The organism is Mesorhizobium sp. M1334, from assembly GCF_040317995.1.
In the GTDB taxonomy this organism is placed as follows: Bacteria; Pseudomonadota; Alphaproteobacteria; order Rhizobiales; family Rhizobiaceae; genus Mesorhizobium.
This window is the reverse complement of record NZ_JAMYLM010000016.1, coordinates 1-57,671: the sequence shown is the minus strand read 5'-3', so window position 1 is coordinate 57,671 and position 57,671 is coordinate 1. Positions and strand designations below refer to the sequence as shown.

Below are 57,671 nucleotides of genomic sequence, written 5' to 3'. Positions count from 1 at the left end.
GGACGTGTCGAAAACATTTCGACTGGCAGGATTCGAGGTCTTCGTCGCAAGCGATCTGACGAAGCTGCAATTCGAAGAACAGTTCCGCAACTATCTTGCCGCCGTTGACGGCGCCGACCTGGCGGTCGTCTACTATTCCGGTCACGGTTTTCAGATCGGCGGCGAAAACTTCCTGATCCCGGTCGATGCCTCCTTGAAGGAGGCGGCGGACATCGAGGTCCAGGCCATCAAGCTCAACGATGTGCTGGGACAATTGCGTTCGAAATCGAAGATCCAGGTGATCATCCTCGATGCCTGCCGCAACAATCCGTTTCCGCGCAAGAACTACTGGCTGAGAGACCAGCTCATTGCCACCGGTAACGCCGGGCTCGCCCAGGTCAGAAGCTCGCTGAACACACTGATTGCATTTGCCACCGAACCCGGGGCGGCGGCGTATGACGGGGCCGGCGAACTCAGCCCGTTTTCGGCGGCGTTTTCCCGCCGCGCGCTAGCGCCTAACCAGGAAATCCGCACCGTAATGGCGGCGGTACGCCGCGATGTGGTGGAAGCTACAAACGGCCTCCAAGTTCCCTGGGAGAACTCATCACTGATTGACGAAGTCGTGCTGATGCGCCGCAGCAGTCGCCCCGCACTGCCGCCGGTGCTGGAGAAGGTCGTGCTGTCGGGTGTTGGACCCGTGGGCTTGGGTCTGCCCGAACCGGTAGACATCGACGGCGGCACGATCACCCTGAGCATTGAAAGACCGCCTGCCCTGGGGCGCCTGATGCTGGACGGCAACCCCGTCGAGGTGGGCGTGCCGATTCAGGGCAAGGACCTCCCGCGCTTGCAGATGGACGTTCCCAAGGGTGTCGCTGCGCAGGAAGAAGTGGATATGCTGGCCTATGCCACGCATGACAATTGGGGCGGTCAAACCCAGGGCATTCTGGTGTTTCGGGTCAAGAGCGGCGAAGGCCCACAGGGTAAACAGATCATGGCCTCGCTCGAGGCCGAGCAGAAGCAGAAGGTATTGCAGCGTGGCATTCATATCACCGGTGCGGCAGAAGCGATCGAAAACCGCGACATCGATGTTCCCATGGGCGTCGGTCCGGTCTCCCTGAAGCTTGATTTCCCGACCGAAGATCCCGCTGTCACGCTGAAAGTTTCGAAATATCCGACAACGGGAACGCTCTCGCTGCCCGATCGAACCCTGTCGCCCCAGTCGAGCCTGATGGCCGCAGAGGTCGATCGACTGCGCTACGAGCCACAGATCGGCGCCGAAGCCACGGTCGAGGTCGGCTTCGAGATTCGGGCGGACAGCAGCTCTTCAAAGCCAGCCACGATGAAACTCTCGCCGATAGTCGATCCGTGCGATACGGCTGCCGGCGAACCTCTGGACCTGCAAGGCGTCGTCCCCGGCCTGCTGCCGAACGAAATTGGCGCCAGCGCGGTAGAGCTTTGCGAGACCGCCGTGAAGGCTTATCCCAACGTTGCGCGCTTCCGCTTCGAACTGGGGCGCGCGCTCCTTGCGGCAGGCAAGGTCGATGAGGGCAGGACAGCCATCGAGCAAGCCGCCAAGAAGGGACACGTACGTGCCGTGTTCGAGCTAGGCTACATGTATGCGACCGGAACCGGAATGGCCGTCGACCGCGCACAGGCCAACGCGCTTTACGCCGCGGCGTCCGACAAGGGGGATCCCTACGGCATGACGTCGTGGGGTCGCGCCTTGTTCAATGGGTATGGCGTCAAGCCCGACACGGCCAAGGGGTTGGACCTGCTGCTCAAGGCAGCGGCGATGGGGCATACCTATGCAATGAACGATCTGGCCGCGATCTTCACCGAGGGCCGCAACGGCGTGGCCGCTGACCTAGCCCGCGCCGTTGCGTTCCTGCAGGCCGGCGTCCAGCGGCAGGATATGTATTCTATGAACCTGCTCGGCCGCAATTACTTGTCTGGGCAAGGCGTTGAGAAGGATCCGAAGACGGCGCTGGCGCTGTTTCAGCAGGCAATCGATCTCGGCCAGCCCTATGCGCCCGGCAGCCTCGCACGCATGTATCGGGACGGTGTCGGTGTGGAACGGAGCCTCGCGGAAGCGCAGCGATTGTTCGAAATAGGGATCGCTCGGGGTGACCCGTTCGCAGCTTACGATCGCGCGGCTCTCGAAATGCAAAAAGGCGACAAGGCCGATCAGGGTCTTGTCGTGCGTTTCCTTGCGTTTGCGGCTGCGCTCGATGTGCGCAAGGAACTGCCGGACGCCCAAAGAGCGCTGGCAAAGTTCGGTCCGAAGCCAAAGACAGCGGCCTTGAAGCAGCTGCGCCAGGAACTGAAATCGAATTTTCCTGGGTCGGGTTCACTGGACACGCAACTGGTTAACGCGGCCAGACGGGCTTGGGAAGAAGCCAATCCGCGTCGGGACTTGTTTTGACTGAGGAGGAGGCAATGGCAGGCAGAGTATTGAAACAGGCAATACTTGGAACAGCGTTATCCGGCATCATGGTGGGCCTCATGGGTTGCACCTCCCTGGTCCCCACGGTTGAACCGACGCCGCTGGTCGCCACGCCCGCGCCAAAGGTTCTTCGCAGGGTTCCCCCGCCAAAGGTCGTCCGCAGGGTTGCTCCGTCAAAAGTCGTCAAGCCTGCTCCCAGGAGGGCCGCAAAGAAAGTGATCATACCGGTTGAGGAGGAGCCTGTTCCTGCGCCTGTGGTCATTCCTCCTTCGGGCGGGAGCGGCGGGAGCGGCGGGAGCGGCGGGAGCGGCGGCGGGGGAGGCGGCTGGGGAGGATGATCAGCTCAAGTTGTGAGGGCCAAGAAGGATCGCAGAGCCCAGAAGACAAGCTGCCTTGTGTTTGGAAAATCTGGGACGGGTTGTTTCTCCCGTTCACCAAGGACGAAAGAAACGCGAAGGCTGGCATCTGATTGAGGGTCGGAAAAGCGCGGCGCGCCAGTTGTCGCACATCACTAGGCGATCTCGAGCCGGCTGAACCGAACCGGAATGAGTTTCCGGGTCTCGAGTTGCCCTGCCGCATCCTTGTCGATGACAGTCAGAAACTGTGCTTCTTTAGATCCCAAAGGCAGTACCAGCCGTCCCCCCGGCTTGAGTTGCGTCAGAAAAGTCGGCGGTGTCTGCTCAGCCGCCGCCGTGACCAGGATTTTGTCGAATGGGGCGTGCTCGGGCCAGCCGCGAGACCCGTCTCCGACACGAATGCCGACATTGGATAAGCCGAGGTCATGCAGGAGAGCCTCCGCACGGCTTGCGAATCATGTTGCTCAGGTATGTGGGTCTAGGACATGCTCAGGTAATATCTAGCAAAGGTTCCGCGTTGCCGACGTGTCGATCAGCACGGTTTCCAAGCTTCTGGTCGACGCCGGCCCCGTAGCCGTCGAACTCCACCTCCTGAATCCAAGCATCGCCGTGGGGCGGCTTCTCGATCAGGGTCGGCATCAAGGCTCAATGAACTCTAGCCGGCCGGTGCTGGCGTGCGGTGCCAGACGCATCGACCATTCCGGGGCGCCTTACAGTTTCTACACAGCGGAATTGCCGCCACGTACTTCATTCGCATGTATCATTACATTAGATCTAGCTCATATACTCACAGTCAAGCGAGCACTCCCAAAGGCTCGCTGGTCAGGCCCAGCGGTCTACCCTCACCGCAAGCCGCTGGGCCGCTAGAACGAGCGCAACGGATGGCGCCGACTTCATGACGAGGATTAAAATCGGGGTCAATTGAATGTGTACGTTTGCTGCAAATGTTCCGGGCCGGAGCCCTTGCTCGTTCGAGGGTTCGAATGCTGGAGATGCAGGCGTGGCCAAGAAGCCGTCTATTGCCGGTTTAGCCAAAGACTTGTCTAATGTTGCGCTCACATTCAATTGTCCGAATTGCTCGCATCCGGCGGTAAGGAAAGGCTCTGCACTAAGAACGATTGCGCACTTCAGATGCCACGGGTGCAACGCCAAGGTGCGGATCACTTATCAGCAGAAGCTAGCAATCTTCGAAAAGCACAGGCTATCGGCCGCCCGAGGCGCGCTGCGACAACTCAACTCTGCTTTGCGGTAAGCCTAGCGGCTTCGCCCAACGGTCATGTGCGGCACGGCGCTGTCACCCCAATCTGATCCCAAAAGTCCAGCCGCGAGGCGTTGCGTAGACCCTCTTCGCCGCGCAGTGCTGACGCGGCCAATCAGTCCCGGCTTGATCCATTGAGTGGCTAATCTAACGTATGCGCACTGTGGTAGTCGGCAAGAAGTCTGGCCGTTGCAAACCGGGATGGACGCGAGCGGGCTCGCCGGACTTGCAGCTAGGGGGCAGCTCGAGGACTGTTTGTGCCCCGGTCGGAATCATTGCGGCCCATCGTATTCCGTGGGAGTGCATCTTTTCGCAGAGCTGGCGGAAGCACTTCCGAGCTATGGGCAGGTCTCCCGGCTTTGACCGCGTTATTTGGAAGAACACCGCCCTCGAGCGCTGCCGCATTCTCCGGGGAACGTCGACGCCGCGGAAGGCGTCGGCATAGCGATGCCGGCGAAGCCTGCCTGCAGTCCAGGTGCCGAGAGCGGTATGAGCTCACACCACGTCTCTAACAACCGCATCTAATTTCGTTAGGCCTACGCTCGAAGGCCTTTGCGTAAAAAGTCCCTGTTCGATTGCGGCCGCCTTGAAGGCATCGATCGCAGCTTGTTGGTTGCAATGACCGGCCAAGCATTCCCTGCTCATTCGGACGGCTTCGAGCCGCCGCGGCTTGGCCACGTATGGCCATGGCTGTTCAAGCGCTTTCGCAGCGTCGGATATTGATGCAACCACCATTGGCTTGCAATTCAGGTAAATTGTAATCGGAATGAACGCCGGCATTTTCTCACTCGCCAGGATTGAACGGGGCTAAACGCGAAGAGAAGGCGGAGGTTGCATGCCGCGATTTAAGTCCCGCTACACGATGCAATTGAGACTGAACAGGCCTTCTCGGGGCAATGCTAAACTCAAAATAACGCCCGTTAGCGGGTCGCCGAATTCTGAAGCGAACAAATCGCCGACAGGCTCCATGGCGCGGTTTACGAACCATCGGCACGATGATCTCCGTGGGCAGGCCATAAATCGGAATCACGGCGGCTCTGAAACGTTCCACCGTGGTGCTGCCGGGCTGTCCGTTTCGGGCCTAGCTTCGAGGAGCTCGCCCTCGTGCTTTTGCCCCTCAAAATGCGAGATGCGAGACGTCGCCATCCAAGGGCGAGGGTCGACGTGTCGTCGGTGCAGAGCCGTTGAAGTACGCGTTGGCACAAACCTAGGTCGGCGGGCTCAAGGCTGGTTTGAACGGCGCAACGTCCCTGAACCCCGCATCAGCGCCACCTTTAGCGCGGCTGAAGTCGATTTAATGTTTCCTGCGAAATTTGAGTCAACGGGGCGTACGACTTGATTGATAAGCCTGCGTGCCGGCCACATCCGAAGCATTTTCCGTACGGGTGGTTTGACGGCGATACGACCCGCGATGACCTTGTCCCTTGTCTCCAACCTCGATTGGTAGATGGACCTCAGATGATGAGCCTAAGTCTAGGCAATGGTCCGTGCGCACCTCGCAAGCCCGACCCCAAGCCCCAGCTTGGTGAAACAGCCTTCGATCGGTCCCGCCGTGCTTCATGTGCGGTGGGCTTTTCATTCCACTAGACTAGCGGGAACAACCGAGCCCCCCGAAGGTTCGGTGCAGGCAGCAAGTTCACTCCTTATGGCTGCAGGATCGGTGAAGCCGGTCGAGGCCCGCGTCCTTCGTCCCTCCGAAGACGCGGGCCTTGCAACAGAGATTCCGTCACAGACCCGAACTTAAAAAGAGTTGCTGATCGCCGCGAGCTGATGTGCATCGTGTGACGGACTTCGAGCGCCGCACCTTTGCCACTCTGGTCAACCTGCGTCGAACCTGCCCGCCGCTGGAACCGAACCTCTACGCATCTTACACGACGCCCATCGATGAGTAACGGATGATCACCTCGTCCTGACGAAAGCGTCGCTCAAGGTCAGCACTGCGTGTTCGCCAGGCTTGCAGATCAATCTCCTCCGTCATCACCTCGAAGATGATGATTTCATCATTGCTGCACTCGCCGCCTTGCCGCCACAACCCTTCGGCAGGTGCCTGCAAAAAGGTTGTGACGCCGGCGAACGGCAGGGCCAGTTCTTCTTTGAGCCGGTTGAATTCCTGTTTGGGGAACGGTCTGCCGGAATGTCCGCGCGAGGTAGCAGGATTTGAAAAGATACATGATGAAACTCAATGATCACGAACGGTCGCCGTGCCTCTTCGTTCCTCATGCCTTGTTTTCGGCGTCGGCGCCGGGCGCCGTGCGCTTGGTGTCACCGTGGGCCGTGTTCGGCCTGGGACAATGTTCGCCGTCGCCATTTGCAAGATAGTTGTGCATGTCGGTTGCAGCGACCGCTGCGTGGCCGAATGCTACGGCAAGCTGATTGATCTCATTGACCACATCTCCGGCTGCATAAAGTCCGGTGACTGCGGTGCGCTGGCGCGAATCTACGACGAGGTTGCCCGCTTTGTCACAGCATGCACCAAGGTCGACCGCGAGCCTCGAGCGGATGGTCGAGCCCATCGCAGGGTAGATGGTGTCAAACGACAGCGTTCCGCCGTCGATGAGTTCCACGACCGCCTCCCGGCCCGTGGCGCAAACGGCATTGGGTCTGCATACGCCGATCTCGATACCGGCCCTCTTGAGCTTGGTAAGCTTGTCGGGGGAGGGCTCGGATGGATCGGTAATCAGCAAAGTGAGATCCTGAGTGAAGGTGCGCATGAACAAGGCCTTTTTCATGGCGTGTTCGGCCGGTCCGATGACGGCCACCCGTTTGTCGATGGCTTCATAGCCATCGCAGATAGGGCACAATCGCAAGACGCCAGCTTGGATCATGTCGGTAGCGCCAGGAAGATCCGGGAGGGTGTCAACAATGCCGGTTGCAATGAGCACCGAGCGGGCACGAATGGGAGATGAATCGCCCGCCAAAAACCCAGCCTTCGTTCTGCGAATGGATACCATCCTGTCGTGGACCAAGCTTGCGCCGTATCGAGTGGCCTGCAGTTCGAGGCGGTCAAGTAGGTCAGGGCCGGTGATGCCGTCTGGGAAGCCTGGGCAGTTGCGCGTCAAGGGAATCCACTTTGCACGGCTTTCATCTGCGTCGACAACAATTACTCGCCTTCGAAATCTTCCAAGGTAAGTCGCAGCCGCTAGGCCCGCTGGCCCGCCACCTACGATCAGGCAGTCGAAGCTTCGTTCATGCCGGCTCGTGTCCCAGTTGACCATTCAGAAATCCTGAAATCCCACGGCTGCATCGCGAGCGAACAGTCGAACGCCGTTGGAGAACGCGGAGCACGCCATTTGGTTACAAATTTGGAGCTCCCAATTCGCGGGACAGTTCCACCATTGGGATAGTGCTTTGATGACCTGCCAAGGGAAGCCATCTTCAGCGCGGAATGGAGATGGAGACTGACAGAATAGCGTCGACGACGGGCTGGGGAGTAGGCGTCCGCGGCAGAAGCAGGATGGAGCAGGCGGGCTTTTTCCTCACTTGGGCTGGTCCACCGTGACCGGCCTTCAAAGACGGGCAGGTGCTGTAGCGGGTTCTTCAGTCAGCTCCAATATCCGCCAACAAGACTGCTGGGTAGCCAGTGTTCGTCCATCACCATTTTGCCGGACTTCCGCAGCCCGGGACCTGAGCGGAATTTACACCTTGCGGTCGATTCGCCGATGCTCGCCAAGCCTCGACAATTGTTCTATGCTCCTTGGCACGGCATAGTTCGTGGTTGCAACGCGGAAGGCTGTTGTCCTGTGGGGGGTCCAATGTTCGAAATCGTCGGAGACTGGTGGAAAACGGGCTCGAGAAGCTGCTTCGCCCTAAACACCCTTGGCCTGATCGTCGCCGTATCGGTGCTGTTGTTACCTGGGCTGGAAAGCGCCAATGCACAGACGAACTGGACACTCGACCCGACCGCCTCCGTGCTCACCTACCAGTCGGTCAAGAAGAATACGATCGTCGAAACCAACAAGATCAGGAACATAGCCGGCACTCTTTCTTCGACGGGTGAGGCCAAGATCACTTTTGACCTTAACTCCGTCGACACTGGTGTCGACCTTCGCAATGTCCGCATGCGGTTCCTTTTCTTTGAAACATTCAAATATCCGTCCGCCGAACTGACAGCAAAAGTGGACCCTGCCGCATTTGCAGACCTGGCGACCAAGCGAAGGGTGAAGGCAGTGCTGCCATTTCGCCTCAACCTGCACGGCGTCGACAAGGATCTTGAGGCCAATGTCGTCGTAACCATGATCAGCGACAGCATGGTCTCCGTCGCTTCGGAGGCGCCTGTTGCCGTGCATGTCGAGGACTTCGGACTGCTGCCGAATGTCGACAAGCTGCAGCAAGCCGCCAATGTGACCAACATTGTTCCGACCGCTTCGGTATCGTTCGATTTCGTGTTCAACGCTGGCGACAGTAAGCCCGCGGCCGTGCAGACAGTCGCGGCAAGTACTGCCGACGTCGGGCCCGTCGCCACCGATGCCGCGAAAGCGAATTTCAGCGAAGAAGAGTGCCTTAACCGGTTCGCGGTGCTCTCCCGCACTGGGGCCATCTACTTTCGGTCGGCGAGCGCGCGGCTCGACAACCAAAGCCGCCCGCTGTTGGCGGAGGTGGTTGGCGTGGTCGGCAAGTGCCCAGGCCTGAAGGTAGAAGTTTCTGGCTATACCGATTCCGATGGTTCGCCTGCCTCCAACAAGCTGCTGTCGGAGCGCAGAGCCCAGGCCGTTGCCGATGCCATCGTCGCCGCGGGTATTGCACGAACGCAGATCACGGCAACCGGGTATGGCGAGGAGCGGCCTGTTGCGGCTAACGATACGCCGAAGAACAAGGCGCTCAACCGGCGGATCGAGTTTTCCGCCACCAAGCTCGTCAACTGAGGAAGGACCTCTTGTTCCGGTGGGGCTTCCATCTGATTGCCTGTTTTGGCAGTGCCCCGCGCGCGATCGGGCTGGCGACGCTCTCGCTATTATTGACATTGACGGCGGCCAATGCGGAACGCCGTGTTGCTTTGGTCCTTGGCAACTCCCAGTACCAGCATGCGCCGGCGCTGACCAACCCGGTCCGGGACGCGCAGGCTGTTGCCAACCGCCTTTCGAAGTTGGACTTTGAAGTCGTCTCCGGTTTCGATCTGACCAAATTGCAGACCCAGACGACGATTGCGCAGTTCGCAAAGCAGGTTCGCGGCGCCGACATTGCGCTTTTCTTTTACGCCGGCCATGGTTTTCAGGTTTCGGGCAGCAACTATCTCCTTCCGGTTGATGCAGCATTGGAAGACGAGACTTCGCTGGATTTCGAGGCGGTGCCTGTCGAGTTCGTTTTGCGGCAAATGTCGCGCGAGACCAGCATAAGACTGATTTTCCTCGACGCCTGTCGCGACAATCCCCTGGCTGAAGTCTTGGCAAAGGCCGCAGGCATCAAGGGAGCGAGAAGCGGGCTTGCCGAAATCCCGATCGAGAATGGCGGTGCGGGTACACTGGTCGCCTTTTCCACCAGTCCCAATCAGGTTGCCTATGACGGATCGAGCGAGCATTCGCCGTTCACGTCCGCGTTGCTTGCCCATATCGGGGCTTCGAACGTCTCCATCACCGACGCGATGAACATGGTCACCGCCGATGTCTTCAAAGCAACGGCCGGCAAGCAGCGCCCGTGGATCAATGTCTCGCTGACCACCGAGGTCGTTTTGCACAGGGTCGATCTCAACGCGCCGCTGATCGTCGGCGAAGCGACCGCTCCGCAACATGCGGAAGACGGTTCGGATGGGCGCAACGCCACCGCAAATTCGTCAGGCAACGATGAGGCACAGCTTGCGCTTAATGTCCTGCGGCAGAAAATTCCGAAACTGGCTTCGGACGATCCGATCTTTTTCGACCGACCTGTCGATTTTGGAGATCCAAAGATCGACGGCAAGAGTATCGCCGAGCTGATCATGGGCAAGCCTCTCTTTGCTCCCGTGGAAGGGCTCGATAAAGCGGTGTGGCAGGGCAAGCACTGCAATGGCTGCCACGAGTGGGATGAGGTTCGGCTGTGCGAACAGGCGAAGAATTTCGCCGCCAACGATGTGTCCGTGCTGCGTCTGCAACATCCGCTCGGGACGCGCTTCAAGGTGGCGCTAGCCAAGTGGGCGCAAGGCGGCTGCAAGTAAGATCTGGCCCTTCGGTTTGAAAATTCGTGGTCAAACGGGCGATGGGACCAATCTGCGCTTCCGGTTCTCACGGACCCAAATGTCCGCTGCTCCGGTTCTCGAAACCACCACCATATGACTCGCCAGAGCGAATTTCGAAACAGCCTCTAAGGAGGCTTATTTCTATGTGGCGGATGTTGAACCGCGGGCGTCTGCGACCGAAAATGGCCGCGCGACATCCGCTCGCGGAACTGGAACGTCTCGCCATTGTTGGCCCCTCGAAGGCTGGTGCTCGAGCCATGCGGGAGAGCTACCGACTGTGGTTCGAAGCTGGGGAGCCTGCCGGCAGCGGCGCTCTGTAAAGCGACGGATCGGCCTGAGGTGGCGAATGACCAGCATCGCAATCTTCAACGTAAACGCCCTTAATCACACCGTTTACGGCGCGCCGCCGGCAAGAATCACCATTCCGTTGTCAGATTTCTGAGCGTGCCAGATGAGGACAGTGGCGAACCCAATAGCTTCACCAACGCAACGTACCCCACTATGCGCGTTCTAGTGAATGGGATCGGGCCATAGCCGATCTGGCGGGGTGGCCTGATGACAAATCGGAGCAACAGGGATGGCAAAGTTTAAAGAAGCCCTTGAGCGCGGGAAGGAAGCCCGCCGTCAGCAGGAGGAGCGCGTCGGCGACGTGGAGGTGGGAAAACGGGATGCCCCATGGCGGACTTCAGCGAGCAAGCAAAGGCTTGGCTAAACGACGTCGTGATTGCGTCGCTGGAGGCGGCTAAGGCTGACGTGGCAGGCAAGGTGGCTGTCGATATAGACACCGCGCCGCGCCGGCAGGTCAAACCCTGACACCATCTATTCGTTTCCAGATCTACAGGAAGCGAGAATTGGAGAAGGCGCCTAGAAGAACCTTTACCGTCAACGTTAAGGTGAGCGGGGCGGTCTCCATGTCTTCGCCGGGGATGGTGACCAAAGATGTGGGAAACATAGGGGATAGGTCCGACTTACGGCTCCGCACCTTAACCGAACTGATCGAGGACGTCGCCAGGGTACATAACAACGCTGTGACCACAGGCCTTTGTGGAGCCTAGGGGGCACAAGGTCGTCATCGCGTGAGCCAGTTATCCGATCACCCGCTTAAAGAATTTCCACGGAATATTTCCGACCTCCCATTCCACAGGAAATCGTTTTTTGATCTCTCCTAAGTTCCGGGCAAGATGACCTTAGGGCACTGAGGGGTCGGCCATCATGGATACCGCGCCAGGAGGCATTACGCCTGAAGCTATTGCCGCAGCCGTTAAAGCCGCTTCGGACGGCATCGTGGTGTCCCTTAGAACGGCCGTAGCGGCCCTCCGTGCCCTGTGCCCACACGCAGACGAGACAGATCTCGAACTGTGTGAAATTCTGATCGACCTGGCCACACATGATGGTCCTGCTTGACACCAAAGAATAGCTAGGAACAAATCGGGTCGCATAGAGGTTCTGACCTATTCGCATGTAGGACCGGCCATGGTTGAGGCCGACGAAAGGAAGCAGAAGGTTATAGCCGACCTCATAAGACGGTGGATTACGTCAGAAGCCATCCGCGACTACCTTCGCAAGGCGCTAAATCTTCCGCTAGAAGAGGAGCCGCGGATGAGAATCTGATCAACTGTCATCTGTGATCTCCACCCTCGGCGCTGTGCAGTTCCAGCCAATGCGACGCCTGGACACTCGCGCCAACCAGTTTTTCCTCTCGCCTTCAGCCCTGACAGGGAACATGAAAGACTAGCATGCGTCCGCTGATTGGCGCAGCGCCTCGATCTCGGCCATCTGTAGACCCATTTCGACAAAGGCAGATAGAATGGCAAAACGGTCCTCGAGTGCAACACGCGCCAGCCCTGCCAGAATTCCGGCATTGACGGCATGGGCGGCAGGACCCGGCGGTGAGGCGGGTGGTACTGCTGTTCGGCCGACGGATCGGCAAGCACCAAGGCCATTATCACGCCATCCCGCAGCCAAGGCAATCCAGGCGCCCGGGGTTGTAGGGGGCACTGCCGCTGCCTGGCCCAGCGCGGCACGATGGTGGGCGCTGCCCGGTTCGCTGACCCAGTTGCTGACGAGCGCGAGCAGTTGTTGATCGGTTTCATCGAGCAGCTCACTCAAATGCGCAAGGCATTCATGAGCCCACCAGACCGCAGCCCGATCCGGCAGCAGGTAGGCACAAAAGGTGATTGCCTCTTCGGGAACGCGCCCTGCAAGGAGATCGCGGCAAAACTCGATCGAATGCTGTTCGGTTGGAAGGGTTCGCATGTCTCGGGCAGCGGCGGGACAAGCTAGGAAAAGATCTCGTGCCGTTTTGAATCGGAGCCCGTTGGCCATGACGCCACGCTTTCATCGAGAGCCTGTCAGCACTCAAGCCCGCAGCGCGGCGCTGGTCAAGTCTCTACTCGCAGCGGAGTGATAAAGGCGACACAGGCGCGGCTCGGTGTTTCCCGCAGACAATTGCTTCGGAATTTGGTATGTTCACGCTTGATAATATCGGATGCTCAACAGGAGTAACCGCTATGCGGTGGGCCAGTTCACCTTTGGTGTTGGCGGTCATGGTTTTCTCAACGCATGTTTGCGCCGACCCTGTCCAGAAATCAGAAGACATCGTCAAGTTTTTTGCCGGCGCGGCCGATCTTGGCAAGTCGCGCGGAATTTGTGTCGGCACCGAGGAGCAGTGCAAGAGCAAGAGTAAGCCAAACGAGGGACCCGCCGGCAAATCCAGTCTCGACATGCTGATCAATTTCGGACTCGATTCGGCCGAACTCGACGCAACCGCGCGCGCCGAGCTCGCGGAGTTTGCCAAGGCCCTGAAGGACAACCGGCTTAGCAGTTTCCATTTCGTCGTCGAAGGCTACACCGACGCTTCCGGTCCGGCGAACTACAATGAGCGGCTCTCACAGCGACGAGCGCAATCTGTGACGTCCTTCCTGACATCAAGCGGCATTGAGGCGGCTCGGATTAATCCGATCGGCCTGGGCGAAGCGCATCCGCGCAGCCCCAACCCATACGATGCTGTCAATCGCCGTGTGGAAATGCGCATTAAGACCGAGTAGCGCACGCCGCCGAAAACTGTGCGGCAGTTTCGAGCCACAACGGCTTTGCCGCGAGCAGGGTAGTCGTTTGAACCCTTTCTAACGAACGGCTGCGATGGCTCAAAGCGCGTTCTGCACGGAGCTCAGCATCGCCATGATCACGTGTTTGTACTTTGCGAACTCGGGCGATGTCTGCCGGATTTCAGTGGTGGTCGTCGTCTGCTGGCTCGCGGTCGTTGCTGGGCTGAGCTTTCGACCCATCTTCCTTTCGGCCCAGTCCACGACATAGCTGGCGGTCTTGCCGGTGAGAAAGGGATTGGCCTGAATGACGGCTGATCCGAGCACGGCGCTCAGTTGCGCCGAACCCGACGCCGACAGCACCTGATGCGCCCCTTCCATGCCGAGGAAATGGCACAGATAGAGCCGGCCGGCTGTGATTTGGTGGCCGCGCGCCCGAAGATAGGCTTCGCCCTCTCGCGCCAGATTGCGAACCATCTCGCGCGAGATCGTGGCGTCGTAACGCAGGGCAAGCAGGTCGGCGGTCGACAGTGTGCGTGCAAGTTCGGGGCGGTATGTATTCATCATCCGGATCCAGGTTTTGGTGATGAACTGGCCGGCGCCGGTCGCTGAAGAATTCGGGTTCTTGGCACGGGCACTGCCGCCACTTTCGACATGGACGATGCGGTCAGTGAGCGTTTCCACGGCGGAAAGATCCGAAGCGACCGCAGTAACCGTACCCAGCGGGTCGATCGCCGCGCCATTCTGGTAGAGTTCGAAATGCAGGTGCGGCCCGGTCGACAGTCCGGTGGTGCCGATATAGCCAATGATATCGCCTGCCTTCACCTTGGTGCCGACACCGCCCATGATTGCGAATTTCTGCATATGCGCATAGCGCGTCTCGCGCCCGCTTCCGTGCGAAATCTTGACCAGATTGCCATAGCCGCCCCCATCGCCCTGGAAGCTGATTTCGCCATCGAAGGCGGCTGCGATCGGCGTGCCTACGGGCGCCGCCCAGTCGACGCCCTTATGGATGCGAACGGTGCCCAGAATTGGGTGCTTGCGCGGCCCGAAGGTCGAGGTCAAGACCCCGTTGACCGGTGTGACCATGCCGTTGGTGACCGTCAGCGAGCGGACCTGATCGTCGCCTGTGACGCATGCAAACTGGCCATCGCCCTGCTGGAAGACGAAACAGTCGAGACTTTTTGTCGTGCCCTGAACACCAACATACAGCACGCGCCCGGCGCCTTCGTCCTTGCCGCGCGGCGTTTGAGAATAGATCAGCACAAGACGCTGGTCCTCGCTTGCAAAGGCGTCCAGATCCTGTCCTCTCGACAGATACATGATCGCTTCGCCGATCACGCCGGTTGGAACGCTGTTGCGTGCCGCAGTCGAGTAGATCGCGTCGAGCAGACGATACTGCCTTTTGTGGCCGCCTTCCGCCGGCGCGCCCGAGTAGTTGAACAGATCTTCGCGTACCCAAGGGTCGACGCCGGAGACGAACACGCCCGCGGCATTGCGCGTCAGCGTGCCGACAAAGACGTTCTTGGCGTAGATCGACACCTGCATGAGGGACATCGTTGTCGTCTCGCGGTTGGGCCGGTATCCACGCATGGCCACGACATAGCCCGGTTCAAGGCCGTCCCGGCCGAAGAGGGCCTTCAGCGCCTCGCCTGCCTGCTTGGCGTCGTCGGCGGAGAAATGTGCATCGAGCGCAACGCTATCCAGACTGCGATCGTTGAGGATCTTCACGAACGTGTCTTCCGTCGCCTCGAACCGCTGATATTCGTTCGTGACAGTTGCGACGCTGGTGTTGTTTTCGATCTGGGTCTTGTGGAACGCGGGAAGAGCTGCATCGCCTGCGTCGATTGTTTCACCCCAGCCGGCCTCCGGGTCATCGGCTTCGGTCAGTTGATCGGCAGCAGGCGCGGGTTCATCGGCGCCAGGAGCTGGCTGAAGATCGTTCTGCAGATCGCTGGAGGCTGCGGGGGCGGTTTTTCGTTGTGCCTGGAAGAACGCAAAATCCTCCTGCGTCGACGGTATGGTTGTCATGAATTTCTCGCTCGCGCTAAGCATGACGTCGGACAAAATCTCGATCTGTGACGAAACCCCGGCCTGGTCGAGTTCGGCCGGACGCGGAACGACGCGGCCTTTCGTTGCGGCGCCGGAATCGGGTGCGAGCGTGATCCACATCGGGTCTCCCGCCAGGCCGATAATGGCAGGCACATAAACAGAGGCATCGGCCGGCACATCGTCGGCTCCTTCGACCCCATGCAGCTCCTCGTCTTCGTCGCCAAATGACCAGTAGTCCGCGGCGAGATAGAAGCCGGCTGCAATCGAACAGAGGAAAACCGTGGCGAGGCCGGCAAGAAGCTTGCGCCAAAACGTGCGCCGGCGAAGGGCAGCGCGTGCTTGCTTCTTTTCCTTGAAGCTGGTGTCGATAGCGTGCGTCACGGACTGCTTCCGGTCAGGAAAAACGTCCACCGCACCTGTTCAAGCGTATCGACTTCGACAAATCGCGCGGCAATATGGCCGCGCTGCCAGCATTCGTCGATGCCGCGTATCGAGAAACGTCGCCGCTCAATGCACATTTCGGTCGATCCGGTCAGGATCGCGTGGCCGAAAACGTCAGTGGCGTAGAGGTAGATGTAGCGGTTCGTCAGTTCTTCGCGGATGACGTTCACGCACTGATTTGCGCCGATGGTCCACCAGCCATCGGTCTGGTCGGCATTGTCCACCTCCTGGCCGACAGCGAGGTTGACGACGTCGAGCGTCTGATTGCACACCGTGAACTCGGCGCGCGCTTCGTTGCATGAGAGCACGGCTAGCAACGCGGCGGCCGAAACGACCGCAACCCTCATCCGGCCCCTCAAGACAAGCAAGGTTCGAAGCCGAACACGCTGCTTTACGAGCAGGTCGGAAGACGAGCGGGGCAAACGCGAGCTACGGAGTTCCATCGGATGCCCATGCTAGCCGCCGAGTCGGAAATACTTGGCACTGGCAGAGAACTTGGATCCGTCGGCCTCAATTTCCTCGAGAATTTTGGGGAGCAGCCGTGAGGCTGGCATTGGCGTGGAGAATGCAGCCGCCCGGATATCCTGGGGCCCCGTGATCACCATGATGATCTGCGGCACGGCCTTGCCTGCAGCCCTGTCGGCCGCACCGAGACCGATCGGGATGCTGAAGGTAGCCTTGTCCGAGTGGACGACCATGCGGTCATCGAGGTTGAACATCATGCCTTTGTGGTCGATCAGCAGCACGCTGGAAATGAGCCCGCCACGCGTCACCAGCGTACCGCTGATCGGCGTACCGTCCGGCACCGATGTTCGATCGAGAACAAGCTGCGGCTTCTCGCCAGCAGTCTGCCCCAGAAAACGCAGAAAGTTGGTGACTTCGCACTGGCTCGGCTCAATAAGGCGCACGTTGATGTCCGGCTCAACGTGGAACTTTGCCTGGAAATCAGCCAGCATCTGCTCGAATGGCTGGACCGCGGTTCCAAATCCTTCGATCGCAGCGGTCTTATCGGTTATCGAGGTTACGGCGGCGTAGAAACAGTCGCCGCCGCTGAAGTCGCGAACCCACGACACACGTTGCGCTATCTCGTCGATTACTGGGGCAACTTCCGGCTTGGGCAAGTTCAGGGCGACCATGGCCGGATCTGGTTCTCCGGCCGCCGGTAGGTCGGGCTGCTGCTCCTTTGCCCTCGTCGTATCCCCCTGGCGTGCAGCCGGCTCGGGAACGGGCGCTGCTGGTATAGTCTTCGCCGGCCGGTTCGCCTGGTGTTTTGGCGGCGGCAGGACGGCCTGCTGCTCCTTTGGGCTCGTCGCACCTGCCTGGCCTGCAGCCGGTTCGGGAGCTGGCACGGCCGGTTTCGCCCCCGCCTGCTGGCTTGCCTGCTGTTCAGGCTTTTGGCTCGGTGCGGCGTCTGGCTGCGCGGCGCGCGGCGCCGGAGCCTTGTCGACCAGCGGGAGAGCCGGAGCAATCTTGGCAGGCGGCGAGGGCGTATCGGGCTGAATTGATGGCGTTGCGGTTTCGGCCGGCACTTGCGCCGCGCTTGCCGACGGCTTCGACGTTTCCTGCATTTGCTGGAGCATCTTGGGCGACTCTGCCGGCGGCTGCGTTCTGGCCGCGGCGGCCTCCGTCTGATTTTCAACTGGCGCTAATGTAGCCTCCGTTTGCGGCTTTGGGGCTGGAACTGCCTGTGGCGGCTCAGGCGCGTGCGCATCATTGTCCGTCGCCAGCGGCTTTGACGCCTCTGCCTCAGGAATTGATGCATCGGGGAAAGGCGTTGTTGCTTGTGGTGAAAGTTGCGGTGGCTCTGGCGCGGAAAGCGAGGTTTTGACAGCGCTCGGTGCGGTGGGCGTTATAAAGCCGCTAAAATAGAGGCCGGCAACTGAGGCGAGAGCCAATGTCGCGAAGGCAGAGATGGCGATGCCTCGGCCTTTTGTAGATGTTCCACGAACAGCACCAACGAGGGCACGTGGCGGCGCAGCGACCGGTGAGGCCCGAGGTTCGGACAGCAGCGCTGGTCGGACATGCGGGACAAAGCGCTGCCCACCCGAGCCTGCCAAAGGCCCGCCATGGCCCAAGACATCGGATGGCGGGGACGAGGCCTTCGGGTCGGGCGCAAGGGTTTGCCCCGCTCGTGGCAGACCCGGCCTGTCACGGTTTGGGATGAACGTCGGCGGCGTTGTCCCTTCGTCCTCGTCACGCGTCATCCTGGCGATTTCCGCCATGCTCACCGGGCGGTCTCGCGGATCCGGCTGCAGCATGGCTTCGACAAGGTCACGAAAATCGTCATCGATGTCGGACAGGTCAGGCACGGTCCGACGCTTTTCGATGATCTCGAATTGGGATCCGCTCATGTCGATCGGCTTCCCGCGCAGGGCGGCAACCAACACCAGCCCCAGGCTGTAGATGTCGGACTGCTCGCTGACATCGCCGCTGTACAGCCCAAGCTGTTCGGGGGAAACGTAGTTGTACTTTCCCGCGAATTTTCCGCCGATCAGGGTCTCCCCGCCGACGGTCGCCGATCGCGCGATTCCGAAATCGATGATCTTGGCGCGATCGACCTGACCTCCGGGCAAGATGATGTTGTCCGGAGAGAGGTCGCGGTGTATTGCTCCTGCCTGATGCACGGCGCTCAGACCCGACGTGAGGCGATGGCAGAGCTTGCGCACCTGCTCAGTCGGCATAGGGCCACGTCGCATGATGTCGTACAGGGACTCGCCGTCGACGAATTCCATCGCAAGGTAGGGACGACCGATCCCTGGATCGATCGTGAAGACGTGATAACGCACGACCGCATCGTGCGAGAGGTGATTGAGGATCGACGCTTCCTTGCGGAACAAGGACAAGATCGTCGGGTCGCGGGCAAATTCGGGCAGGACGATCTTGATCGCGACATGGTCGCCAGTCTGAATGTTGTGGCCGCGGTAGACCTCGCCCATGCCGCCGAATGCGATCCGCTCGTCAAGTTCGTAGATGCCGCTGAGCTGCGTGCCGACGGCGGTGTTGGCCAGCTGCGGCGATATTCGCGTCTTGTCGTCGGCGCTCATCAGCCTCAACCCTCCGCTCTTGACAGATCAGGGTAGGGGGGGTGTCCGTTGCTTCTGCTTGCGAATTTTACCAGCACAATCGTGACATTGTCTGTCCCGCCTCGCTCCAGCACCGTTTTCAGCAGAGCCTCACAGGCCGCCTGAGGTGTTGCAGTCACAACTGCGGCGCCGATCTCGGCGTCGGTCAGATGCGCCGTCAGCCCATCGGTGCACAACACAAAGATGTCTCCCGGCATGATCTCCCCTTGCTGGAAATCGATGACGATTTCGTCGCTGACGCCTACCGCATGCGTGATGACATTGCGGCGCGGCCAGGTGAGCGCCTCGGCCGCGCTGATCATGCCACGGTCGAGAAGTTCCTGAACTTCGGTGTGGTCCTTCGAGATCTGCGAGATGGACCCGTTGCGGATCAGATAGACCCGGCTGTCGCCCGCCCATAGGCAAGCAAATCGCCCATCCATCGCCAGCAGGGCGGCAACGGTGGAGCCGATGGTTATGCCGCGGGACTCGGAGATCCTGCGGATCTCGGCGTTGGCGCGGCTCAGCCTGTCCTCGAAGCGCGCACGAAGATCCGGGGCGGAACTGGCAATGCCGATCGTGGCCAGATGGTCGACAATGCTGGCTGAAGCGACCTCTCCGGCTTCATGCCCACCCATACCGTCGGCCACCACCCACAGGCCGGTTCGTGGCTCGACCAGATAGTTGTCTTCATTGTGCTCACGGACACAGCCATTGTGGCTTACGCCGAAGCTTTCAAAGGAAAGGGCGACATCGCTCAACTTGCCACCAAGCGCTTCTCGAAGCGTCCTCTGCAGCGCACTCTAAGGCGCTCGCTGGCGCCACTTTGCCACAGGCTCGAATATTAAAATATCGAAATCTAGCTTTGAGCGCGTGACCTTCGTGGCGGGTCACCCCGACAAAGAGCTCAAGTGATGATTTGAGGGCGCGACAGCGCTCCGTCGCCTGATCAACTGCGCATCCTGCGATCTCCCCGCCTGTCACAACGTGCCGGTGCCGAAGTGTTCCAGCTCTTATCCCACAACCAACCAGGCAGCCAGTCAGGTAACGCCGGAATGACGCCGTGCGATCTCGCCTTGATCGGTGCTCCAGACGACGACCTAGATGCCACTGTCAGGACCCGGCATCTTTCAGGATCCGAGCGAGCGACGTGCCACCTAGCGCAAATTGCCGACCCCGTCGTTAAAACAGGAGCGTCGGTATATTCAAAATATCGATCCTCACCCTAGCTTGGTTTCGCGATCTTACTTGCCTTCGGCGAGGTCAAATCCTTCTCAAAACGCCTTCGGACAGCTGAAAGCAGAAAGTGCGGGAAGGAAGAAGGGGCTGGGTCCGGAGCCGGTCTGGATCGTATAGCTGACGTCGCGTCCGCCGATTACGAAGCGCGCCTCAACAGTGCCGTCTTTGCTGGTAATCGTCGCCTTGTCCAGCAACCGCTTCAGCGACCACGGCCCTTCGAAGCTGATAACGGATTCGCGGCCCGGCATTTCCGGCGTCAGCCTCAGACTGGCGGATGTCGAGGCCGCACCGGTCGGCCAGGACACAGTGCTTGGCGTGTTAGCCGCCTGGTTGCTCTGGACGATCTGGCCATCGACGTCGAGCACCGCAGCATTTGCATCTCCATTTAGCGAGAACGGGGTAAAGGTCAGGTTGACTGACGGCATTGACCCGCCCGACGGGAAAAATGCGCCGCGGATTTCCGCAGCCAGCTGAAAGTTTTTCAGAGTCGACTTCGACAGGTCGCGCCCAAAGCGTGCATCCTGTTTCCAGCTCCAGTCCTGGCCGCTCATGTCGATCAAGGAAGCAAGGTTTTGTGCGAAGAACCGGTCCATCAGGCCGCCCGGAGAGAACAATTTGGCGAAGTCCGCCATCGCAATATCCTCGGTACCATCGCCGGCGAAGGGGTAGCGGCCGTTGACCGCCTTCTCGCAGGGCTGCGTGACGGCCTGGTCGAGCATCTCATTCAGATTCGTCAACGAAATTTCAGCCGCGTTGCCCTCAAATTCGTCTGCAGTTGTGTTGACCATTCTGCCGAGTTGCTTGGGCAGACGCGATGCATTGGCGCGAAGGGTGGCTATCTGCAGCTGCAGGTTGGAGTTGACGCGTTCCGTCTGCGAAGGGACCTCGGTTGCCAGTCGCAGGCTCTGGTGGATGTCGCGAAAATTCTGGGTCAGCGCATCGATCGGTCGGTGTCCAAAAGGACCGCTTACCAGAGCCTGGAAGGACCTGAACTGCGCTTCGATGTTTGCCCCAGGGTTCTGGCTATGAAATTTCTCGGACCCCGTACCGGCACGGCTTTGCGATTTTGCGGAGCCAATTTGGATGCCGATGCGAGCCAGGCCCTTGGCCATGTCTGCGGCGTCCTGGGCCTGGCGCAGGACGGTGCCGACCTGCATCCCAGTGCCCGAGTCGGCGCCGGAGACAGAGTCGCGCGCCAGGGTTGTTTCCTCGGCCATCGCGGTAAAAAGCTGTTCGATCGGCGAGCTTGGTGAGGCTACGGCGGAAAGCGCGACATAGTGCGGCTTGTCGTTCAGCATGGCCTTGAATTTCAATCCATCGAGTACGCTGTTCCACGCGGCTGCGAACTCCCTGCCGTAGCGATCGAGAAGTTCGGGGCCGAGTTTGAGCAACGCCTGATCGATGTCGCCTTGCTCGCCGCCACCGCCCAGAACCCACTGGTCGTCGACGAGTGTCTGGGCAATGCGCGAAAGCTGTCCGAGAAAAAAGTTGTTGAATCCGGCTTGGGTGTAGAGACCGGGTATACGAAGCTTCGACAGATCGCCGCCATCGACGCGCTCGAACACAAGCTGCGCTTCCGGTCCAGCTTTTTGGGAGACGGCAAAATCGTCCAGCGCAGCCGCATACACCGCCGACTTGATCAATGCTGACGCGCGATCCGCAAGGCTCATGCGCCCGAGCGAGCGCTGGGCGGCTTCCACAAGCGGCTGGTTGAGTTCGAAAACTGGATCATAGGCATCGTCCAACGCGAGCATGGCGCGTAGGTGCTTTTCGAGCTGCGCGCGTCCTTCCCGGTTGCTCTCGCCTGGATACCGGTTCTTTTCCCAATCCTGCTTCATCCAAGAGATGATCAGTGCGTCATCGACCTTGGGTGCCTTGCCGCCGAGCATCAGGTAGATCTTGAGCGGTTCGTAAAGCGTGGCGGGCTCAGCCATCGTCGCCTGGACCGTCCGCTCAGCCTGAACAAGCAGACGCGACCGCAACATTCGTTCCAGTGCTTGCCGATAGGCCGTTGTCGATGCAGAACTAAGCCTTTCCCGCTGGCCCAGGCCGAACGTTTCGTCGATCGGGATCGGTAAGTCACTGCTTTCGAAACCGGCCGGCATGTTGCGCAGCTGGTCGAGTGGCCCGATGACGTTTTCAAGGTCGACATCCGCGACCGTCGTGCTTTTGAGCAGGGCGTCCGCTGTCTCGCGATATTGGCTCGTCGCCTGCGTCGTAGAGGCGATCAGCGAGCGGTTGGCCATGAAGCTCATCCCGAGCGCGCCAAGGGCCGCTGCAGTGATCAAGGCTATGATGCCAAAGCCGCCATATCTGAGGGCCGCTGCCCGCCTCTCGGTCGCTCGGTCATAGGAAACCCATCCGGATTCAGCGAAAATGACATCGGTCAGGAGATCGTGCAAAAAGAAGCTCTTGCCGGTCCCGGACAGGTGGGGGCGGGAATTGTTGCCGAAACTGCGGCCGATTGCGCCCAAGACCTGATCGATGGGCGTTCCCTCCTGCGTCCCCGACGAGAAGTAGATCCCACGCAAACTGACGTTCACCTGGCCGCGCACCGGATCGAACAGGCTGGTCACGAAATTGGCAATTCGCCCCTTGAGCGCGTAAAACTGGGCCGGAAAGCCAAAGATCGATATGCGCGAGACCGGATCAAGCTCTTCCTGCAGGCGGTCAGCCATCTCGTCCGCCAAGCGGTTCGCCAGCGCATCGAATTCGGCCGGAGCCTCACCGGTCATGTTCTTGTTGCGGTCTGTGGTCTGGAATGTCGCGCCCCAGACCTTGCGCCTGCGCGGCTCCTCGAAACTGCTGAAGTATTCCATGAAGCCGGAAACAAGATCGGCCTTGGTGAACAGCAGGTACACCGGAAACTGGATTTTAAGCGTCTGGTGGATCTCCCTCAGGCGACTGCGTATTTCAACGACTTGGGCATCTAGCTGCTGGTCATCGAGGCTGATGAGGTCGGCAAGGCTGATGGCCAGGATGACCCCGTTGATCGGTTGCCTTGTGCGGAATTTCTTGAGCAATGACAAAAACGCAAGCCAGCTCTTGCTGTCGCTTCCAGCACTGGAATCCTGCGTGGTGTAACGTCCTGCCGTGTCGATCAGCACAGCCCCTTCAGTGAACCACCAATCGCAGGAGCGGGTGCCGCCAACACCGGCCACCGGCTGGGCGTCTCCTGAACCGGCAAGCGGAAAATTCAGACCCGAATTGACCAGTGCCGTCGTCTTGCCTGCGCCCGGCGGGCCAATGACGATGTACCATGGAATATCGTAGAGGAAATTGCGCTTGCCGCTCGAGCGTTTGAGTGTTCCGATGGCCTCACTCATGCGCGCCTCGAGCACCGGTGAATCGTCATTGCCCCCGTCGCCGCGAGCAATGCCGATCTCGAGCGCTTTTTGCGCCTTTCTCACCTGCCAGACGCGCACTCCGTAAACGAGGGCCGCGGTCGCTACGATCGTGCCGATGATTGTCGCGCGCAACCAAACAGGTCCCAGCGGCCGGATATCGGCGAAGCGGATCAAAGGTCCAGCAAACCAGATCGCTGCCGCGAAACCGGCCAACGCGGCCGTGCTGAATATCCGCGGCAGCCAACGCATCATTGGCGTTTCCCACCGGCGGTCTTCACAGCGTTTCCTCCTTGGGGATCATCACGTCGACACGGCGGTTCTTGGCCCGGCCCTCGGACGTCGCATTGTCGGCAATTGGCTCATCTGCGCCCTTGCCATCGGCGGTCACTCGCGCGGGATCGCTAAGTTTCGTGGCGATCATTGTTCCAACAGCCTTCGCGCGGGCGACCGAAAGGTCAAAGTTGGATTTGAACGCGCTCGATTTCCGTGGCTTCACGTTGTCCGTGTGGCCAACGATCCTGATTGGCCCCGGCTCGTGCTCAAGGGCTGCGGCAATCTGTTCGGCCAGTGACTGAGACTCAGGCTTCACTTCGGTCTTGCCCGGCTGAAACAACAATTGATTGTTGATCTCCACTACGATGAAGTCGCCTTTTGTGCCGATGGTCATCCCGCCGCGCTCGACTTGCGTGGACAGTGCCGAGCGGATGCGGTCGATCTGCTCGGTTACGGCAGGCGAGGCAACTGTCGCCGGTTCGGCAAGTGGGGGTACCACACTGGTGCGCTCGATCGTCACGGGTGTCGAGGGATTGAGCGCCAGCAACTGTCTGGCTGCAGCATCGCCTTCATCGGTCACGAACGCCCGCAACGTGAAGAACGCGGCCGTCAGCAGGGCTGATGCCGCGGCGGCAACGCCCCAGAGCGGCAGGCGGGTCGAAGACGGCACCATCGTCGCCGCCATGCTTTGCCAGCGGGGGGAGATGTCCTCTCCGGCGCGGGCCCTGAAGTAGCGAAGCGTCTCGTAGACGTCGCGCCGCACACGTTCGAGACTGATATCGTCGCGCGCCAGGCCCCGATACTGGCCCTCAAATCCCAGGGACAGGCAGACATGCATCAGCTCTAGCAGGTCTAAGTGTGGCTCCGGATTGGCCAGCACCTTGTTTAGCGCTTCGAAAAAGCCGGCGCCCGTGGCTTCGAGGTGAAAAAACCGCGACAACATACTGTGCTGTGCCCAGGTGTCCTTGCCGGTCCAGGGCAGGTTGCCAACAAGATCGTCGGCAGTTTCGCAAAGGGCGAACTTCGCGATCCGCGCATCCTCTTCGGCAACGCCCGACTTCTCCAGCGTCCGGTCGAACCTCTCGATCGCTTCGGCGATATGCTCGGCCAGTGGCGCCGCCTGTCTTTCAACCGGCACAAGCCTGAGATGCCCGAACAGGACAAGCAATGGTGCTGACGCCGCGAGGATCGGATTTGTCGTCGAATATTTGACCGTGTCGGCGGCTTCGAGCAGCACCTCCTGCTGAATGATCGGCCTTGACTCGGCTGCCCCGGCTTTGGCCGCTGCACCGGACGACGCTCCCTGATAAAAAATGGTTCCGGATGTCCAGTCCGGCGGCATATGACGACCTATGTCAGGATCGAAAACTGTCGATTCCTTGACGTCCAAGGGCCTGACCGGCTTGGCAATCGGTTCGTTTGCGGCTGGTTTGGCATTCTGCCCGCGCCCTGGATTGGTGCGGATGACGGTCTTGCCGACCGGGCCGAAAGGATCGTCCTTCGAGCTCATTGCCGATGTGCCGCCGCGATGCAATGTCCGCGCTCGCGTTCGAGAGGCGCCAGATCTTTCCTGGCCGGATAGGGCAAGCAAGGGGCCGGCCAGCGAGCCCTTGGTCCGCAGCAGTCTTTGCTACAAGAAACGATGTCGCCGCAATATGACATCTGCCGCAGACCCCCAGGTCAATCAGGCTTACCCGCCTGGCGAACGGTCGTATGTGATCGTAATCTCAGATGTTGTCGATTGGAACATCATGCGGTGCGCCGATGCGCTTTTCTTCGTCAGCTAGAGCGGCGCAGTCTATTGGGCCGGTCTATTTGTGCTTGTCAGCTTTGGCATACGCCTCGCCGAAATAGGCCAAGAATATATCCAGCATGCCGTTTTCATGGGCTTCCTCCATGGTCCGCCATGTCGCGACAAAAGCGTCCCATGCTTGGGCCTTCTTGGAGGTGAACGATGTCGGTGCAAGCTTTTTGCCGATCGCTTCCGGCGACAGGTCGTCAAGCAGTCGCGACAGCGCAGCTTGCATGGCGGCATAAGTCGCAAATTCGTGCGTCTTGAGATCGCGGAACGCATCTTCGACGCTGTGCCTTGCATCGAGATAGCCGGATCTGCGCCGTGCAAACATGATTTCGAGGATGTCGTCGATCCCCGGCACGAACTTAAGCGGGTTATTGTCGGCGGAGCTTATCATTGTCCGGTGCGTGCTCTTGGCCAGCGTTTTGGCGGCCGCACGTGCCTTCAGCAGCATGGCCAGTTGCTCGACCACCACCCGCAGGACCGAGCCAATTTCGGCCGCAACTTCATGCGGGTCCCGCGACTGCAGCAGTTCCGGGGAAATACCCGCTCCAATCGCGATTTCCCGCAGCACCTCGTCTCTCGTCGACGGGACCGACGCGGGCGGCGACGGTGCTCGTTGCCCAAGCCATCGCTGTGCCGAATTCAAGAAGGGCTCGCCTCCAGAGTCAAGCGGCCGATCGGCCGCGATAGGCATGTGTCGTTGTGTCGAACCTTCGTCGCCTTGCGGATGGGTCGGCGAGGCGCGCTCGTCAATCGATACAAAGATGACGTAGCGGCCGACCAGGAGCCTGTCGCCGTGCGCCAGCCGGTGTGGACCGGTGATGCGTTGGCTCGATCCGTTGATGAAAGTGCCATTGCGCGAGATGTCATGCAGCCAAAACGCGCCTGCCTCGTATCGAATTTGGCAATGCCGGCCGGAAATGAACTTGTCCGGGTCGGGTAAGATCCAGTCGCAATTTTCGCGTCCGATTTTGAAGGTGCGATCACGCGATCTGTAGCCGGGGGATACGCCAGCGGGCAGGGCATCGACATTGCTGATCTGCAGACTGATTAACATGCACAATCGCCTGTGTGATCGCTGGCGGCCTTGTCGGCACGATACTCCATGTTTTTAACGTGGCTAATCCAATTTCGCATCACATTGGCGCAAGGCAGCGGGCGAACCCTCGATCTTGCTGCTTCGCCCAGCTATGCATGCCGCTTTGGCCCGCGCAACAACATGTGGTACGCTCAACACGGACCAGCAACCCAGTGAGAATTGTTTGGCTTTGAGTTCCTGAACCTGCCGTCGTTAGTATAGCAGGACAGTATAGCAGGACCTTCAAATCCACTGGCGGCCGGGTCCAGGAGGGGCACGACCAATGCCGAATGAACGTGCCACGGTTGTGGAGACGCCGATTGGCGCCGAGCTGTTGACCTTCACGCACCTTGTCGGGCGCGATGAGATAAGCCGTTGTTTTGGCTACACCGTTGGGTTCGTAAGTACCGACCATGACATCGATCCGCTGAAGATGCTGGGTGGGGCCGTCTCGATCGAAGGTGAATCCGATCCAAAACGTTGGTTCAGCGGCCTGGTGTCCGAGTTTAGACTTACCCGGATCGAGGACCAACTGGCCTATTACGAAACGGTCGTCAGACCATGGCTCTGGTTTCTCGGAACTACGACCGACTGCCGCATTTTCCAAAACATGAGCGTCGTCGAAATCGTCGAAGAAGTATTTTCAAAATACAGCACCGCAAAATACGAGAAGCGCCTGCAAGGCTCTTATCCGCCGCGCGAATACTGCGTGCAGTATGACGAGACCGATCTCGATTTCGTGCAGCGACTCCTCGAGCACGAGGGCATCCTGTATTTCTTCGAGCATGGCGAGGGCAAGCACACGCTTGTGCTTGCCGATTCGATGAGCAAGCTGAAGCCGGCGCCGGGCTATGAAAAAGTGCCTTATCACTTTGAAGGGCAGGGCTCCCGGCGGGATGTCGAATATATCACGGAATGGATCCCGGGCAGTTCGGTGCGGCCGGGCGCCTATGTCCATACCGACTATGATTTCAAAAAGCCGGGCGCCGACCTGATGGCCAAATCGGCCCAGCCGTTCAGTCACAAGCTGGCTGCGGGTGAAAATTACCGTCAGCCCGGCGCGCATCTCGAAGTAGGCCGCGGCGACAGCCTGGCGGCAATCCGGCGCGAGGAAATCCAGGCGGTGCACCAGCGCATCGCCGCGGTTGGAACCGTGCGCGGCCTGTATTCAGGCTGCATTTTCAAACTGGACGGCTTTCCGCGCGAGGACCAGAACCAAGAGTATCTGGTGGTGAGCGCCGAATACAGACTGTTCGACCCCGGCTACAGAGCCCATGCGGATGTCGAGAGCGAGAACTTCAAGGTGATCCTTGGCGTGGCACCCACGGCATTGCCCTATCGTCCGCCACGGGTCACGACACGGCCGATCATGCGCGGCCCTCAGACGGCGACTGTGGTCGGTCCGTCCGGCGAGGAGATATTCACCGACAAATATGCGCGCGTGAAGGTCCAGTTCCATTGGGACCGGCTGGGCAAGAAGGACCAGAACAGTTCGTGCTTCGTGCGGGTTTCGCAGACCTGGGCCGGCAGCGGCTGGGGTTTTATCCAGATTCCGCGTATCGGCCAGGAGGTCATCGTCGACTTCATCGAAGGCGATCCTGACCTGCCGATCATAACCGGCAGGGTCTACAACGCCGCGCAGATGCCGCCTTATGGACTGCCCGGCAACGCCACGCAATCCGGCTGGAAATCCGATTCGTCGAAAGGTGGTGGCGGCTACAACGAACTGATGTTCGAGGACAAGGCAGGCTCCGAACTGGTCAACTTCCAGGCGCAGAAGGACCATCACCTTCTGATTAAGCACGACCGCAACAAGTTGGTGCAGCACGATCAGTCCGACCGCATCGACCACGACGCCAAGCACTCTGTCGGGCACAATCTCGACGAGGACGTAGGCAACAACAAAACAGTCAAGGTCGGCGTCGACCAGGCAACTAACATCGGGTCGAACGACACGGAGACGGTTGGGGTGAATCGGTCCCTGACAGTCGGATCGAACGAGACGATCCACATCGGCGCGAACTCTACGGAAAACATCGACGCCAACCATTCGCAGACCGTAGCGATTGTCCAGACGATCACGGTTGGGGCGGCGCGCGTCGATACGGTCGGTGCCTCCGAGACAAGAAGCGTCGGCGCGGTACAGACGAACAGCATCGGCGCGTCGCGGTCGGTCACCGTGGGGGCGGGGCAGAGCCATGCCATTGGTGCCGCCGACAGCTGGCAGATCGCATCGAACCAATCCGTCCAGATAGGTGCCAACCAGAGTTTCAAAATCGCTGGCGCTCATTCTTCGCAGATTGGTAAGGGGCGAGACGCCAACATTGCCGAGGACGATGCGACTGATGTCGGCGGTTCGCGCTCGCTGAAGATTGCCAAGGGGAGCCTTGTTCAGATTGGTGAGGACGGTGCCATCAAGATTGGCAAGGATCTGTTGATCGAGGCGGGCGACTCTATCGTGATCAAATGCGGATCGGCGGCGATCTCTATGAAAAAGGACGGGACCATCAACATCGAAGGCAAGGACATTTCCGTGAAAGGCTCGGGCAAGATCAACGTGAAGGCTTCAAGCGACATCACGATGAAAGGTTCGGAGATCAAGCAGAACTGAGGGCGGCTGGATGAACAAGACCCGAAAGCGGATCGAAGGTGTGATAATCGGAGTCTTTCTTGGCTTCGACGACGAAGCGCCGCTCGTCGTATTCCCAGGCAATGAGAGCGAGACAGCCGTGAGAGCGCGAAGTTTGGCCGAGATGCGCGCCGACATGATTGGTTCCGAAGTTGCGCTGTTGTTTGAAGGTGGCGATGTCGGCCGGCCGCTGATCGTCGGACGCATTGTGGAACTTAGCCGCACGCCCCAGGCGCAAGTTATACGCGATGGCAAAGAAGTACGCATTGTGGGCGATGAGCGCGTAGAGCTGCGTTGCGGCAAGGCCACGATCATTCTCGAAAAAGACGGCCATATCACTATCCGGGGTACCTACGTTACGAGCCACGCGAGCGCCGCCAATCGTATCCGTGGTGGCTCGGTGAACTTGAACTAATGGCGCCGCCAATTCTGCGCGATATCGTCCGACAGCATGCCGAAATGGCGGCGTTTCTCTGGATGATCTATGACCATCACATGCTCCATCCCGACGAAAATCCGGAGATGGACGAAGTGCGCCTTGCCCGCCTGATCGAAAGGTTGGAGGCCCACTTGGATGGGCTACGGGTGGCCGGAGACCCCGGTCTCAAGATCGCGCAGGAGCGCTATGAAGAATTCCGTGAGGCTGGAGAACTCTTCGTGCTGCGGATGCTGGCGGCGCCCAGGCCAATTAGGGTCGTGGATTTAGACCTTGTCAAAGTGAGGCAGTATCTGGGGGTGGCGCTGCAACAGAAACAACTTTAGTCTAAGTCTAGTCTTAGTCTAGGACGTGAACTCATAAATGCAAACGGCAATTGATGGTTGGAAACAAGCATTGACGCGTGTGCGATTTGCATGATTGATTGGAGCATCGCAATTTTGACCCGGTTGCCGGGTTTCCCATGCCAAACAGACCAGACTTCGACGGGCTCATGAGGGCTGTCTGCGTGGGATATGGCTACTGCGGCAGCTTGCAGGACGGAGGTTTTTTGCATGGGCTCGGATGTCGTCAATGCCCGGAAGCTGCGCGATCTCAAAGGCAACTGGTATGCAGCGTCGCCCATGCCTCGTCCGAAGCGCCGTTAAGAAGTCCGGTTTGGGTCGCGTTTCGATTGGCCCTTTCATATGACGCCGAATTCTGGTTCCAGGCTCGGCATGAGCCGATATGACTTAACCGACTTCGAATGGCGCGTAATTGAGCCGCTGCTCCCCAACAAGCCGCGTGGAGTGCCCTGCGTCGATCACAGGCGGGTGCTCAACGGCATCTTCTGGGTGCTGCGATCCGGCGCACGTGGCGAGAGACCTGCCCGAGCGATACGGCCCACCCACCACTTGCTACAACCGCTTCGTCGCATCGCAACGCGCTACGACAAGCTGGCTGAGAATTACACTGCCGCCTCAAACTCGTCGCAATCCGCATCTGGCTACGCGGTAATGAGTCTGCGTCCTACTAGACTAGGCTAGGGCTGCCTTGCGCCTCACCAGCGGCTGCTGTCGTAGATCGCGCCTGTTGAGGTGCAGCAGGTCGAATGCATAAAAGATGAGCCTCGCCGAGTTCGGATTGCCCACTTCCGTGAAGCCGGAAGTGGTTCGTAGGGCGTTCTTTGAGGCCGCCAGAGAGGAGGGAAAGCTACTGCCGCCGCAGCTCATGGTGGGAAGGAAGCTCACTCCATGTCTGGCACATCGCCGCCAACAAAGAGTGTGGTCGGCTCGCCGTATTCGCCCAAAGCTGGATTCGCATCTCGCGACCACGCGATGACACCAGCATGGTGCCCCACCAGTCCCTTGGCAGTCCTTATTGCTCGGTCTTCGGTTTGCTGCTCCGCTGGGCCATAGACTGGTTGGAGGTCCCCGGTTTCGTCGCGGTCGAAAGCAACAACGACGATCAGCTTAGGTGTCTTATGCTGAGAAACAATACTCTCTGACATGCTCATGATCTTTCGTTGACCGCCGCCCGGCCGTCCAGGGAGGCGGCGTTATCATCGGTCAAGACTAACGGGCGGAGCCGCCTTGGTTCTGGCGGAGCAATTGCTGCGGTACCAACAATGGGCACCATCGGCAGTTCCCGCCACGGCACTTTCTGCTTGCCCTCTAACTCTGCAATCTCGTCGTCACGTCTTGCAATTCGGCTTTCCAGGTTCGTTACACGCTCCGTCAGGAAGTAGCGGCCAACCACAAACCCGCCCCCACCGCAGAGAGCGGCAAACGTGGCGAATACGGCGGGGTTCGCCAGCACCAGCGCCGAGTTCGCTTCTAAAAAGGCAATGATCTTCTGCATGGGTCTGTTCGCCCCGACATCACCCCAAGGCGGGCGGCGAGTCGTCGAAGCTGACGTGCACAAGGCCGGGATGCCGGTGAGCGAGGGCGAGAATTTGTGTCTCGAGCTCGCAGTTGTAGACCATGAGCGCCTTGACGGTCTCAAGGGGGCTCTCGTAGCGGGCGATGAGCTTCACCGCCTCAGAATGGAGTTCAGCTTTGGCTTCGGCGTCTAGATGCAAAATGCCCATGCCGGTCTCCTAGCGCGTAGCCCTGCGCGGCGCAGTGAGCGCGTCAAGGCGTTCCTGAAGATGACCGTTTAGGACGATCATCTCCTTGAGCGCCTTCACTGGATCGCCCCTGTGCTGGGCAATGAACTTATCGGCGATTGCTTGAAGGTCGGCCTCTTGGCGGCTGTCCAGCATCACAATGGGGTCCATGGCGATCACTCCCAACGTTACCTGCCATCAGTGAACAAAAACGGAACAAAAATGTCAAGGGAGAATTGACTCTGCGAGGAATGACTTCCTATTTGTCAGTAGGTGGGGCGATTGCACGGATCGAGGAAAGCGGCGATGGGCAGACGAAAAAGCCGGTTTGACAAACTGTCTGCGAGAGACGCAGAGGCCGTCATCCGCGACGCATTGAGGCTTCGACAGACGGTGCTTTCGGCGCAGACGCACCTGAATGCAAGCGGTTCATTGTTTTGGCAGCTTCGCGGGCTTGTAGACAAACTGCACGAGGTGCTGGCCACTGTCGCGGAGAAGGAGCCTGACTACCGTTTGCCGAGCCTTGGGCTCCTCCCGCTCCCAGAGGATTACTATACTCGGAAATGACCCATGGAAAGTCCGATGGACAGCGTTGGGCGGGCTGCAAAGGCCAACATGCTGCTCATCGTGGAGTGCGGCCACTGTTACCACGTCGGGCGCTTCCGAGCCAACGACGTGGCCAAGGTGGTAGGCTGGAACAAGCCGCTGGAGGCCATCAGGTTCAAGTGCAAACGGTGCAGCCGAAAGGACACGAAGGTGAAGACGCAGTTCATTGATCAGGACCACCCGCCCAAGGGCTACATCTGGACGCTACAACAATTCAAACTTTAGACGGTGAATTGCGGATTGTTCGTCACTTGACGCGCCTGCGCGGTCGCTGCCTGAAGGGCCAACGGCTGCGCTCAAAGGCACCGTTCGGACATTGGAAGACGCAGACCTTCATCGCCGGGCTGTGCTGCCATGGGCTCACCGCCCCTTTCGTCGTCGACACGCCGATGAACCGTCGCATCTTCGACACCTACGTCGAAACGCAGCTCGCTCCGACGCTGGCAAAGGGCGATGTGGTCATCCTCGACAATCTCGCTGCCCACAAGAGTCCGGCCGCCGAGGCAGCCATCCGGGCCAGAGGCGCATGGCTGCTCTTCCTGCCGCCCTACAGCCCCGATCTCAACCCGATCGAAATGGCCTTCGCCAAGCTCAAGGCGCTTCTGCGCGCAAAGGCCATCAGAACCATCGACGCCCTGTGGCAGGCCATTGGCGATATCTGCAATCTCTTCTCTCCAACAGAATGCAGAAGCTACTTCACTGCCGCAGGATATGGACTCACATGAACGTCTGCCGCTCTAGCGATAGTTGTTCATATCGACGGCTCGCAGAAAAATGTTGCCGTCATAGCCCATTTCGAACCCAGACCAGTCGGTGCCGTCGAACAGAAAGAATTCGTGCCAGCCCGCGACAACAAGAAACTCATCGGTCGCCGACATTGTAAAGCCCTGTTCCGTTTCCAGTGTTGGCACGAGCTCACGTCCTTGCTGCACCGAAACGCCATAGCTCATGTCCGACCAGTATCGTTTGCCGCGAAATTCACAGATGTCGTAGTAGTCGACCTCATCGGCCTTCAGCAAAATCAATTGGCTGTCGCGCAGCTCGTAGGCCGCCCCGTTCGCCCCACCGATGTATATCTCGCCTTCAGCGCCGGCCAGGACGGTGTTGAAGTTTTCCTCGACACCCAGATCAATACGGTCCCAGTGTCGCCCGTTGAGCGTTAGAAGAAGTCCTCGGTCGCCAGCGCAATAGATTGGCCCGCCCTCTCGGCCATGGATATCGTTGAGCACAGCCTTCTCAAAAGTGTCCAATTGGTCCCATTGGCCTCGCTCACGCAGATAACTCACGCCGAGCCCTCCAATCGCGAAAACACGGTCGCGGGACGGCGCCCATAAGCGCGTCAGCACACCTTCGGGCAATTCCGTGCGTAACGCCGCCCCGGGCGGGAGGTCGTGGATGATCCCGCCGAGTTCGAGCGCGATATGATCCTGACTTCCGAAACTGACGTGCGAGCGTAATGCGTCCTCGATCTGAAGCCTTGCGTTGAAGCGAATGGTTCGCCCCAGCTCGATTTCGAGAAGATAGGACCGGCTGAACTCGTCATCGGGATCGCTCAACTCGAAGCTCGCGCTGAAGCGATTGCCACCATGATGGAATCCGTCAATGGCTTGGACATCGATTTCTTCGGGGTCGAAATCGGCGATGGTCTCAGGTTCACGCATCACTTCTTCCTTATCGGTTTAGCCAACAACTGAGCGTGCGTCGGCTTTGGTGCTCTGGCGCAGTCAGCAAGGTAGTCGAGGAGAACGAGCTTGAGACATTCGAGCGCGTCCTCCTTCTCCTGTTTTGTGCAGCTCTGCAGCTTTTCATGATGGTCGCCGACCGCTTGCTGCACCTTCTTGATCGCATCGCCTAGGGTCGGGCTGCGCTTTTTCTTCAAGAAATCACGGACGTCTTTAGTCTTCTTGTTGTGCGGCGAGCCGCGCTTCGACCCGGACCCGGATTTGCGATATCCGGTCTTGGTTTTCTTGTAGGATTCCATGCAGATGCAGGGCGCTGTGTCGACGTCGTAGTTTCCCCAGCCGGAATAGTTCTCGCCACCGCGACTACGCTGGAACATCTGATTCTCGAAGCAGTGCTCGGACTCGGTCGGGTGCTGGCAATCGGAATCCTTGTGTTGATGGATGTATATCCCAACGTTGTTCAGAATTGTCGCGCAGTCTTGCCCATTGACGCTTATTGCCGCCGTGTGCGGCCACGTAACCGTGTTTCCGGTCGGCGATGCATGATTGTTGGTGGCCAGATCCGTCATGCGGATGACCGGCTCGCCATCGAACTTCACATCGTTGGACCAGGAATTGAAGTAGCCCTTTCCGGTATTCTTTGATGTGATGATGCCTTTCTTGGCGGCGCAGCCGGCCTCGGTTCCGGATGTCCTGGATAGGTCCGACTTGTTCTTGATGTTGACAGTCTTGCCGCCGATTTTGACGGTGCCAGTGCCTTGTTCGGTGTCGCTGGCCATTCCGAAGCTGGGGTAGGGGATGGGTACTCCAGGCGGCGTTGCCGGGTTTTCCGGCGGTGTGAAACAGACATCGGGGAATGCGGCGATCGTCTGCGCGTTCACAGCCTTGCCGGAAATTTCCAGCCCGTTGGCGAACACTGCGCCCATCACAGCGGCCTCGATGCCACGATCGCTGCGCCGCAGGCGCCGGCATCATTAGATGCCTCGATCAAAACCGGGTTTCCCGCGGCATAATCTTTGCGCGCGGCGGTAAACGCCATACCAATCATGAGCGGCACCACGGCGGCTCCGATATTGCCGAGGGATTCGCCCGGCGACCAGATGTCCTGGAATTCGTGCCGGCCGCGCAGCAGGCGCAGGCTGGCCAGCGCGCTCTGCTTGAACCAATACTGCTCCCCTACGAGATCGGCGATACGGTATCCGAGGCGGTTCATTTCGATTCCAGTTTCTTCGAACGCCGCGCGATAGGCTGCCGTCATGCCGTCGGCGCGAAGTGGCAAATCTTCGGTATTGTAGATCGACGCGTTCTCGCGTGAGAGCCCAAGCCCGAACAGCCGCATTCCTGTTTGCCGATTTTGGGTGCAGATCACCGCCGCCGCCGCTTCACCGGGTATGAACCCGTTGGGATTTCGAGGCGTAAGGATGCGGTTGCGTGAAAGATAATGGGTGACCGTCTGGCTCGTTAGATAGCTGTCAACGCCGGCAATCATGACAAAGGGCACATCGCCTGACGCCAGCAGCCGTCGAGCATGATCCAACGCGACAATGCCGGAAGGTCTTCCATGCGCGATTATTCTGCAGCTTGGATGCAGCTCGATTTCGACGATCTCGGCAATGCTCCTGAGCAAACCGGAATCATCACGGACACACCTACCAGGCCTGTCCTCCTCGGGAAGGCACAGAATCAGCGCCGTCTGGCCGCGTGCCCCGGCTACGCTGTCGAATGCTTCGCAAATGGCGCCAGCTGCCAAATGCGCCATGCGCCTGTCGCCGATCCAATTGCGCGGCAGCGGGATTGGCGCACCGGTCAGCCATTCGCCGGCGGAGCCAAGTAGCCGCGTCTGTTGGAATCCATCGAGTCGTGCCCGCATCGCCGCGCAGGCGGACGGCGCGTCGAGGCCGACAGCCGTCACCATGCCGATCGAGACGATGTCGAGCCTCGCGCTCATGCGACTTCGCTCTCTCGCACCGGCGTGACGCGGTTTATGCGAACATAACGTTTCCCCTTGCTCCTCGCCCTCAACATAGCCGGCGTCGGCGGGCCGACCCAGCACTCCGAGAAATCGATGATGGTCCGCTGAATGCGTTGCGATAGACGCCAGACCAGCGAGAAGCGGCGCTTCTCCGGCTCGAGGAGAACGGTGTCAGGATAAATATCGGCTTCGTAAGCCTTTTGCCGGCCCTTGAATAAAGTGATAGGCAGTGCCGTCGAGGGTAGCCGAAAGCTCACCCGCCCGTCAGGCGTCAGATTCACCAACTGCACTTCCTCGCCGCCTTTCGGCAGATCGATCTGTTGGTCGGCCGGCGCCATCTGGAAATAGCGCTCGTCGAAGTCGGGCGGCAAGAAGGGGAAAATGTTGTCGATCCAGTTCTGATCGTAGGTGCCGCCATATTCGATCCGTCCGGGCCAGCCACGCCCCATCGGACCAAAACTCATCGGCTTGTAGTCGCCGAATGGCGAGCGGATTTCTTCGTCGACAGCTTGCGTATTGGGTAGCCGTAGGCCTGGGATGAGACGCTGGTTTTTGGTCCGCGACCAGCCGGTTCCGACCGGATTGTACTTGTAGCTAGCCGGAAGTTCGTCCTCCGGGTCCAGTCTGTCGACGCCACCCCAGGCAACGTTGTATGAGATCGGCAGTTTCAGGAATGGCTGCGGGGCGGTAGAGGTAAACACCGGTCCTATGGCGCGCCACTCGCGGTGCCCGACGACTTCGAACAATTTCGACCAATTGCCGACCTTGATGCCGACCGGTACACGTTCGGCTGGGCGCTCCCCCGGAGCGTATGCAAAGCCGTTGGCGATCACATCACAGCGGGTCTTGCGGAAAGCGAAATCCGTTTCCCATAGGGTGGCCGAATAGCCTGGCGCATCAATGTGCGTGTCGGCCATGACCAGCGCAACCTGTTTCGCCGATTTTTGGACCGGCCCGCCAGGCATCGCGGGAAAGTCGAACGTGCCCTTCACCACCACGACAATCCACTCATGGCCGGCCTTGTCCATGCCCATGGTGAATTGGTGCGGATAGCCCATCTGGTTCCAGATCTGCATCAGCTGTTCTCCCAGCTTGCCGCGAAGATTTGTTCCAGCGTCGTTTGAGGTGAATGCGGATCAATATCGAATATGTCCGAACGCGCCGTCCACATTACCACATCGCTGATGAGCTCTTCGCCGGACTCGACCGGCGGCACCGGCAGTGCAGCCAGTGCGCCATCCAATTCATCCGGCGTCAGCTCGCCGCCCTGGGCGGCAATGGCCAGCTTTTCGATTTCGGCAAACCATGCATCGGCATGGGCAAGCTGACTGGGAGCCTCGGGAAGCTGCGCGACGACGCTTAGGGGAAACCGCCTGCCAACTCTGTCGGCGCTCTGCAAGATGATGCCCGCCGATGCGCCAACAAAATGCGAGCCGGTCAGAAACCGTAGCGCCGTGCTGCGAGGCCAGGATTGCGAGCCAATGAGCGGGGCGAAATGCTGCGCCAGCCAGCGGTCCCAAGGGCGAACAAAATTCCCCGTTAGCCGCCGCGTTACGAAATCGCCGGTGGCAGGTATTTTGCCGTGGAAGCCCGGCAAAATCAGATCTGCGGCGGACATGAGAATTTCTTGAACATCTGCAGGTTATAGGGATTTTCGACGCTGGCAGCCTTGAGTTGGAAATCGGCGTACATGCCGTTCGTCCCCAAGCGCAGGCTGTAGACATCCGACAGCGCGGTGCCTGTGAAGCGACCGCTGCGCAACATTCTCAGCCACGCCCAGCTGCCGGTCTCGTTGAGCAAGATTTCGGGCGAGCCATCGATCGGTTGGAAGGCAAGCGAGATGACCCCTGTGCCGTCCTTGCCGGGCCATGTCATCGGCTGCGGCCTCGTTGCATTGTTATAGTAGACGAGGTTCTGGCCGTCGAGGTTGAGCGTCACGCGCGCAACATTGGGCGACAGGTCCTTCGGTTCGAGCGTGAAGCTCATCAGCGGGCCTGTACCGCCGGGAAAGAGATCATCGCGGATCCGTCTTGCCTGTTCTAACGCGGCCAGTGCCGAAGGATCGAGGCCGAAATCGGCGCGCCATTTCCATGGCTGCGCCGACGTGTCGACATAGCTGATCAGGTGGTCGTTTATGAAGTTGTCGATCAGCCCTGCCGGTCCGAACAGGCGGGCGAAGTCGCGAACATTGACGTCTACGGCGCTGTCAGGGCTGAAAGGATAGCGGTTGTTGAGTGCTGCCTGGCAGAACGGCAGGACGTCGGCTCGCCAGATCGCGTTGAGCTCCGAGGTGACCGCGTTCTGCGTGAGGCCGCTGGTATCGCCGGCAATGCCGCCCAACCAATCGTCGATTGGGTCGGGCAGGATCTGCGCCTGCCTGGCAACTGCTCCAGTCAGTTCTGCCAGGCCGCCCTGCTTCTTGATGGCGTCCTGAGGATCGGGATTGGCCGTTACCGTCTGCAGCACGTTGGACAGTGCGGTGAGCGCGACAATGGCGGCGTCGAGCGCCGGCGGCTGGCCCTCGACCTCGGCGATGGCACCCTTGAGCGGCTTGAAATGCTCGGCCACCAGACTGCCGGTAAGATCCACTTCGTCGGCGGATCCCGCACGCGGCAAAAGCTTTGCTCCGGTTTTTACGATTTTGCCAAGCTTGCCCAGCTTGCCAAGCAGTTTCGAGCCACCTGCCGCCGCTTTGTCGTTTGCCGGCGCTTCATCGGATCGCGTAAGCTCGGTCTCCTGGACCACCGCGGTGACCAGGCGCTTCAGCGCGGAGTCGGCGCTTGAAAGATCCTTGAGGTTTTCACTGGCGACGTTTAGGTCGGTTAGTGGCGCAAGCCTCATGTCGCGCAGGAAGCTGTCCCATTGCGCGATATAGTCGTCGTAATAAAGTTTCAGAATATCCTCTGACAGCGCCGACACCGAGGTTTCGGAATTCTCCGAGCAACCGCCGGCGAACACCGCCCGGTCGAGTGCTGCCTGGGCGGCGACATCCTCGACCCGGTCGAGAATGGCGTCATGGAAGCCGGCATAGGTGAACGCTCCCGAAATGCCGACCCGAAGCGTCTTGTCGGAACGCCGCGCAAAGACTTTGGCGCCGTTTGGGCCGGCGAAGTTTGCAGGGATCCATTCCTTGAGCGCAGCCACCGCCGGGTCGGCCAGCAACTGCTTGTAGGCACGCGCCGGCAAGGAAATCGTGCAGACGGTTTTTAATGCCTCTGCAACCAGTGCCTGGTCCGGGGTGATATAACTGGCGTCAACCGCCATGCGACGGATCGCGGCAAGCTGGTGCTCTTCCGCGTCAGCTGTCGGGAAGGGGGCCGCGGCCGCGAATTCGGGCAGACTGTTTACCCACCAGTTCTGGGCGAAATCCGGATCCATCTGGGAGAGGCCGGTCATCATGCGATAGGTCTTCAGCGCGCCAAGCATGAAGTCCGGATCGCGGATCTGCCGCCACATCGTCGCCTCGAGCAGCGCCACCATGTGCGGCTCAAGAATATTGCGCAAAGCGTGATCGTAAGTGTCGGTCTGTGCTCGCACCAGTTCCGCCGAGGCTGATGGCCCCAGCAAATCCTGTGCTGCGCCAGGCGGTGGGGTGCGGGCATTTGCGACCTCATCCATGGCACCGAGGGCGACATCGATGGCAGGCTGTTCTACGGATGCCGGGTTTGCCGCGGCCGAGGTCAGTGGCGTCTGCAGCGCCTCGAACTGGCTTGCCTGGGCCGCGATCGCGTTGCGGTTGTCGTAATAGGACCAGGTGAACAGCCCGCTGACCAGCAGGGCGGCTGCGGCACATGCGGCAGCCGCGCCACGCCAGACCCAGGCGCGGCGGCGTTGCGCCAGCGGATCGAAGGTGCCGAGGCCGGCTTCCTTGAAGATGACTTCGGTAAGCAGATTCTTTAGGAAGAAGCTGCGTTTTTCGACACGCGGCGCGGGCAACGCCCGGCGCGGCGGAAGGCCGAAGGAGGCAGACAGCGCTGCGGTCAGCCGGTCGATCGGCGCCCCTTCCTGGGTCGCCGATGTCAGATAAAGGCCACGCAGCCAGGGGGCCTCCTCATACCGGCTTTCCCCGAACATCGCCTCGACCAGTACCTGGATCGGCTCGGACAGGCTGGCGAGTTGGGCGGGAAACCTGAAGATTTCGGCGCGGGCGGCAAGCTTGTCCTCATCCTCCAGCCGGGGCACCAGCCGCCGCTCGAGCTCGGTTGCTAACGTCGCGATTTCCCGCTCGATGGTCCTTGCATCCACATGCGCGTCGAGTGCGAACGTGGTCCCCCAGACCTGCTCGCGCGCCGCCGTCGACAAACCGCCGAAGAAAGCCTCAAATCCCTTGATCAGGTCGGCTTTGGTCAGCATCAGATAGACCGGAAGGCGGATCTCGAGGCGATCGTTGAGCTCGGCCAGCCGACGCCGGATCTTGCGGCCATGCGCCTTGATGGCGTCGTCGCCCTCCGAAAGCACATCGATCGAAAGCGCGACGATCACACCGTTGAGCGCGCGACGGCCCCGGTGCTTCTTCAAAAGGTCGAGGAAGCCCAGCCACTCCACCGCGTCGACGTCGGGTTGGCTCTCCTGTTGGACATAACGGCCTGCAGTGTCGATCAGAACCGCGCTCTCCGAAAAGAACCAGTCGCAATTGCGCGTGCCGCCGACCCCTTGCAGGTCGTCGGTCAGGTCGATCGGAAAGTTCAACCCCGACTGCCGCAAGGCTGTGGTCTTGCCGGTGGCCGGCGGCCCGACGATAACGTACCACGGCATCTCGCGCAGGAACTTGCGACCGCCCAGTTTGCGGCGCTTCAACTCGGCCATGACCTCGGCGAACTTGGCACCGACGGCAGCGACATTCTCTTCGCCGGGGCTGAGTGGCTTCTCCACCGCCGGCGCGGCGATTTCGGCGACGAACATCCGGTTGGCACGGATCGCCCGACGCTGGGCAACGATCAGCCAGATCAGCCAGAAGATGACCAGCAGCGCGATGATGACGATGCGCACATTGTCCGAGGCGAAAGGGTCGTAGGGTCCGACCCTGACGATCGGCCCGAATACCCAGATCACCAACGAAAGCAGCGTGATGCCAATCAGTGTCCACAGCCAGCGCGATGTCAGGACCGCCCAGAGGAAGCGCAGGATGAACATCTCACAGCCTCTTTTCGACCAGCACCTCAACGCGCCGGTTCAGGGCCCGGCCCTCGCGCGTGCCGTCGTCGGCCACTGGATCCGTGGCTGCCCGGCCCTCGGAATGGACGCGTTCCTGCGGCACTCCGTTTTGTACCAGCATGTCGGCAATGGTCTGGGCGCGAGCCTCAGACAGTCGCTGGTTGGTCGACAGCGGATTGGTTCTTTGCAGAGGAACCCCGTCCGTATGTCCGACCACAGTGATGTTGCCGATCAGGTCACGATTGGCAAGGATCACCTTGGCGATCGAGCCGATCAGCGGCTCGAATCCTTCCGTCAGTGTTGGCCGCGACGACTGGAACAGTTCGGGGTTGGATGCCTGGATGACCAGCTTGGCCAGCGAAACGCTCTCCGTGCCGCTGAGAGCCGATCTGAGATTGCCCGGCGCCCCGGCCTCAAATTCGGGCAGCAGTGCAAAATCCACAGTCTCCGGCGGCGGGACATCGACCGTTGGCGACACGCGGCTGATGTCGCCACGTGTCGGCGGCGGCAAGGCGCGGACCAGCGCTGAAAGCTCAACCGCCTGGCTGCTGAGTCCCATCGAGAGCCCGACATAAGTCGCGGTGGCGATAACCGTTGCGGCCAGGGCCATCACCCAGATCGGAACGATGACGCGCTGCGGCTCATCGGATGCGATGACGCCCTTCCAGTTTGGTGACAGCGGGGCATTCTCGGCGTCGGCATCGCGCAGGAAACGTGCCGCGGCCACACGAACGGCATTGAGCGAGCGATCGCCCGACCGGCCGGGCACGCGATACTTGCCGCGAAAACCGAGTGCCAGGCAGTCATACTGGAGTTCGAGCAATTCGCGATCTCGGTTCGGATGACGTTCCAGTTCGTCGAGCCGTGTAAAGAACTGCGTGCCGGCGTCGACATCGCCCCGCAACATGACCACAAGCGGCTGACGCGGCCACGCGCTGGCCCCGCCCCAGGGCGTGTTCAGTGCCAGATCGTCGAGCAAGGCCGCCACCACCCAGGCTGCCTGATCGGCCCGTTCCATCGACGACCCCGCCGCCATTGCCGTGTCGCGTGCCCGAACCAGTTCTTCGAGCAGCCTGGTTCGTAACACTTCCGGATTCTCCGGTGGCAGCGCGCTCTCAAGCTCCGGCGCAAACTCGAGCAGGGGCGCGAAGGCGTTGACAAGGCCGTTCGGGTGGGTGCGCGAGCGTTTTACCGGCCCGCCCGGCAAGGATGCCGCCATCGGCCGCGGCATCGGCGTGCCGGTCAGCCTGATGCGAGTGCGTTCGCGATCCTCCGACAGTCCGAAAGGATCATCCCGGCTCATGGTTTCACCTGTTCACCGAATAGCAGTCCACCTGCGGTTCGCTCGGCAGTACACCCGAAACGCCAATGACGAAGCCTGGGGCACCGAGCAGCGATGCCCAGTGCTCGCTTTTCTGGTCGAGCTCAAGGCACAGCCGATCGCCGTCGTAAGGAATCTCGCGCGGTTGCGAATGAAGCGGTTTCAGCGGGATGCCGGGCAGGCGGGACTTCCACAGGCCCTCGAACTCATCCGCGGAGCCCACGGTCGCCTGGTTGACGAATATCTTGCGTAGCGCGTCCTCCGACAGTTCCGAACCGACCCGGATGACGATCCGGCTGGCCACCAGCAGCTTCGGATTGTCGATGCGGATTTTCCAAACATTGGTCGAATGACGCATGACGGGCAGCGCGCGCGATTTCGGCTCGATGTAGCGCAGGCTCAGGATCAGTGAGCGCAATGCATCCGCCAGCGCCGAAAACGGCGGGCCGGGCGCCATGTGATCGTAAGCCGGCAGCTCGCCCAGTCGCCGCGCGCTCGAGCCGTAGGTCGCCATCGAACCGGCAAGCCCGGCCAGTTCCAGATAGAGTTCGGCCGGATGGAAAACATCCTGCGCCAGCATATGGGCCAGGCGCGGACGCGCCGCGTTGGCGAGGTTGAGCATCAACAGGTCTTCGACACTGCGCCCTGGCCCGCCCATGACCATCTTGCCATGCGCCTCGGCGATCTGGTCAAGGCCTGTGACGACCTCCAGAAGCAATTGCCGGTACCAGGCCACTGCACCAGTAACCAGGGCCGGTGGCAGGAATGTCTCGTCCAGCGAAACGCCGCCATCGGCGCGAACCCCCTTGATGTCGGCTATCGGCAGGGCGGTATAGCCGCCGACCGATTTGCCGGGTGCAAGCAACAGCGATTGCGGTCGGGCGATTTCGATTTCTTCGGGGTCTGAACCGCCCTGGACGGCATCGCGCACCGAAACGATCCGTCCATGATAGCGCGCACCGCTGGGTGGCGCATGCGCGGGATCGAAGCCAACGCCGCCGGCCGGCTCGAGCGGCAGGGCGACCAGCACTGGGCCGGCGCCTGTATCCGGGGTGACCGGCAGCGGACGCGGCGCGTCCATCAGATCCGGAATGGAGAAGGGGGTACCGTCAGGGAAAATGCCTCGTGCAGACAGGATCGAGATCTGGCCGGCATCGAGCAATGCCTTATCCAGGGTCAATTGCTGAAAGCCGAACGTGTGCAGCTGGCCGGCCTGCAACGCGCCGCGCACAGTCGCCTCGAAGAAACGGTCCTGCTGCTGGAAATGCTGGGTCCGCAGAAAAAGGCCCTCGGACCACAGCACCCTGTTTGCATCGCTCATCCGGCTACTCTCTGCATCGAGCTCCCCTTGCCTTGGCCGTCAGGCGGAAATGCCGCCGCTGCCGAGTGTGACATTGATCGCAAAGTTTGATCCGGGCGAAACCGATTTGGTCGTCCGCCAGTTTCGCCCGCCAGGCTCACGGATAAGTGCAACGAAGCCCAGGGCCGTCGCATCCGGTTCAACCGTAATGGTCTTGGTCGCGGTTTTTCCAGGCGCGACGGCAATCTGGTCGGATCCGATGAGATCACCTGCCAGTGCCGAGCCGGCATCCCCCTGCAAGGCAAAGTAGTCGGCGGAATTGAACTTACCGGTGCTGCGCAGCCGCATGGCCAGCACCGTCACTGGCCGGTCGCCGCCGCCTGGTCCAGGGTTCATGCCGGCCGCCCCTGTCAGCTTGACCGTGATGACCGACGGTTTTGGCGGCCCGGCGCTTTGACAGGCCGTAAGCAGCCCGGTCGCACCCAAGGCAACGATAAATTCGCGTCGATCGATCATGTGTTACTCCTCCTCATATGCATCCCGAAAATCAGCGCCGATTTCGCCGAGAAAGCTCTTTTCCGCGCTCTCGGCGATTTCACGATGGCGTTTCTGGTAAAGCTCCCACAGCTTGGCGCCGCGCCCGCCCGACAACAGCGTGCCGATCGCGGAACTCGATTTCAGCTCTTCTTCGATGGCTGCCGGCTCAAAACGGTCGACCATCCGCCGCAAGGCGGCCTGCACGCCGCGCCAGGCGCGTACGTGATGTTGTGCGAGGTCGCGAACCGCATCCGCGATAGCCGCTTCGCCGGCCAGAAATCCGGGGCTGCGTTCGGCGATAAGCGTCACGATAGCGTCGTCGACCGTCGGCAGAAACTTGAGCGGATTGACCTCGGAGGCTCCGACCATTGTCTGCGCAACGCGAGCATTTCCCTTTTCTTCGGCACGCTTGCGTAGCAGCTGCATCAATCCTTCCATCATAAGCCGATATTCGCGGCCGAACTTCTCCATCTCGGCGACGGCATCGCGCCCGGGAAAATCGGCTTCCGCGATCCCCATGCCGCGCAGGAATGCGGTGCGAAGCGCCATTTCGGCGTGCTGCCTCGCAGGCGGCTGGCGGGCGGGGCTGGCGGCTGGGCCTGCTCGCATTGGCGGAGGGGTATCTGCCGCTCGCACGGGCACGTCCCAGGGATTGGCCGCTTGCAGTGGTTGGGCGTCGCGCTCGCGCTGACCGGTCGAGCCCGCATCGCGTCCCGGGCTGGGCGCCGCGGCTGGCCCAAAACCGAAGTCGTCATTGAATTCCGGCAGCTTTGCCGTCGGGGGCTCCGTTGAGCTGTTGGGGAACGATCCCGAGTCGAGGCCGGATGGGTCTGTCTGGTTGGGCGCGCGGGCTGGTCCTGCGGTGCCTTTGGATACGGGTGTTGCGATCGGATCGAGGCTGAACGGGTCATCGAAAGCAGGCGAGCTGCGCTGTCTGGAATTGGCCCGTTCGAACGCACCCGGGATCGGCTGCTCGAACGGGTTCGGCAGCCCGGCTGGACGTGGCCGCTGCGGCTCTTCTTCCACGGTGGCTGAAAAGAAATCGTCACGGCCGATGCTGACCGGCGCCCGAGACGCCGGTGGGGAGCGCTCCGGACCTGGCCCTGCGGCTGCTGCTGCTGTGGCTTGGGCACTCGGCGTCTGCAGATCGACATATACGACGTAATCGCCCAGTCTCAGCCGCATGCCATTGCGAAGACGCGTCGACTTGCCGGCACCGAGCGGGCTGTCGGAGTCGTCTATGAACAATCCGCTGCTTGACGTATCGGTGACGAAATATCCGTCGCGCCCACCAGTGATCCTGCAATGGGCGCGCGAAACGAACATGTCGGGATCGTCGATCTGCCAGCCGGCGTCCGCGCTGCGGCCGATCACCAGTTCCCCCTCGTCAAGCCGGGCCTGCCGTACCGCCTGGGTGCGTGGCCCTTGCTCCAGCGTCAGCAGCAGACTCATGCCGCGACCTCCGCCCCTTCCTGCCGCCAGCCGACTAATGTCCGCAGCCGCATGTCGTCAGCATCGCCCCTTTCAGCGGGCCGCGCAAGCCACGCGGTCCGGGCGAGTTGGACGGTTCCAATACGCGGCGGCGGAACGGCATCGCGCGCCAGCACGATGCGCAGATCGACGTCGAGCGATTCGCCGACCATGTCGCTAACGGCCTGCTTGAACAATTTGAGGCGCTGACCGCCCGGCAGGAACGCCTTGAACTCCTCGTAGTCCAGCGGGCCGACGCGGAGCTCGATCCTGCTTTGACGGTTGAAGACACGCGGACCGATCGTTGCTCCCCGGCCGAGCGCTATGTAGGCTTTGCCTAGGCGTGTCTGGAGCGCGGCTGGTATGGTCATCCAGGCAGCGATGAACTCCCTGATCTGGACCGGCACCTTGAACGCCTCCGCCAGGAACTGCGTCAGCCGCTCGGGGCCGTCGACCTGATTGGCAAGCGAAGCTGCCTGACGCAGCTTCACGGCGTCCAGTTCGGGGTTGTGGGTGCCGGGAAGCCCTATCCCCGCCATGGCTTCGAGCATGGCGCGAACGCGCCCGCCTGCCGCGCGCTCGACCTGAACCGCCGGATGCGCATCCGCCCAAGCCCTGTAATACAGCGCGATCATCCGGTTCTGAAGAATGTTGACGAAGTCCATGAAGGTTGTGTCGCTGGTCTGCTGCGCATCGGCGCCTGTGAACCAGCGTTGCGACAGGCGATCGAGCACCCAGCGCGTCAAATGCAGGGGCATCGGACCTTCAGGTCCCATCAGACCAATGTTTGCGACCGTAACCCGGGCGGGCGCTTTGTCAGTCGCTTCGCGGAATTCTGCCAAGTCCTTGGCGGAAAAGCTGAGACGGACATGCTGCCCGAGCCGCGAGGGTTCGCGCTCCGGCGGGCCGGAATAGCCGAACAGCCCGCCTCTCCGTTCGAGTCGCCGCAACAGCTCGAAGAAGTCGAACGCATCCGACAGCTCTTCGTACCGGCCAGGCTTGTCTAGATCAGGTAGCGATTGCCGGGCGTCATCGGCCATGGCACATCCTCCTGCTTCTGCAGCAGCCATGTGCGGGTTCGCACAAAGCCGTTTATTCCGGCATGACGGGCAAACAGCCGTGCCAGCAGGGCCGAAAGCAGCAAGGTGCTTTGCCCCGCCAGGACCGATTGATCGACATGCAATGTCACCTCCGTGCCTCGTCCGAAGCACATCGGCCCATCGATCTGCAGCCGCTCGATGACCGACCGGGAGTCGATGCGCACGATCGAGTGCACATTGCGGGCGAGGCTCGGGTCTCCCCTGTCGGCGTAAAGCTCAAGCAGCGCATGCAGCGGCTCGACGCCGCGACCTTCCTTTGCAAGGCTTAGAAAGTTGAGCGCGAGCTGCGCTACAAGCCGCCAGGCGAGATTGTCGGCTCGCGATTCACCCGCCGCGCCCGCCGGCAGCGCTGCGGGGATGGCTGCGCGAGGCGGGCGCAATGCGCCGAGAAGCCGGATCGTTTCGACCGGATCGCCGGCTTCCAGCGTGAAGGTAGGGTTGTCGTCAAGGATCGGCAGATCGCGGTTGGTGCAGAGCGCCACGATGTCGACGCGCTTCAGCGGCCGGTTCGGTGGACTTTCCGCTGGGCGTGAAATCGCCAGGAAAACGTCATCGCCCGTGTATGAAGTGCGGGTGAGGCCATCGCGCCGTTCCTCCTCCGTCGGGCGGCGTGGGCGCCGTTCGGTGGAATAAACCCAGCCGCTGCCGCGGTTCTGTCCCAGGCTGAAGAGCTCCGGGATTGTGGCGTCGCTGCCCTCGCTGTCGGCGTCCTCGACGCGGATAACCCGATAGATTTCGAAGTCCCGCGCTCGCGTGCGGTCGGCATGCAGCACCTGCCGCGTTTTGCGCGGATCGAGCTCGACGACGTTGCACTCGCGTTCGAACAGATTGATGATCGGCGTTGCGAAAAGTTCAAAATCGGCCGCCATCAGATCGGCAAGTTCAGGCGCCGGACGCCTGAAGATGAAGATGATCTCGAGCTCGGCTGTGCATCTGCGCACGATGGGCTGCAACCCCGAAACCCGAGCATAGTGAAAGCGCTCCGGCATCATGAAATGTTCGCGCAGAAGACGATATCCTTCGAAGGTCGGACGTGTACGAGGCATCAGAGCCTCGTCGTCGCTGATGCCGACCATTTCGGGTGGCGGCAACGCCGATATTGGGTTGGTCTTGCCTCCCGGTCGTGCACCAACGGCTGAGCAGGCGCCGAAAATCGCATCGAAAAGCAGTGGTGCCTTGGTGCGCGCGGCAAAGTAGAGATCAAGCCGGTCGAGCGACAGTTCGTCGAGCTTGCCTTTTCCAGTACGGGCCAGCGTGATGCGAAGCGCCGCCTCGCCATCGACACCGCCGATCCGCGTGATGCCGGCTGCCGCCAAGGCGCTGCGATCCTGAAAATACCCGACCGAGGTGATGGCTATCGGCCACAGCGTGATGTCCTGGGCGGTGGTGAACGTGCAACGCGTCGACAGGCCAGGCTGGAGGCTGGAAACCAGCCGCGTGTTGCGCTTGACGACATGCCCCCCAATCATTGTCTGGACCTGCTGGCCGGGTCTGAGGACCACCATGGCCGTTGCCGGCGCCGGCGTGACAAGATCGGGATAGAGAACATCAAGGACGGCTCGCGAGAAGCGCGAGCGTTCCGCATCAACCTTGAGCCGGGTCCGCGCGGCCAAGAAGGCAACACCGTCAAGCAGCCGCTCGACATAGGGGTCCGGACAGGGGACCGTATCGAGTGAAAGGTTGCGTGCCACGGCCGGATGCATGTCGGCAAATTCTGCCGCGAGCGCACGGATATGGGTCAGTTCCTCCTCGTAATATTCTACGAAGACCCGATCCATCTCAGGCTTCCCTAAATTCGGTCCGAGCCAAGCCGTTATCGAGGTTGATCGTGGTGCGCAGGCGCATGCGTTCGGGCGTCGGCGTCATGATCAACACCGCATCTATTTCGATCTTCAGGCCCACGGTTTTGTCGCCAAGGGTTACCGTAACCTTTGTTGCACTGTCCTTGAGACGCGGCTCGAAGGTGGCAAGCACCGAGCGGATCTCGCGCGCCAGGGCCTCGCGATCGAAGTCGCGGGAGGAACGGCCCGAGAAGGAAGGCACGCCGTAATTGACGACGCTGCGACGCACCTCCGGAAAATCGGCGAGCGACGGCGGGTTGTCCGCAGCCTGCTCGGTTTCAAGGTCGGAAAGCAGCGGAATGGCCTCGAAGCGTTCGGTGTTGAACAAAGCCTCGACATCGCGCCGCACAGCCTCCTTGAGCACACGAGCCGACACCACCACGCCGCGGCTTTCGATTTCAGCGCGGTGCTGGCTCTGAAAGGCCAGGCGATGCAGACGCCGCTTCTGGTCGGCCGTCAACTCCGTGTCGGCGTCGATGAGCCGCGCACTAGCCGCAACCAGGTTGTCCAGCCGCTCCGCGCCAAGCTCGTCCTGCAGTGCCTGGCGCAGTCCGTCTATCTCGGAGGTCACGCCCGGCAGATCGTTTACGAGGCGGTCCCACAGAGAGGGCTGGACCGCTTCGCGCTTTGCTCGCGAACTGCCGCTACCCAGCGACTTGTCCGCGCCGGGCCGCCGCGCCTCACTTGCCGACATAGACATCCATTTCGATTTCGTCGTTGTCGTCGTAGACGAACTTTATCTTCTTGTATGCGAAGCTGACCTCTTCCTCGATCAGGTCTTCCTCATCCTCGGCCTGCGACATGTCGTATTCCATGATCGAGGCGTCGGTGAGTGTGACGACCAGGTAATCCTTGGTCTCACCATCAATGGTCCGCCGTGCCGAAAACACGACTTCGTCCAGCGCCTTGTTCTCGAACAGCGCCTTTTTCAGGTAGGGCGAAGACTTGTCATAGTGCTTGGTGAACTTGATCATACCCAAAGACACACGACCGCGGCGCGAGAGCGAATTTGGATCATAGGGCGCGATCATCTTGTAATCGACGCCATGGATTTCGATTTCGTCCTCGTGGCCGTCTCGAACGCTTGGGCCCTTGATATCTGGAACCTTCAGAAAGCCATCAATCTTCGTATTTGTGGGCATTTTCCTTCTCCACCGCTTTCAAAAACCAAGATGTTGTTTGTACAAATCAAGTCTTCACCGACGGAAGTTCCGACACCAGTCGGAGCGAGGCATTGATGCCCTCCAGCTGATAGTGCGGGCGCAGATAGAAGCGAGCATTGTAGTAGCCCGGCCGCCCCTCCACGCTGTCCACCTGGACCTCGGCGGCGGCAAGCGGGCGCTTGGCGCGCGCCTTGTCGTCGGCAAAGGCCGGGTTGGCCAGCACGTAGCGGTTGATCCATTCGGTCAGCCAGATCTGCATATCGGAGCGTTCCTTGAACGAACCGACCTTGTCGCGCGCGATCGCCTTAAGGTAATGGGCAAAACGCGACACCGGAAACAGATAGGGCAGGTTGGCGCTTAGCCGCTCGTTGGCCTGTGCATCGGGGTCGACCAGCCGTCCTGCCCTTGTCTCGTCGTCCTGCAGCGAATGCGCGCCAATAAAGGCCGCGAGATCGGTATTCTTTCGATGCAGGATGGGCATCAGGCCGAGCTTGGCCAGCTCAGCCTCGCGCCGGTCGTCGATGGCGACCTCTGTCGGACATTTCATCGCTATCGAGCCGTCATCGGTCGGGAAGCTGTGCACCGGCAGGTTGAGGACCGTGCCGCCATTTTCGACACCGCGGATCTGCGTGCCCCAGCCATAGAGCTTGTGGCTGCGGTTTATATTGACGCCCATCGGGAAGGCGGCATTCATCCAGACATATTTGTTGTGATCGCCGTGCACCTCCTCCTCGAAGGTGAAGCCCTTCACCGGAACGGTGTCCGTGCCATACGGCAGTCGCGCCAGAACGCGAGGCATGGTCAGGCCGATGTAGCGCGCGTCCTCGCTCTCGCGCAGCGACTGCCAGGAGGCATAGGCCGGGTTGGAGACGATCTGCTGCAGGTCTTGCGGGTTCGGCAATTCCTGCCAGCTGTCCATACGGAACAGGCGCGGCGAGGCAGCTGCGATGAACGGCGTGTGCGCAGAGGCGCAGATCCCGGAGATGTTGCGCAAAAGACCGACGTCGCGCGGGTGGTTCGAGAATTCGTAGGCGCCGATCACACAGCCGATCGGCTCGCCGCCAAGCATCGAATACTCGTCCGTATAAAGTTTCTTGAAGATCGGGCTCTGATCCCACATCTGGCCCTCATAATCCTCGAGGGTGTCGGCCAGCTGCTCCTTGGAAATGTTCATCACCCGGATCTTCAGCTTCTGATCGGTCTCGGTATTGTTGACGAGATACCACAGCCCACGCCATGTGCCCTCCATTTCGCGCACTTCCGGCGCGTGCAGGATTTCGTTGACCTGTTCCGACAGCATCTTGTCGATCCCGGCGATCAGCGACTTGATCGACTTGATCGCATTGGACGAGATGGTGGTGGTATCGGACCGTGTTTGCGCTGCAAGCGCGAGATTGCGCACGAGCTGCTGCAGCTTCTCGCTGTCGTCCTTCTTGACCTTGAAATCCTTCTCGAGGAGCCCGCTGAATTCTCCAAGATCGATGGTTTCCGCCTCGGCGACGGCGGCGGTTTTTTGCTGTTCGGCCATGGTCATTCCCCTGCCTTGTCGTCCGCCAGCGCCTGGCTGGCGATCTTGCCAAGAAGCGGTTCATTGTTCAGCAGTTGCGCAATGCGCTTTTCGGCATCCACACGCCCGTCCATGAAGCCGAGAAGTTCCTCGAGCTGGCGGCGCATCTTGAGGATTTCGGCCAACTGTGGGACCTGCTCGGCAATCTTGTCCGGCGCGAAGTCGCCCATCTTGGTGAAGGTAAGGTCGAGCGCCAGCTCCTCGTCCCGCTCGGCGCCTTCGGCCTGGGGCAGCGTATTCTTCACGCGGGCTTTCACGCGTGGTCCAAGTGCCTCCATGAAACGCGGGAAACGGTTCGCATCGGTCTCGACAAAGGAGCGGTCCAGTATCGACTTCGACGCTTCCTTGGTCTGCGAAGCGCCTGAAAGGTCCGCCATGACGGCCATGACGAACGGCAGCTCGATTGTCGTTGGACTGCCATAGGTTTCCACGTCGTAGGCGATCTGCACCCGCGGCGCGCGATTTCGTTCGATGACCTTGGCTTTGCTTTCGGCTGGCATTGCTTGCTACCTTTCATCCTTCTGAGCCGTCTTCTTGGCATCGGGAACGCCGGCAAGCAGCCGGAACTCCTTCAGTCCCGACGGGGCGAGATCTTCCATCAGTTCAACAAAATCCATATGCACCATCCGGCGCACACGGCGGGCGAGGTGGGGAATCGGGCTCGACGGTTCGGTCCGGTCATAAAAGGCGACGACGAGGTCCAGGCATTTCACCACGTCGTCGCGCGAAGTAATCCGGTCGGGAAGTCCGGTGCTCGAGTCAGCGTAGCTAGCCACACTTGCCATAGTATCGGCTCCATGACCGTTTCGGGCAGGCATTACCTGTTCTGCCGGCGAAGCGGACGGCTTTACTGCGCCATTCGCCATCGCGCCGGCAGCCGAGTTGCGCTCGAGGGTTGTCAGCAAACGCTGCAGGAACCGTTTTAATTCGGGAATGGTGGTCCCGCCGCTGCCTTCAAGGCGAGCGTTGAGGGCTGTCTCGACGGCTTCCAGTGCCGCGACCGCCGCGCGCGCATCGGTAATGAGCGACTGCATTTCCTCGTTGGCTTGATCCGCCTGTGCCGCGCACCCGGCACGGACACGGTTCAACAATTGTCCATGCGCACTGACAAGCGCTGCTTTTTCGGCCGCGTTCAATCCTGACGCTGCTTCTTGTAGCATGAGGCGGTCGTCGAGCGCAGCTTGTTCCAAATCGCGTCCGCTGATCGGTCCGATCGAGCGTGGCGCAAACAAAGTCATTTGCCGCAGGTTGGCCAACAGCCCGTCCTGACCATTTTGAAGGTCGAGCAGCGCATTGATGCGGCGCAAGGCGGCTTCGCGAGGCGACGTGTTGGGCCGCAGCCCCGGGTGCATGGTTTCCCAATGCTGGTCGAATGTCCGCCCAATAAGCGTCAGACCCTGCGCCAACCCGGCCAGTCCCTGCTCGTTGGCCAGTGCGCGTGTGACAATTACAATCAGGCGCAGGTCGCGGCCACGCGCGCGCAATTCCTCGGCCTTGGTGATTACTGCTGGCCAGTCGACAGGAATGGTGCTTTGCGAGACCGGCTTGTTGTTGCCGTCATGGACAACCTTGACCTGAGGCTCTGTCAGGCGCTCCAGTTCGTGAAACGCCGGATCGTTACGCAAATCCTCTCCCGACGGATTTTCACCGTCGAGCGGAGCAAGCCAGAGTGCGACGTCGATCACACCGATCCCCCAGTCACCGGCCCTGAGGCCGAACCTGCCGCTACGTTATCACACGGTTGCGCTTTTCCACAATTCAGCGAGTACGGAAAAAATTAACAAAAGCTAATGCAGCCTTGTCTTGATTGTTGAATCCGCCGGCGTGTTTGCCGGGCCGTGGATCGGGAATGCGTCTCACCTGGGCTGTCAGGCTCGTGGTTGTTTGCGGCCGCGATGCGGCATCTTCGACGAATGATGGGAGCCCGCATGACGGGGCATCGAAACCTTTGTTCATCCCGCACTTTGTCAAGCGGCTGCTTATGTGGCAGGTTATCGACTTGCAGAGTGCAGGAGCACGTTCGATGGAACAGCGCCGGTCATCGCAGAGCTTCAAGCGCAAGGAACTGGTCGGCAAGCTCAACCCTCTAGGGTTGCGCGCCTTCAAGGCAGCGGCTGACAGTGCCAAGCTGCGCGGCAATCCTTACGTCGAACTCGTCCACTTCATCGAGCAGCTGGTGCTCTCCGACCGCTCGGATGTGCAAATGATGATTGCCGATGCAGGACTGGATGCGAGCCGACTTACGGCCGATATGACGCGCGCGGTGGACAAGCTGCCCTATGGCGCAACCTCGATCGAAGAGTTTTCCGACCATATCTTCCACGCCATCCAGGAGGCCTGGAATCTGGCAACACTGGAATTCGGCGTGGAGGAGGTCCGCAGCGCACATGTTCTGCTTGCTTGCCTGAAGACACCGGTGCTGGAAGGCCTGCTGTCGAAGATCAGCGGCGAGTTCGACAAGATCGATGCCGACGCCGTCGTGACGCGCTTCGCCGATGTCACGGAGGGCTCACTCGAAGCCGGCGCTGCGCCAACGGTCACCGCGACAGAGGCCCCGCGGCGGACTCCGGGCGGGGATTCGGCATTGGCCAAATACGCCACCGACCTGACCCAGCGCGCCCGCGATGGAAAGATCGACCCGGTCGTCGGCCGCGATCCTGAGATCAGGCAGATTGTCGACATATTGATGCGACGCCGCCAGAACAATCCGATCCTGACCGGCGAGGCGGGCGTCGGCAAGACTGCAGTCGTGGAGGGTTTTGCTCTGCGCATCGCCAAAGGCGATGTACCGCCCCCACTGCAGGGAGTGAGCGTGCGCATGCTCGACGTCGGATTGATGCAGGCAGGCGCTAGCGTAAAGGGTGAATTCGAAAAACGGCTGAAGGCCGTAATCGACGAAGTTCAATCCTCTGAATCGCCGGTCATCCTCTTCATTGATGAAGCCCACACCCTGATCGGCGCCGGTGGTGCTGCCGGAACCGGCGACGCTGCCAATCTGCTCAAGCCGGCGCTGGCACGCGGCGAGCTTCGCACGATAGCGGCCACGACCTGGGCGGAATACAAGCAGCACATCGAGAAAGACCCGGCACTGACCCGCCGCTTCCAGGTGGTAAAGATTGACGAGCCTTCGGAATCGGTGGCCATCCTCATGTTGCGCGGCGTGGCCGGCGTCCTCGAACAGCACCACAAGGTTCAGATATTGGATGAGGCGATCGACGCGGCGGTCGGCCTGTCACATCGCTACATCCCGGCGCGGCAGCTGCCGGACAAGGCGGTCAGCCTTCTCGACACCGCCTGCGCCCGTGTTGCGGTATCGCAGCACGCCACGCCAGCCGAGGTCGAGGACATCATGCGCCGCCGCCAGGCGCTGGAGGTCGAGCGCGGCATTATTGGCCGCGAGGCTGCAATCGGCATCGAAGTGGCCGAGCGGCAGGCACGGGTCGAGGCTGGGCTTGCCGAGACCGAACGCACGCTCGCAGCCGCGCAGCAGCGCTGGGAGCGCGAAAAGGCGCTGGTGGCCGAGATACTCGAATTGCGTGCAAGGCTGCGCGGCGACGGCGTGCCGCTCGATGCCGTGGAAGGGCACGAGGCCGCCACGGAGACCAAGAGCGGGGAGGTGCCTGAGGCCGAACTGTCCAATGCCGAGGCGAAGGTTCCGGCGGCAGGTGGTCCTGCGCCTCCCCATCCGGCTGCCGATCTCGCTCGGCTGCGCGAACTGATGAGCGAACTGGCCGAGGCGCAAGGCGAAACACCGCTGATCCTGCCATCGGTCGACCGCAACGCCGTGGCGGCCGTGGTTCAGGACTGGACCGGCATCCCGACGGGCCGGATGCTGTCGAGTCAGACCGAGAAGGCGCTGCGGCTCGCGGTCACTCTGTCCGAGCGCGTTGTCGGACAGGATCATGCGATGGAGATGATCGCCAAGCGCGTGCAGACCAGCCGCGCCGGTCTCGGCGCTCCGGAAAAGCCAGTGGGTGTATTCCTGCTTTGCGGCCCCTCGGGCGTCGGCAAGACCGAAACCGCTTTGGCACTGGCCGAAACGCTCTACGGCGGAGAGCAGAACCTGATCTCGATCAACATGTCCGAATTCCAGGAGGCGCATACGGTCTCTACCTTGAAGGGCGCGCCCCCCGGCTATGTCGGCTACGGCAAGGGCGGAATTCTCACCGAGGCGGTGCGGCGCAAGCCCTATTCGGTGATCCTTCTCGACGAAGTCGAGAAGGCGCATCCGGACGTGCACGAAATCTTCTTCCAGGTGTTTGATAAAGGGATGATGGACGACAGTGAAGGCAGACGGATCGATTTCAAGAACACGCTGATCCTTCTCACGTCGAATGTCGGCTCCGAAGTCATCATGGACCGCACAAGGAATGGCGCGGTACGGGCAGGGCTCGATGAACTGGACACCGCATTACGCAGCCCGTTGCTGAAGGTCTTCCCAGCGGCCTTTCTCGGCCGGGTGGTGACCATCCCTTACTTTCCGCTTTCCGATTCGATGATCGAAGCGATCACACGTCATCAATTTGCTAAGATTGCTCGCCGGCTGCGTGCAACCAACGACGCGGAATTGGTAATCGGCGACGGTGTCATGGATCTGGTCAAGACCCGCTGCACGGAAATTGAATCGGGCGGCAGGATGATCGACGCAATTCTGACCAACACGCTCCTCCCGGAGTTGAGCCGCGGTGTGCTGAACCGGTCGCTCGCTGGTGAAAAGATGACAAAGGTCACTGTTGGCGCCTCAGGCCAAGGGTTTACCTATTCCTTCGAATAGGAGCGCGAATATATGGCGGCTCCTTTCCTCGGCTGTGGCGAGCGTTGCGGCAACCAATGTTACCATCAATGCGGCTGCCTGAAATGTCATTTCCCGACCCATGCCCCCGACTGAATGTCCTCATTCCGCTCATGATCAGGAGTGCAGGTCAATCACGTCCGACAAAACGCAAAAAACCGCTGTCAATACCAACTTCTTGCGATGGATTTGCGCAGCGGGGATAGGCAGGCTTCGGGGCGAAGGAGTGCCCGCCATGACCGTCCTCGCTTACAGCCTCGCCGCCGACGCACAGGGAACGTGGAGAATCGTCTTTGTGCCTGACGATCTGCATCTCTATGTGGAATTCAGCCGGCCGAACGCTGGGTCAAATCCGGTGCACTGGCAGAGCGTGGATGATTTCCTTGCGTGGCGCCCTACAGGTGCGCTCCACAAGGATGCGCTCGATCGCTTGGTTTCGCTAATTTGCCAGTCGATAAGCGGCCCCTAAACGAAAAAGCGACGGAGTGATGCATTCGACAGTGTCAGGCCTAGCCGTTCCAATGTTGCAGCTCCACGCACGCACCAGCTCAAAGCTTGGTTTCTTTCTGAGGAGGCGCGCTGGGATCAGGACAATCAGGATGTGGCAAGTTTTCACACGGAGAGGGCTGGTCGCGAACGCCGCCATAGTGTTTCACGAGTTTTGCGAAACCGTAGGCGAAGGCGAAAAGAAGCGCGAGGACAACCGCATTCGGACGGCCATGGGGTATTGTATCAGGATCCCGCTCAGGAAGGGCACGGATCACTTCCCTCGCGCAATTCCTTCGCGAGATCGCCCGTTTCACGAAGCCCTGTCGCTGATCTCGTCAACCAACCGGTTTCGTCGCCGAGCGTGCATTTCATAGCTCAAAATCAGACCGAGAGAGCGTACCGCTAGGAGCGAACAAAAGCCCGCCGCACCTTTCGGCACGGCGGGCTCTGTTGGGACGATTCCAAGGCTACGCGGCTACCGCGTGCGAACTGCGTTGAGGGCGATTCCATGGGTGTCTTGTTTCAGGGCAAGATTTTTGGCAAGTTCTTCGCGTTTTGGGTAGGGCAACAACCATGAAATCATTTTGCGTGGGCAGCGTGTCCGTTGCAGCAATGGCGATTTGTATCACCTCATTCGTTTCAACCACCGTCCACGCCGGTTCGATCGCTTACGAAACTGGGTATCAGAAAGCCGCGTATTTGAATTGTTCTCAAACAGTTTACAACGAAGACGCTTTCGGAAAATTTATGGCCCAAGACGATAAATATATAAATACCCGCGATTATAAGCGTGGCTTTGCCGCGTTGGAAGCCGGCCTGAAAAGTGATCACCGCAGCAAAGTGTGCTTCGATGCCGCTCGCGCCAGCAGTTCGTGGACGGACCGCTGACTGGCGTCGCCCGTCCGGACCGACAAGCCTCACCCGCAGTTTCTGCTCATCTTCTTCCATCACAAGGTGTCCACCTATTTTGGTGGACACCTTGTATGGGGATTTCGTTGTCAAGGGGCC

General features: G+C 60.4%; 44 protein-coding genes and 4 pseudogenes (1 of these 48 running past the window's edge). 13 read left to right on the top strand and 35 right to left on the bottom strand.

Annotation, left to right across the window (positions count from 1 at the left end):
* A protein-coding gene (locus NKH17_RS23515; protein WP_352902935.1) for a caspase family protein crosses the window boundary here: on the top strand, window positions 1–2,401 show its 3' portion. The gene continues 149 nt to the left of window position 1, outside the view; the window shows 2,401 of its 2,550 coding nt (coding positions 150–2,550); the start codon falls outside the window, past its left edge; its stop codon occupies window positions 2,399–2,401.
* A 532-nt stretch (window positions 2,402–2,933) separates the two neighbouring features.
* Here NKH17_RS23515 and NKH17_RS23510 read toward each other — a convergent pair.
* From NKH17_RS23510 to NKH17_RS23490, 5 genes and pseudogenes are all read right to left on the bottom strand, one after another.
* Window positions 2,934–3,233 (bottom strand): annotated as a pseudogene (locus NKH17_RS23510) (protein-L-isoaspartate O-methyltransferase family protein); the annotation flags it as partial.
* A 34-nt stretch (window positions 3,234–3,267) separates the two neighbouring features.
* Entirely contained in the window at window positions 3,268–3,417 is a 150-nt protein-coding gene (locus NKH17_RS23505) for a hypothetical protein (RefSeq protein WP_352479186.1), read from the bottom strand.
* Between the two features lie 1,114 nt (window positions 3,418–4,531).
* On the bottom strand, window positions 4,532–4,771 hold the full coding sequence (locus tag NKH17_RS23500; protein WP_352972466.1) for a DUF982 domain-containing protein: 240 nt from the start codon (window positions 4,769–4,771) through the stop codon (window positions 4,532–4,534).
* Window positions 4,772–5,903: 1,132 nt separating this feature from the next.
* On the bottom strand, window positions 5,904–6,089 hold the full coding sequence (locus tag NKH17_RS23495; protein ID WP_352902939.1) for a hypothetical protein: 186 nt from the start codon (window positions 6,087–6,089) through the stop codon (window positions 5,904–5,906).
* Between the two features lie 163 nt (window positions 6,090–6,252).
* Window positions 6,253–7,251 carry an NAD(P)/FAD-dependent oxidoreductase gene (locus tag NKH17_RS23490; protein ID WP_352972436.1) on the bottom strand — a complete coding sequence of 333 codons (999 nt, stop codon included), beginning with the start codon at window positions 7,249–7,251 and terminating at the stop codon, window positions 6,253–6,255.
* Window positions 7,252–7,788: 537 nt separating this feature from the next.
* Between NKH17_RS23490 and NKH17_RS23485 the strand changes: the two genes are divergently transcribed.
* The 3 genes from NKH17_RS23485 (at window position 7,789) to NKH17_RS23475 (ending at window position 10,997) form a co-directional block, all read left to right on the top strand.
* A complete protein-coding gene (locus NKH17_RS23485; RefSeq protein WP_352648136.1) occupies window positions 7,789–8,898 on the top strand; it encodes an OmpA family protein in 1,110 nt (369 codons plus the stop codon).
* Window positions 8,899–8,909: 11 nt separating this feature from the next.
* Window positions 8,910–10,163: a caspase family protein gene (locus NKH17_RS23480; RefSeq protein ID WP_352972433.1), complete on the top strand. Its 1,254-nt coding sequence runs from the start codon at window positions 8,910–8,912 to the stop codon at window positions 10,161–10,163.
* Between the two features lie 696 nt (window positions 10,164–10,859).
* Window positions 10,860–10,997, top strand: coding sequence for a hypothetical protein (locus tag NKH17_RS23475; RefSeq protein WP_352902521.1), 138 nt, complete (start codon window positions 10,860–10,862; stop codon window positions 10,995–10,997).
* Between the two features lie 918 nt (window positions 10,998–11,915).
* Here the strand turns inward: NKH17_RS23475 and NKH17_RS23470 are convergent.
* A complete protein-coding gene (locus NKH17_RS23470) occupies window positions 11,916–12,509 on the bottom strand; it encodes a DUF6931 family protein (RefSeq protein ID WP_352902523.1) in 594 nt (197 codons plus the stop codon).
* 185 nt (window positions 12,510–12,694) lie between these two features.
* On the opposite strand from NKH17_RS23470, the gene NKH17_RS23465 reads away from it, so the two are divergent.
* Window positions 12,695–13,231 carry an OmpA family protein gene (locus NKH17_RS23465; protein ID WP_352479445.1) on the top strand — a complete coding sequence of 179 codons (537 nt, stop codon included), beginning with the start codon at window positions 12,695–12,697 and terminating at the stop codon, window positions 13,229–13,231.
* A gap of 99 nt (window positions 13,232–13,330) precedes the next feature.
* Here the strand turns inward: NKH17_RS23465 and NKH17_RS23460 are convergent, their stop codons facing one another.
* The 7 genes from NKH17_RS23460 to tagH (NKH17_RS23430) form a co-directional block, all read right to left on the bottom strand.
* Window positions 13,331–15,661: a M23 family metallopeptidase gene (locus NKH17_RS23460; RefSeq protein ID WP_352902524.1), complete on the bottom strand. Its 2,331-nt coding sequence runs from the start codon at window positions 15,659–15,661 to the stop codon at window positions 13,331–13,333.
* Window positions 15,658–16,068, bottom strand: coding sequence for a DUF1036 domain-containing protein (locus tag NKH17_RS23455; protein ID WP_352648153.1), 411 nt, complete (start codon window positions 16,066–16,068; stop codon window positions 15,658–15,660). Before NKH17_RS23455 ends, NKH17_RS23460 begins: the two co-directional genes overlap by 4 nt.
* Before the next feature lie 108 nt (window positions 16,069–16,176).
* Complete coding sequence (locus NKH17_RS23450) at window positions 16,177–18,765, bottom strand: serine/threonine-protein kinase (RefSeq protein ID WP_352902526.1); 2,589 nt, start codon at window positions 18,763–18,765, stop codon at window positions 16,177–16,179.
* Between the two features lie 5 nt (window positions 18,766–18,770).
* Window positions 18,771–19,544, bottom strand: a complete 774-nt coding sequence (locus NKH17_RS23445) for a PP2C family protein-serine/threonine phosphatase (RefSeq protein WP_352479434.1) — start codon at window positions 19,542–19,544, stop codon at window positions 18,771–18,773.
* A 513-nt stretch (window positions 19,545–20,057) separates the two neighbouring features.
* Entirely contained in the window at window positions 20,058–23,621 is a 3,564-nt protein-coding gene (gene tssM, locus NKH17_RS23440; protein WP_352902529.1) for a type VI secretion system membrane subunit TssM, read from the bottom strand.
* 22 nt (window positions 23,622–23,643) lie between these two features.
* Window positions 23,644–25,032 carry a type VI secretion system protein TssL, long form gene (gene tssL, locus NKH17_RS23435; protein WP_352902531.1) on the bottom strand — a complete coding sequence of 463 codons (1,389 nt, stop codon included), beginning with the start codon at window positions 25,030–25,032 and terminating at the stop codon, window positions 23,644–23,646.
* Window positions 25,033–25,453: 421 nt separating this feature from the next.
* Window positions 25,454–26,497 (bottom strand): type VI secretion system-associated FHA domain protein TagH, encoded by a 1,044-nt coding sequence (tagH, locus tag NKH17_RS23430; protein WP_352902533.1) that lies wholly within the window; start codon window positions 26,495–26,497, stop codon window positions 25,454–25,456.
* Between the two features lie 304 nt (window positions 26,498–26,801).
* On the opposite strand from tagH (NKH17_RS23430), the gene NKH17_RS23425 reads away from it, so the two are divergent.
* The 4 genes and pseudogenes from NKH17_RS23425 to NKH17_RS23410 form a co-directional block, all read left to right on the top strand.
* Entirely contained in the window at window positions 26,802–29,129 is a 2,328-nt protein-coding gene (locus NKH17_RS23425; protein WP_352902536.1) for a type VI secretion system Vgr family protein, read from the top strand.
* A gap of 10 nt (window positions 29,130–29,139) precedes the next feature.
* A complete protein-coding gene (locus tag NKH17_RS23420; protein ID WP_352902115.1) occupies window positions 29,140–29,562 on the top strand; it encodes a DUF6484 domain-containing protein in 423 nt (140 codons plus the stop codon).
* Window positions 29,562–29,909 carry a hypothetical protein gene (locus tag NKH17_RS23415; RefSeq protein WP_352902539.1) on the top strand — a complete coding sequence of 116 codons (348 nt, stop codon included), beginning with the start codon at window positions 29,562–29,564 and terminating at the stop codon, window positions 29,907–29,909. Before NKH17_RS23420 ends, NKH17_RS23415 begins: the two co-directional genes overlap by 1 nt.
* A 390-nt stretch (window positions 29,910–30,299) precedes the next feature.
* A pseudogene (locus NKH17_RS23410) lies at window positions 30,300–30,510 on the top strand (transposase); the annotation flags it as partial.
* 298 nt (window positions 30,511–30,808) lie between these two features.
* Here the strand turns inward: NKH17_RS23410 and NKH17_RS23405 are convergent.
* The 4 genes from NKH17_RS23405 to NKH17_RS23390 are packed head-to-tail and all read right to left on the bottom strand — an operon-like array spanning window position 30,809 to window position 31,840.
* Window positions 30,809–31,072, bottom strand: coding sequence for a hypothetical protein (locus NKH17_RS23405; protein WP_352902549.1), 264 nt, complete (start codon window positions 31,070–31,072; stop codon window positions 30,809–30,811).
* A gap of 2 nt (window positions 31,073–31,074) precedes the next feature.
* Window positions 31,075–31,422 (bottom strand): hypothetical protein, encoded by a 348-nt coding sequence (locus tag NKH17_RS23400; protein WP_352902541.1) that lies wholly within the window; start codon window positions 31,420–31,422, stop codon window positions 31,075–31,077.
* A 19-nt stretch (window positions 31,423–31,441) separates the two neighbouring features.
* Window positions 31,442–31,651, bottom strand: coding sequence for a hypothetical protein (locus tag NKH17_RS23395; RefSeq protein WP_352850552.1), 210 nt, complete (start codon window positions 31,649–31,651; stop codon window positions 31,442–31,444).
* Between the two features lie 9 nt (window positions 31,652–31,660).
* Window positions 31,661–31,840, bottom strand: a complete 180-nt coding sequence (locus NKH17_RS23390; protein WP_352902543.1) for a hypothetical protein — start codon at window positions 31,838–31,840, stop codon at window positions 31,661–31,663.
* A gap of 399 nt (window positions 31,841–32,239) precedes the next feature.
* Here NKH17_RS23390 and NKH17_RS23385 point away from each other — a divergent pair, with 399 nt between their 5' ends.
* Together NKH17_RS23385 and NKH17_RS23380 are read left to right on the top strand one after the other, a co-directional pair.
* Window positions 32,240–32,500, top strand: coding sequence for a hypothetical protein (locus NKH17_RS23385; protein ID WP_352902544.1), 261 nt, complete (start codon window positions 32,240–32,242; stop codon window positions 32,498–32,500).
* 26 nt (window positions 32,501–32,526) lie between these two features.
* A pseudogene (locus tag NKH17_RS23380) lies at window positions 32,527–33,000 on the top strand (IS630 family transposase); the annotation flags it as partial.
* Between the two features lie 12 nt (window positions 33,001–33,012).
* On the opposite strand, the gene NKH17_RS23375 reads toward NKH17_RS23380, so the two are convergent.
* The 17 genes from NKH17_RS23375 to tssA are packed head-to-tail and all read right to left on the bottom strand — an operon-like array spanning window position 33,013 to window position 53,067.
* Window positions 33,013–33,936 (bottom strand): beta propeller repeat protein, encoded by a 924-nt coding sequence (locus NKH17_RS23375; protein ID WP_352902018.1) that lies wholly within the window; start codon window positions 33,934–33,936, stop codon window positions 33,013–33,015.
* Window positions 33,936–34,883, bottom strand: coding sequence for a DUF4150 domain-containing protein (locus NKH17_RS23370; RefSeq protein WP_352902019.1), 948 nt, complete (start codon window positions 34,881–34,883; stop codon window positions 33,936–33,938). Before NKH17_RS23370 ends, NKH17_RS23375 begins: the two co-directional genes overlap by 1 nt.
* A complete protein-coding gene (locus tag NKH17_RS23365) occupies window positions 34,883–35,905 on the bottom strand; it encodes a 3-oxoacyl-ACP synthase (protein ID WP_352902021.1) in 1,023 nt (340 codons plus the stop codon). Before NKH17_RS23365 ends, NKH17_RS23370 begins: the two co-directional genes overlap by 1 nt.
* A complete protein-coding gene (locus NKH17_RS23360; protein ID WP_352902023.1) occupies window positions 35,902–37,005 on the bottom strand; it encodes a DUF2169 family type VI secretion system accessory protein in 1,104 nt (367 codons plus the stop codon). The genes NKH17_RS23365 and NKH17_RS23360 overlap by 4 nt, the downstream gene beginning before the upstream one ends.
* A complete protein-coding gene (gene tagF, locus NKH17_RS23355; RefSeq protein WP_352902024.1) occupies window positions 37,005–37,547 on the bottom strand; it encodes a type VI secretion system-associated protein TagF in 543 nt (180 codons plus the stop codon). Before tagF ends, NKH17_RS23360 begins: the two co-directional genes overlap by 1 nt.
* Complete coding sequence (gene tssM / locus NKH17_RS23350; protein WP_352902027.1) at window positions 37,529–41,062, bottom strand: type VI secretion system membrane subunit TssM; 3,534 nt, start codon at window positions 41,060–41,062, stop codon at window positions 37,529–37,531. Before tssM (NKH17_RS23350) ends, tagF begins: the two co-directional genes overlap by 19 nt.
* A 1-nt stretch (window position 41,063) precedes the next feature.
* Window positions 41,064–42,386, bottom strand: a complete 1,323-nt coding sequence (gene icmH, locus NKH17_RS23345; protein ID WP_352902029.1) for a type IVB secretion system protein IcmH/DotU — start codon at window positions 42,384–42,386, stop codon at window positions 41,064–41,066.
* Window positions 42,387–42,390: 4 nt separating this feature from the next.
* Window positions 42,391–43,725, bottom strand: coding sequence for a type VI secretion system baseplate subunit TssK (gene tssK / locus NKH17_RS23340; protein WP_023720336.1), 1,335 nt, complete (start codon window positions 43,723–43,725; stop codon window positions 42,391–42,393).
* A 39-nt stretch (window positions 43,726–43,764) separates the two neighbouring features.
* Window positions 43,765–44,220, bottom strand: a complete 456-nt coding sequence (gene tssJ, locus NKH17_RS23335) for a type VI secretion system lipoprotein TssJ (protein WP_352648180.1) — start codon at window positions 44,218–44,220, stop codon at window positions 43,765–43,767.
* A 3-nt stretch (window positions 44,221–44,223) separates the two neighbouring features.
* Window positions 44,224–45,693, bottom strand: a complete 1,470-nt coding sequence (tagH, locus tag NKH17_RS23330; protein ID WP_352902033.1) for a type VI secretion system-associated FHA domain protein TagH — start codon at window positions 45,691–45,693, stop codon at window positions 44,224–44,226.
* A complete protein-coding gene (gene tssG, locus NKH17_RS23325; RefSeq protein ID WP_352902036.1) occupies window positions 45,690–46,751 on the bottom strand; it encodes a type VI secretion system baseplate subunit TssG in 1,062 nt (353 codons plus the stop codon). The genes tagH (NKH17_RS23330) and tssG overlap by 4 nt, the downstream gene beginning before the upstream one ends.
* On the bottom strand, window positions 46,715–48,589 hold the full coding sequence (tssF, locus tag NKH17_RS23320) for a type VI secretion system baseplate subunit TssF (RefSeq protein ID WP_352902038.1): 1,875 nt from the start codon (window positions 48,587–48,589) through the stop codon (window positions 46,715–46,717). The genes tssG and tssF overlap by 37 nt, the downstream gene beginning before the upstream one ends.
* A gap of 1 nt (window position 48,590) precedes the next feature.
* Complete coding sequence (gene tssE, locus NKH17_RS23315; protein ID WP_352508053.1) at window positions 48,591–49,346, bottom strand: type VI secretion system baseplate subunit TssE; 756 nt, start codon at window positions 49,344–49,346, stop codon at window positions 48,591–48,593.
* Window positions 49,333–49,794, bottom strand: a complete 462-nt coding sequence (locus tag NKH17_RS23310; protein WP_352902040.1) for an Hcp family type VI secretion system effector — start codon at window positions 49,792–49,794, stop codon at window positions 49,333–49,335. The genes tssE and NKH17_RS23310 overlap by 14 nt, the downstream gene beginning before the upstream one ends.
* A 46-nt stretch (window positions 49,795–49,840) precedes the next feature.
* Window positions 49,841–51,343, bottom strand: a complete 1,503-nt coding sequence (tssC, locus tag NKH17_RS23305; protein ID WP_352479411.1) for a type VI secretion system contractile sheath large subunit — start codon at window positions 51,341–51,343, stop codon at window positions 49,841–49,843.
* Window positions 51,344–51,345: 2 nt separating this feature from the next.
* Window positions 51,346–51,882, bottom strand: coding sequence for a type VI secretion system contractile sheath small subunit (gene tssB, locus NKH17_RS23300; RefSeq protein WP_352508039.1), 537 nt, complete (start codon window positions 51,880–51,882; stop codon window positions 51,346–51,348).
* 6 nt (window positions 51,883–51,888) lie between these two features.
* A complete protein-coding gene (gene tssA / locus NKH17_RS23295; RefSeq protein ID WP_352902042.1) occupies window positions 51,889–53,067 on the bottom strand; it encodes a type VI secretion system protein TssA in 1,179 nt (392 codons plus the stop codon).
* Between the two features lie 338 nt (window positions 53,068–53,405).
* On the opposite strand from tssA, the gene tssH reads away from it, so the two are divergent.
* Both tssH and NKH17_RS23285 read left to right on the top strand, forming a co-directional pair.
* Window positions 53,406–56,156: a type VI secretion system ATPase TssH gene (gene tssH, locus NKH17_RS23290; protein WP_352902045.1), complete on the top strand. Its 2,751-nt coding sequence runs from the start codon at window positions 53,406–53,408 to the stop codon at window positions 56,154–56,156.
* Between the two features lie 253 nt (window positions 56,157–56,409).
* Window positions 56,410–56,643: a hypothetical protein gene (locus NKH17_RS23285; protein WP_352902047.1), complete on the top strand. Its 234-nt coding sequence runs from the start codon at window positions 56,410–56,412 to the stop codon at window positions 56,641–56,643.
* Window positions 56,644–57,302: 659 nt separating this feature from the next.
* Here NKH17_RS23285 and NKH17_RS23280 read toward each other — a convergent pair.
* Window positions 57,303–57,671, bottom strand: a pseudogene (locus tag NKH17_RS23280) (hypothetical protein); the annotation flags it as partial.

Coding starts and splice junctions, on each gene's coding strand:
- tssJ (WP_352648180.1), bottom strand. CDS start 44,220: ATGATCGATCGACGCGAATTTATCGTTGCCTTGGGTGCGACCGGGCTG.
- NKH17_RS23485 (WP_352648136.1), top strand. CDS start 7,789: ATGTTCGAAATCGTCGGAGACTGGTGGAAAACGGGCTCGAGAAGCTGC.
- NKH17_RS23415 (WP_352902539.1), top strand. CDS start 29,562: ATGGCGCCGCCAATTCTGCGCGATATCGTCCGACAGCATGCCGAAATG.
- NKH17_RS23455 (WP_352648153.1), bottom strand. CDS start 16,068: ATGAGGGTTGCGGTCGTTTCGGCCGCCGCGTTGCTAGCCGTGCTCTCA.
- icmH (WP_352902029.1), bottom strand. CDS start 42,386: ATGAGCCGGGATGATCCTTTCGGACTGTCGGAGGATCGCGAACGCACT.
- tssG (WP_352902036.1), bottom strand. CDS start 46,751: ATGGCCGATGACGCCCGGCAATCGCTACCTGATCTAGACAAGCCTGGC.
- NKH17_RS23285 (WP_352902047.1), top strand. CDS start 56,410: ATGACCGTCCTCGCTTACAGCCTCGCCGCCGACGCACAGGGAACGTGG.
- NKH17_RS23425 (WP_352902536.1), top strand. CDS start 26,802: ATGCCGAATGAACGTGCCACGGTTGTGGAGACGCCGATTGGCGCCGAG.
- NKH17_RS23470 (WP_352902523.1), bottom strand. CDS start 12,509: ATGGCCAACGGGCTCCGATTCAAAACGGCACGAGATCTTTTCCTAGCT.
- tssK (WP_023720336.1), bottom strand. CDS start 43,725: ATGAGCGATGCAAACAGGGTGCTGTGGTCCGAGGGCCTTTTTCTGCGG.
- tagF (WP_352902024.1), bottom strand. CDS start 37,547: ATGTCCGCCGCAGATCTGATTTTGCCGGGCTTCCACGGCAAAATACCT.
- NKH17_RS23390 (WP_352902543.1), bottom strand. CDS start 31,840: ATGGACCCCATTGTGATGCTGGACAGCCGCCAAGAGGCCGACCTTCAA.
- NKH17_RS23365 (WP_352902021.1), bottom strand. CDS start 35,905: ATGAGCGCGAGGCTCGACATCGTCTCGATCGGCATGGTGACGGCTGTC.
- NKH17_RS23310 (WP_352902040.1), bottom strand. CDS start 49,794: ATGCCCACAAATACGAAGATTGATGGCTTTCTGAAGGTTCCAGATATC.
- NKH17_RS23465 (WP_352479445.1), top strand. CDS start 12,695: ATGCGGTGGGCCAGTTCACCTTTGGTGTTGGCGGTCATGGTTTTCTCA.
- NKH17_RS23375 (WP_352902018.1), bottom strand. CDS start 33,936: ATGCGTGAACCTGAGACCATCGCCGATTTCGACCCCGAAGAAATCGAT.
- tssM (WP_352902529.1), bottom strand. CDS start 23,621: ATGATGCGTTGGCTGCCGCGGATATTCAGCACGGCCGCGTTGGCCGGT.
- tagH (WP_352902033.1), bottom strand. CDS start 45,693: ATGAGTCTGCTGCTGACGCTGGAGCAAGGGCCACGCACCCAGGCGGTA.
- tagH (WP_352902533.1), bottom strand. CDS start 26,497: ATGTTAATCAGTCTGCAGATCAGCAATGTCGATGCCCTGCCCGCTGGC.
- tssH (WP_352902045.1), top strand. CDS start 53,406: ATGGAACAGCGCCGGTCATCGCAGAGCTTCAAGCGCAAGGAACTGGTC.
- NKH17_RS23450 (WP_352902526.1), bottom strand. CDS start 18,765: ATGAGCGCCGACGACAAGACGCGAATATCGCCGCAGCTGGCCAACACC.
- NKH17_RS23360 (WP_352902023.1), bottom strand. CDS start 37,005: ATGCAGATCTGGAACCAGATGGGCTATCCGCACCAATTCACCATGGGC.
- NKH17_RS23370 (WP_352902019.1), bottom strand. CDS start 34,883: ATGGGCGCAGTGTTCGCCAACGGGCTGGAAATTTCCGGCAAGGCTGTG.
- tssF (WP_352902038.1), bottom strand. CDS start 48,589: ATGGATCGGGTCTTCGTAGAATATTACGAGGAGGAACTGACCCATATC.
- NKH17_RS23500 (WP_352972466.1), bottom strand. CDS start 4,771: ATGGTGGTTGCATCAATATCCGACGCTGCGAAAGCGCTTGAACAGCCA.
- NKH17_RS23385 (WP_352902544.1), top strand. CDS start 32,240: ATGGAAAGTCCGATGGACAGCGTTGGGCGGGCTGCAAAGGCCAACATG.
- tssM (WP_352902027.1), bottom strand. CDS start 41,062: ATGTTCATCCTGCGCTTCCTCTGGGCGGTCCTGACATCGCGCTGGCTG.
- NKH17_RS23400 (WP_352902541.1), bottom strand. CDS start 31,422: ATGCAGAAGATCATTGCCTTTTTAGAAGCGAACTCGGCGCTGGTGCTG.
- NKH17_RS23475 (WP_352902521.1), top strand. CDS start 10,860: ATGGCGGACTTCAGCGAGCAAGCAAAGGCTTGGCTAAACGACGTCGTG.
- NKH17_RS23490 (WP_352972436.1), bottom strand. CDS start 7,251: ATGGTCAACTGGGACACGAGCCGGCATGAACGAAGCTTCGACTGCCTG.
- NKH17_RS23405 (WP_352902549.1), bottom strand. CDS start 31,072: ATGTCAGAGAGTATTGTTTCTCAGCATAAGACACCTAAGCTGATCGTC.
- tssE (WP_352508053.1), bottom strand. CDS start 49,346: ATGTCGGCAAGTGAGGCGCGGCGGCCCGGCGCGGACAAGTCGCTGGGT.
- NKH17_RS23505 (WP_352479186.1), bottom strand. CDS start 3,417: ATGCCGACCCTGATCGAGAAGCCGCCCCACGGCGATGCTTGGATTCAG.
- NKH17_RS23420 (WP_352902115.1), top strand. CDS start 29,140: ATGAACAAGACCCGAAAGCGGATCGAAGGTGTGATAATCGGAGTCTTT.
- tssB (WP_352508039.1), bottom strand. CDS start 51,882: ATGCCAGCCGAAAGCAAAGCCAAGGTCATCGAACGAAATCGCGCGCCG.
- tssC (WP_352479411.1), bottom strand. CDS start 51,343: ATGGCCGAACAGCAAAAAACCGCCGCCGTCGCCGAGGCGGAAACCATC.
- NKH17_RS23395 (WP_352850552.1), bottom strand. CDS start 31,651: ATGGGCATTTTGCATCTAGACGCCGAAGCCAAAGCTGAACTCCATTCT.